Source organism: Mesorhizobium sp. LSHC412B00, from assembly GCF_000503035.1.
In the GTDB taxonomy this organism is placed as follows: domain Bacteria; phylum Pseudomonadota; class Alphaproteobacteria; order Rhizobiales; family Rhizobiaceae; genus Mesorhizobium.
The window spans coordinates 1-53716 of record NZ_AYWB01000027.1 but is presented as its reverse complement, the minus strand read 5'-3'; the positions used below and the strand labels follow the sequence as shown (position 1 = coordinate 53716).

Sequence of the window (53716 nt, the reverse complement as noted above, 5' to 3'; positions counted from 1 at the left end):
AGACATCGCCATCCTCACCGGTGGCCAGGTCATTTCGGAAGACCTCGGCATCAAGCTCGAGAATGTCGGCCTCAACATGCTCGGCCGCGCCAAGAAGGTGTCGATCTCCAAGGAGAACACCACCATTGTCGACGGCGCCGGCAAGAAGGACGAGATCCAGGGCCGCGTTGCCCAGATCAAGCAGCAGATCGAAGAGACCACGTCGGACTACGACAAGGAGAAGCTGCAGGAACGTCTGGCGAAGCTCGCGGGCGGCGTCGCGGTGATCCGCGTCGGCGGCGCGACGGAAGTCGAAGTCAAGGAAAAGAAGGACCGCGTCGATGACGCCCTCAACGCGACCCGCGCNGGCTGCCGGCATCAACATCGTTCGTCGTGCACTGCAGGCTCCGGCCCGTCAGATCGCTTCGAACGCAGGTGCTGAAGCTTCGATCGTTGCCGGCAAGATCCTCGACAACAAGGGCGCGACCTACGGCTACAACGCCCAGACCGGCGAGTATGGCGACATGATCGCCATGGGCATCGTCGACCCGGTCAAGGTCGTTCGCACCGCTCTCCAGGACGCGGCTTCGGTCGCCGGCCTGCTCGTCACCACCGAAGCCATGATCGCGGAGGCCCCCAAGAAGGAGTCTGCTGGCGGCGGCATGCCTGGCGGCATGGGCGGCGGCGGCATGGGCGGCATGGGCGGCATGGATTTCTAATCCAAGCTATCTGGCTTATGCATACGGAAAGGGCGCCGAGAGGCGCCCTTTTTGTTTTGGAAAGCGGATGGTTAGGCGGCGCTGTCCGCCTGCCGCGCAACCTTGCCTGCAAGCACCGCCTGCTCGACAAGCGCCGCGACCTCGTCGGCCACCACCAGCACCGGGCCACGATCGCGGGTGGCCCTCGCAATCACCATCAGCCCTTCCAGCGAGGATTCGACCAGCAGTGCCAGGGCATGCGCCCGGCGTTCGGGCACTCCTGCCCTGACAAAGGCCTGTCGCAGCAAGCCGATCCATTGCTCGAAAGCCGATCGGCAGAGTTCCGCCAGTTCCGGCACATCGGTGGGTGAATCCAGCACCACCGGCGCGATGGGGCAACCCAGCGAAAAATCATTGTCCTCCAGCATGCGCCCGACCGACTGGTAGATGTGATGGACGGCCACTGCAGGATCGCTCTCGGCTGCCAGTGCTTCGCCCAGCCTTTTCGTGACGTCGGCAACGCTGTTGCGCGTCACCTCGATGACCAGTTGGTCCTTGCCGCCTGGGAAATGAAAATAGAGCGAGCCGCGCGGCGCCCCGCTGGCGCCCAGAATGTCGTTGAGCGAGGTGCCGTGATAGCCGCGCTGCCTGAGCAACAGGCCTGTGGTCTCAAGTATGCGGGTGCGGGTGTCGTTGGCCATGTCAACCTCTGTCAGCAGTGACGCATTATAGGGTCTTGCCAAGAATATGACAATCGGTCTATATAATATGTAAATCAGTCTATATATTACAAGGAGAGTGACATGCGCAGCTACCGTCTTGAAGGGTTTGGTGGAACCGAATCCCTGGCGATGCGCGACGAGGCGCGGACGGAACCGAAACCGCATGAGATCGTGGTGCGAGTCCGCGCCGCCTCGCTCAATCGGCGCGACACGATTATCCTTGGCGGCACCTATCCGTTGCCGCCGCGGCAAGGCATCGTGCCGCTGAGCGACGGCGCCGGTGAGGTCGTCGCAATCGGCGATGCCGTCACCCGTTTTGCCGTCGGCGACCGCGTCACCGGCAGCTACTTCGCCCGCTGGATCGATGGCCGCATCAATGCCGGTCTGATCGACCAGCTCGGCTGTACGCTGGACGGCATGCTGACTGAGTTTGCCGTGCTCGACGAACAATGGGCGGCGCGACTGCCCGATCATCTGAGCTGGCACGAAGCGGCGACGCTGACCTGCGCCGGCGTGACGGCCTGGAACGCGGTGACCGGGACCCGGATTCCGAAGCCTGGTCAATGGGTTCTCACCATCGGTTCGGGTGGCGTTTCGCTGTTTGCTCTGCAGTTCGCCAAGTTGCTCGGCTGCCGGGTTGTCGCCATCACATCGCGCGCGGAGAAGGCCGACAGGCTGCGGGCGCTGGGCGCCGACCTCGTTGTCTCCAGCACCGACATACCGGAATGGGGCGGCTGGGCGCGCGAGCAGACAGGCGGAGTCGACCTCGTCGTCGAAACCGGCGGCCCGGCCACCTTCGCGCAGTCGCTGATTGCCAGCACGCTTTATGGGCACATCGTGCTGCTGACGCTGCAGGACGCCAGTGGCAGATCGATCGAGATGCCGGCAGCGCTTTATCAGCGCAGCCTCGCCACCATCAGCCGCCTGTTCGTCGGCAGCCGCAGCAATCTTGAGGCCATGCTGCGCGCCGTGTCGCAGCATCGCCTCAAGCCCGTTGTCGACAGGGTCTTCCCCTTTGCCGAAGCCCCCGAAGCGTACCGCCACTTCCAGCAGGGCGACGTGTTCGGGAAGGTTGTCATCGACTGCGCCTGACCCAATTGCCCGCTTTTCAACCCCGAATCAGGAGAACGACCATGACCATCCGTGAAGCTTCCGCAGAATGGCAAGGCACGCTGAAGGAAGGCGGCGGCCGTCTGCGGCTTGGCAGCGGCGTCTTCGAAGGCGCCTATTCCTTTCCGTCGCGGTTCGAGGACGGTCCGGGCACCAATCCCGAAGAGCTGATCGGGGCAGCACATGCCGGCTGCTTCTCGATGGCGCTGACCTTCATCCTCGGCCAGGAAGGCCACGTCGCCCGCACCATCCGCACCGTCGCCAAGGTGCATCTCGGCGCGACCGCCGCCGGGCCGACGATCACCCGCATCGAGCTCGAAACGGAAGCAGAGATTCCCGGCCTTCAGCCTGCCGAATTCCAGCGTATGGCGGAGACGGCGAAGACGACCTGCCTTGTCTCTCGCGCTTTGGCCGGCGTTACAACCATCACCCTCAAGGCCGAGCTGGCCGCCACCACTGCCACGGAACAATGAAAACCAGGAGGTATGAGATGAGCCAGGACAGCATCACGAGCATTCATCCGGGCGACCACTCTAGCCAGACGGCCGAGATCATGCGTCGCTTCAACGATGTGTTCCAGTTGCACGATCCGTCCGCGCTTGCCGAGTTGGTGGCGCAGGATTGCGTTATCGAAAACACCGTGCCGGCGCCGGACGGCGCCCGCCATGCCGGCAAAGAGGCATGCATTGACCTATGGTCGGCGATCGCCACCCAGCCCGGCACGCGCTTCGACCTCGAGGAAACCTTCGTCGCCGGTGAACGGGCGACGATCCGCTGGCGCTACTTCATGGCCGACGGCAACTCCATCCGCGGCGTCAACCTGATGCGTGTCGCGGACGAGCTGATCGTCGAGGCGATGGGTTACGTCAAAGGATAGAAGCGTTGCCCGGCACTCCCGTTCCCAGCCCGGAATCTCGCTCAAGTCGAGTTTCCGGGCCGGTTTTCTGGTCACTGGATGACGCGGTGCAGCATCACCGTGGTGCTGGGACTGTTCTGGATGGTCTGGAAGATCACGCAATAGCGATCCGTGAGTTCGAGCAGTTGGTCGAGCTGACTTTGGGGAGCGTCGGTGTCGATGTCGAAGCGCAAGCGGATTTCCTTGAAGCCGACTGGAACACCCGCAGTCACGCCGAGCGTGCCGCGAAGATCGACGTCACCTTCCGCGGAAACTTCGGCGGACCTGATCGGAATTTCGAGCACGGCCGCCGCCGCGCGCATCGAGACACCGGCGCATGCGATCAGCGCCTCCAGCAGCATGTCGCCGGAGCACAGTTCCTGGCCGCTGCCCCCGGCCATCGGATGAATGCCGGCAAGCGCCAGCCCGCGTCCGGTCTCGACCTTGCAGGTCACGGTGGACGCGTCGGCGACGCCTTTGGCCTTCAAGGTGAGGAACGCGGCCTTCGCATCCCTGCGATAGAGATCCTTGATCGGCTCCTGCGTGGCGCGAAATGTTGCGATTTCCATGAACAATCTCCTGTCTTGAATTGTCGTTGTCAAAAATGGCGAGCAGTGGCCGGGCCTTATTCCGGCACCGCGATGCCGGAGCCGCCGAGCTCAGCCGGAAAGTCCCTGAGCTTGGGCAGCCCATCCTTCATCGGCAGCACGGTCTCAGCGTAGTTGACGTGAACCCCAGGCGTGAATTTCACGCCTGGTATGGTTGCCGCATAGACATCGACCAGGCCGAGCGGCGGATGAACGGTCATCAGATGACCACCGCATTTCGTGCAGAACTGGCGATCGCTCATTTCGGTCTTCTCGAACCCGGACAGGAACTCCGCGCCCCTGGTGACCTTGACGTTCTGAGGCTTCCACAGCGTGAAGGCGTTCACGGGAGACGCCGACCACGATCGACACGAACCGCAATGGCAATAGCCCATTGCCTCGGCGGCTCCGTGCACTTCGATTTCCACGGCGCCGCAAAAACACCCGCCCTTATGTACCGTCATGACATTTGTCCCTGGTTGGTTTCGACAGCACTCAGCGCCCTCTCTCGGCAGCGCTTGAGCACCGGTGCAGGTTTAGGAGTTCTGGCCGCGAACTGAATGATACGGCGTCCGCCTCGCTTGACAGCGCGTCCGGAACTCGAAAGGGATGGCTGACCGGCTAGCCGGGTGCGGGACGAAACGGAATGGCCGGGGATGCTCTGTCTGACCTGTTGAGGACGGTACGCCTTACCGGCGCGACGTTTTTTGACATTGAGGGCCACGAGCCGTGGGCCGTCTGCTCGCCGGCGCCATCGTCCATCCTGCCGAAGATCCTGCCCGGTGCGGACCATCTGATCTCCTACCATGTGGTAACGGCCGGTCGCTGCTTCGCGCGCATCGTCGGCCAGGAAGCGATCGCGCTGGAGGCCGGCGAAGTCGTCGTCTTCACCAGGAGCGACCCGCATATTATGTCCAGCAATCCGGCGCTGCGCGCCGATCCGCCGACAGCCGACGTTCTCGACATCGCAACAGCCGGCCGGATGCCGTTTTACATCAACTGCGCCGGCGACGGCGCGACCTCGGCCAGGCTGGTTTGCGGCTATCTCGCCTGTGATGCACAGCCTTTCAATCCACTGCTCGAGGCTTTGCCGCCGGTGATCAAGGCCGGAGCTGCCAAAGGCGATGGCGGCTGGCTCAGCCAGTTCATCAACCTGGCTGTCACGGAGGTGGCGCAAAAGCGCGCAGGCAGTGAAACGGTGCTCACCAAACTGAGCGAACTGATGTTTGTCGACGTGTTGCGCCGTTACTTGGAATCGCTGCCGCCACAAACCACGGGATGGCTGGCTGGCCTGCGCGATCCGCACCTGGCGAGGGCACTGGCGCTGATCCACGACCGGCCGGCGCATAACTGGACGGTGGAGGCGCTGGCGAAGGACTCCGCGCTGTCGCGCAGCGTGCTCGCCGAACGCTTCACCAGGCTGGTCGGCATGCCGCCAATGCATTATCTCGCCAAATGGCGCATGCAGATCGCCTCGGAGCTGCTCAGCGCCGGCTCCAGCAACATGGCCAGCATCGCCGCTGAAATCGGATACGAATCCGAGGCAGCGTTCAGCCGCGCCTTCAAGAAGATGATCGGCCTTCCGCCCTCCGCCTGGCGTCTAGGCATCCGGACCGGATCCGGAACCGACGAAGAGTAGGCCGATGCCTGCCAGATCCTGTTCTATCGATCAGCAAGCGCCAGCTTGGCCCCAAGCATGACAAAGGCGCCGGCGAAGGTGCGGCGCATCCAGGTCAGCACCATCGGCCGCGACACGACATGGCTGCGGATCGAGGCGGCAAAGATGCCGTAAGCGACGAAGACGACGAAGGTCAGCAGCATGAAGACGCTCGAGAGCTCCAGCATCTTGGCAAATGCGTTCGGTTCGGTCGTGCTGACGAATTGCGGCAGGAAGGCAAAGAAGAAGATCGACAGCTTCGGGTTCAGGATGTTGATCAGGATGCCGGAGGTGATGACCTTGGCTGCCGAGCGGGGTGCCGCGTTTTCATCGACGCTCAGGCCGCCCTTCTCCTTCAGCGTGTTCCAGGCCATGTAGAGGAGATAGGCGACGCCGAGATATTTCAGCGTCTCGAAGGCGACAGCACTTGTGTGCAGCAGCGCCGCCAGGCCGGTGATGGCGGCGGCCATATGCGGGATGATGCCAAGCGTGCAGCCGAATGCAGCAGTGATCGAGGCGCGCGCGCCTCGCGAAAGCCCGGCGCTCAGCGTGTAGAGAACGCCGGTGCCGGGCGAAGCCACGACGATCAGCGACGTCAACAGGAATTCGATGCTCATGGTTCCTCCAACGCCCTGCCCGTGGTGGAAGCTATCGGGGGATGTGGGATGAGGCAAGGTGGGCGTCGGCTAGATCGTTGGCATCCCGTGCGCCTTGCGCGCCATCAGGCAATCGTCGCCGCCAGGCATGCAGGCGTGGCAGACGTCCGGGCGGATCTCGTAGATGCCGCAGGCTGTGTGCTTGCCGATCTCGCCCGTAAGCGCCGAACAGCGCACGCCCTCGCAGCGCATCCCGGACAGGTCGGCGGACACGAACTTTTCCGGAATCCGGTCAAGTTGCGCATCGTCCTCGGTCGAGAAGCGCGGCCATTCGGCCGAGTAGGAACAGCAGGCGCCGCAGCTCTGGCAATCGAAAACCGGCTGGTCGTCCTGTTTTGACGACCGGATATCCCTGGCGGCCAACGCGACCAGCCCAGGTGCTGCGAGATTGCGATCGGCTTGGTGCGGCAAGGCGCTATTTCTTCTTGCCTGCCTTGCCCTTGGGCGTGGCGGCTGGCGCCTCGAACAGATCGGTTGCCGACGGTTCGGCGGCCTTCGGCGCGGCAGCGGGCTTGGCCTGCTTTGCAGTGGCAGCAGCCGGCGCTGCCGGCTGGTCCTTGGTGGAAAACTTTATGGCCATGTCAGTCCTCGTCGGAAAAGCGGGATGATGGTGCGCGCGGATTGCGCAAGCGGCCGATCAGCGCCGAGACCGCTGTGATGTTCATTTCCTCGGGCGACCAGTTCCTCGCCTCGGCAATGTGGTGCGCCGCCAGTTCGCGATGCGTGCTGCCGCTATAGGCGGCATCCTGGTAGGTCACGCGCTCCTGGGTCTTTTTGTCCTCGCGGACATATTCGACCAGATAGTTCGGGGCTTCGGCACGGCCGCGCACGCCGACGCGCACCTGGGCATCGCCATGCGCGCGCTTGCAGCGCTCGAGCTTTTCCAGCACACGGCGGACATATTCGACCGGCTTGTCCAGGCCCGGGACCATGGACGCTATGGTCGCATCGGCATCGATCGGCGTGGGCGGTACGCGCTTGGTGGCCATCAGCGTTTGCCTGCCCGCTTTGGCAGCGCCGCAAGGACTGCGGCCGCTGCCATGTCGTCGGCTTCCTTTTCCTTGCGCAGTTCGCGCAAGCGCGCGGTCTTGGCTTCGCGCGCCTCGCTGACGGCATCACGCTCGGACAGGATGCGGTTGAGTGACATCGACTGGGTTTGCGTCTTGCTGAACAGCGAGCCGGCCTGGTCGGCGGTCTTGGATTGAGTGGTCAAAACTTTCTCCTGTCGGGAGCCTGGTGCCGATAGAGCGAGAGCGGTCTTCGATTTCGACCAAAGCAATACGGCAGCGGGGCAGTATGGGCGGTTCAGATTGCTGGAGCGTCCCTTAGCACGTTCCGGCCGGCGTGCGGCGCACTTTTAGCGGCACGACGCACAAAATGAAAAAGGCCAGGCACCGCCTGACCTTCCATGAAAGCGCCGCGCATCCAGTTGGATGCGCAAGGCGCTCCTTTCAGCCTTTCATCGGTGCCAGTACATCCGTGGTCACCGGAAGGCCGAATTCCTTATCAGGCCGCCTTCAACTGGTCGGCGGACATCTTGCCTGACTTGTTGTCGCGGGTCATCTCGTAGCCGAGCTTCTGGCCCTCGACGATGTCACGCATGCCGGCGCGCTCTACGGCCGAGATGTGGACAAAAACGTCGGCGGAGCCGTCGTCAGGCTGAATAAAACCAAAACCTTTGGTGGCGTTGAACCATTTCACTGTGCCGGTGGCCATGAAGAACCCTTTCCCTGGCAAATATTCGTTCACCATCGTGCGACTGCACAACAGCGTTTTGTCTCGATTTTTGATGGGGAAGTTCGTCAAAGGCGCGCATCATGCGCGGATAACAAAAGTCGGTCAAACAAATATCGACATGTTTCTTATAGACTTCTTTTAGCGCCCAGTCAATTTCTGGTTTGGCCGGAGCCCAAATTCAACCTGAGGGTGCCTGAGGCATAAGCCTCAACTGACGAGGTGGCGGAGCGCAAGGCGTTCCAAAAAATATTCCACGCCCCGGAACCAATCGCAAGCCGGCGCATTTCCGTGATGTCAGCAATTCAGAGAACAATCTCGGTAATGCTGGCAAAAGAACGCCTCCCGCACATTAAACGGTGCGAGAGGCGTTCTTGTATGTGCCGTTGTCTGACACAATTCCCAAGTGAAAACCGTTTCACATCCATAAACTTACGCTCGCCTACAGGATCGCGCTGATCAGCGGCAGGATCGTAGTGGAAACCGTGGCCGGAGCTCGACACCGGATCGCCGTCGGTGACCGCTCTTGCCTCGGCTTCGCTGCCGACACGCAGGATCAGCAGACCCCAAGGGCCGGCCGGGTCGGCGACCGGCCCGGCCAGGATCATGGTGCCCTCGGCAAGCTTGCCGCGCAGATAGTCGGCATGCCGGCCCATCAACTCCCTCTCCTCCTCCGTCAGGGTGAAGGCGAAGTCCGGCCGAGGCGGGATCAGCCGGCAGTGGAAGATTGTTGGCGCGGTAGTCTCACGCGGTCCATCATTGCTGGCCATCGGTCACTCACCGTGATGTCATTAGTGGTCCTATTCGTCCGGGCCGGGTTCCGGCCAAGTCTCCTTCGCTGCTTCCGCATACCAGTGCCGCATCGCCGGCGTTGCCAACACAGCGTCGACGTAGGCGCGCGTGTCGGGCGCGAGCTTGCCGCCATAGGTGTCGAAGCGGGTGACGACAGGTGCATACATGGCATCGGCCGCGGTGAAATGACCGAACAGGAAGGGGCCGCCTTTGCCGTATTGTTCCCGGCACTGGCGCCAGATCGTTTCGATGCGCGCGCGCTGCATTTCGCCTTCGGCGTCGAGCGGCTTGTGGCCCTTCGGCCGGCGCAAATTCATCGGCCAGCCATAGCGCACCTCGCGAAAGCCGGAATGCATCTCGGTCGCCACCGAGCGAGCCAAGGCGCGGGCGCCGATATCCTGCGGCCAAAGTTTTTTCTCCGGAAACAGGTCGGCCAGATATTCAAGGATGGCAAGGGTTTCCCAGACAATCCTGCCATTGTGATTCAACACTGGCACAAGGCCGGTGGGCGAGACTTTCGCCAGAGCGGCAAAAGTCTCGGGCGTGCGCAGGCGCACGAAACCTTCCTCGAACGGGATCTCCAGATGCTTCATCGCCACCCATGGCCTCAGCGACCAGGACGAAAAGCACTTGTTGGCGATGATGAGCGTAAATTCAGCCAAGGCGGTCTCCCCAAAATTTCGTCACACTAGTCACACGATACGACGCGGCAAACCGTTTCGGCGACCATATAAGCGACCAGATGCGACGATGATCGCCGCCCAGGGAACCTAAGCCAAGCCGGCCCGTTTGCCTCCTGCGAATGAATCCCCGGAATCCCAGGAGATGCAAAGATGGTGAACAAGGATCAGGTTGCCGGCGTGGCCAAGCAGGTCAAGGGCTCGGTCAAGGAGGCCGGCGGCAAGGCGACCGGCAACAGGCAGACCCAGGCCGAAGGCACGGCCGACAAGACCGCCGGCAAGGTGCAGAAGGTCTATGGCGACGTGAAGGACAAGATCAAAAAGGCGCTCTGATTCGATCTTGCAGGCAATGAGGAAGGCGGCTCAAGGCCGCCTTTTTCTTGTCAGAGGCTGAGGCTTTTGCTGAAGGCGCTGGTGAACTTGACCTCGCCGTGGTCGTCGGCTGCCTCGCCCAGCACCACGTCCATGCTGTCCCCGGTTACCCTCACCAGCGCGAAGCCACCCATATAGGCAGCCTTCGGCTTGAACAGGTCGAGGCCATCGCTGTTGTAGATCATCGGCACTTCGTGCTGATGGCCATGGAAGATGGCGATGACATTGTAGCCCTTCAGCGCCGCCAGCATCGCCTGGCGGTCGGCCTCGCTCCACCAGTGCGGCGCGCCTGCGCCGTCATCGTCATAGGTGCGCTTGGCCGGGTCCCAGCGCTCGACCGAGAAAGTGTCCCAGCCATAGTGCTGGAACAGGATGACGGGACGGCCATCCGCCGCGTAGGTCGCCAGATCCTGCTTCAGCCACGGCAGGCTGCTCACCGCGCCATGGCCGGTGTCGCCGGCAAAGCGGTGGGTCTGGACGAGATGCAGGCCGCCCCAGTCCCAGGAGTAGCAGTCGGTGTCGATATCGTATTCGGTGGCCGGCACCGGCGGCTTGAAGAACACGCCGGGGCGGTGGTTGACCTCGACATAGTCGCGCAGTTCACGCCGATACCAGTCGACATGGGGCGGCGAGCCGTTCTGGTCGAGATCGTGGTTGCCGAGGCCGACATAGACCGGCATGTGCACGCGGTCCGGGCCGACGCCTTGTTGATAGCGCTGGCTGAACTGCAACAGTTGCGTGCCTTCGCTGGGCTCGGTGATCTGGCCGCCGCCATCGTCGGTGATGTCGCCGCCGACAACGAGGCCGAGCGGCGCATCGATGCCGCTGCCGGCCGAACGCAGGCGGGTTGCAACGCCATCGATCTCGACTGGCCATTGCCGGCCGGCCAAGCCATTGAGGACAGCGACATTGCGCAACAGCGCGGCATCAGTCTTGCCTTCCTCCAGGCAGTTGGGGCTGAGGCCGCTCGACATGCGGCAGGCATGGACATCGGCGATGAACAGAAAGGTGGCGTCGATGGGCTGGATGCGCTTGCCGGTCTGGCCAAGCGCGGCGCGCGGCAGCATGCCAGCCATGGCAAGGCCGGCTGCCTGTGCGAGGAAATTGCGACGGGAGAGGACGAGCTTGCGATTCATGACCTGAAATTCAGCACAGCCGGCGCCCCACCGTCCAGTTGCCAGGAATGGCAGGTCGACACGGCACTGAGGCTCTGGCATTTCTTGGGTCATGCTGGCGCGCAGCAAATACAAGCAGAGGGGAGGATTTCATGAGAGCCGTTTCGATAGGCGTGGTGCTGGCTGGGTTGCTGCCGGGGGCTGCGGTGCATGCCGCCGATTGTGTCGACGCAAAATCGGCCAAGGCCGGCTTCGTTCTGGAAATGCCTGGCGTCCGCAGCGAGTTTCGGCCGGTGGCCGGCGGCATGGTGTCCGTCGCCAACACCTACGAATCGCAATCACCGCAGACACAGTTCCTGTTTGCAGGCCTGGTCGAAGTGTTTCGCGACAGCGATACCGGACGGGTGGCGACGATCCCGTTTTCCGATCTGCGAAAACTGTTTCCGCTGAAGACGGGAGCCAAGAGCACGATCGAATTCGTCGAGTTGTCGCCGAACAAGCAGCCGAAGAGCACCAAGACACTGAGCCTGGTCGTCAAGGGCAAGGAGACGTTCAGCGTCGGCGGCTGCAAATACAACGTGCTGGCGGTCACGGAGACCTTCAAGAACGGCGCCGGCGAAACGCTGGACACATTCACCGCGCTTTATGCTCCCGATCTGCAAGCGTCTCTCGCCCGGCGTTACGACGAAGGGACCAGCGCGGAATCGGTGAACGGTTACGAGACGATCAAGCCGCTTTCCAACTAGAACAGCGCAGTTCCGGCCTCAAGGTTTTCCCGGCCGCAGCAGGATCCTGCGACGCCGCTTCGCTCTGCTCGGGAATGGCGGCGTTGAGCTGCGCTGAAGTTCGGCCAGGCAATCGCGCAGCACGCTGGCATCCTGTGCCGCCTTGGCCATCGACATGGCGCCGGAATAGGCGGCGATGGCGAGTGCCGCAAAGCGCTCGGGGTCGGTGCCCTGCTCCCGCCCCGACTGCTGGTCGGCTCGCACCTTGTCGGCAACCGCCTGACGCCATCCGGCAAAGATATCGTCCAGAGCGGCGCGGAAATCCGGGTCAGCGAGCGACAGTTCATGCGCCAGATTGTTGAGCGGACAGCCGCGCACGAAGCCTTGCTGCTCAAGCTCGGTCGCCACCGCCTCGAACACCGCGCGCACGCCTTCGCGCGCCGAGCCTGCCGCCCGTACAGGGTTGATCCAGGTTTCATCGAGGGCCGCTGCCACGCGCTCCTCGATCACCGCCAGAGCGAGCGCCTTCTTCGTCGGGAAATGATGATGCAGCGCGCCGCCGCTGACGCCTGCGGTCGTCATCAGCTCGCCAAGGGCGGATGCATGATAGCCACGCGCCTGGAACGACGCTTCGGCGATATCGAGCACCTTGTTGCGCAGCCCTTCGGGATCGTTGGTGCGTTTTCGCGGCGGCCCTTTCGGAGCCCGAGCAATCTCTGCTGACATTTGCCAACGATAGCAGATTGACAAAACAGGACAACCGGTCTGTTTTATAAACCGGATGATCATCCTGTTTTTTGGAGACGACACAATGACCGTACCCCTGAATGCGCCTGCGGCGGCAAAACTGCTCGCTTCGCCTGTCGTCGAGTTGCGGCAGTACACGCTGAAGCCGGGCCGGCGCGAGACGCTGATCGACATCTTCGACAGTCGGTTCATCGAAGGCCAGGAACACGCCGGCATGACCATCATCGGACAGTTCCGCGACCTCGACCGCCCCGACATGTTCGTCTGGCTGCGCGGCTTCGATGGCATGGAAGCGCGGAAGCAGGCGCTCACCGCCTTCTATGACGGGCCGGTGTGGACGGCGCACCGCGACGCCGCCAATGCGACGATGATCGATTCCGACGATGTACTGCTCTTGAAGCCGGCATGGCCAGGCGCCGGCTTCGATCTGTCAGGCTCGCAGCGAGGCGCCATGCCGGCGGATGGAAAGCCAAGCGCAGACAATGGCTTGACCGGTGTTGTTGTCATCCAGATTCATCATCTGCGGTCTGGCGCCGAAGCCGATTTCGCCGGCAATTTCGAAACGGATGCCGTTCCGGTCCTTATCGGCGCTGGCGGACGGTTGCTTGGCGCCTTCATCACCGAGCACGCTGAAAACAGTTTTCCCCGCCTGCCGGTGCGCTTGAGCGAAAACGTCTTTATCGCGGTGACGGGTTTCGACAGTCCCGAGGCGCATGCCAGTTACGAAGCCGCAGTTGCCGCTTCGCCCCAATGGCAAGCGGCCGATGTGACGTGGCGGACCGAAACCTTGCGCCTGACGCCGACGTCGCAGTCGCTGCTGCGGTAACCGGATCGGCACGCGGCCAACCGAAGTTCATACTGAGCGATAGGCCGGCGGCTTGACCGCCCTCGCCGATCGGCATTGCTTCGTGACGCGGGCAACAGCGAGAGCATTCGATGCGACTTGGCCTTCAATGAGACTTTCTGGCAAGCGAGCACTGGTGACCGGCGGCTCGGACGGCATCGGCCTGGCCATATCGGAAGCTTTCTTGCGCGAGGGCGCCGACGTGCTGATCATCGGCCGCGACACCAGCAAGCTCGAGACCGCCCGCGAGACACTTGCGGCGGCGGGCAACGTCGGCACCCAGTCGGCCGATCTCTCGACCTCTTCCGGCATCGATGCCGTGGTCGATCGCGCGAAAGCAACCGGCCCGCTCGACATCCTCGTCAACAATGCCGGCGTCGCTTATCTGGTGCCTTTCGAGACCGTCACCGAGCACCAATTCCAGCAATCCTTCGCGCTCAATGTGACGGCGGCGTTCTTCCTTACCCAGCGGCTGCTGCCGCATCTCGGCGCCAACGCCTCCGTCATCAACATCTCGTCCTACTTCGCCGACAAGATGATCCCGAAGCGGCCGTCGAGCCTGTATTCCTTGTCCAAGGGCGCGCTGAATTCGCTGACCAAGTCGCTGGCCTTCGAGCTTGGTCCGCGCGGCATCAGGGTCAATGCGATTGCGCCCGGCACGGTCGACACCGCCATGCGGCGCAAGTCGATCGACAACCTGCCGGCGGCAGCGCAAGCCGAGCTGAAAACCTATGTCGAGCGCAGCTACCCGCTCGGCCGCATCGGCCAGACCAGCGATCTTGCCGGCATCGCCGTCTATCTGGCCAGCGACGAGGCGGCGTGGACCAGCGGCGGCATTTTCGCGATCGATGGCGGGTATACGGCGGGGTGACCGTTTGGACGGCCCTCGGCCTCGAACAAGCGGAGCACTTGACCAAACTTCCGATACCGCGTCTGTCTGCAGATTGAGCAATGCTTCAGACATTCGTGGTGCCATGCCGTCTATCGATCCACTGATCCTCTTCTACACAACGTTCTTCAGCAAACCCGTCGATATCGCGTCGATACAGTGCGAAATGCCCGGGCGGTGGACACTGGACAAACGACGGATTTCCGAGGCCGCGGCAGTCGTCTTCCATATTCCGAACTTTCGCGAAGTTGGCGATGCCTACAAATACCCTGGTCAATATTGGGTCGCCTGGTCGATGGAATGCGGCCAAAACTACAAGCGACTTGCCGACCCCAAATTCATGCGGCACTTCGATATCATCATGACGCATGAATCCCGGTCCGATGTCTGGGTACCCTACCTTCCGCGTGCGGTGTGGTGGAAAGATGCGCTGGCCAGACCAATCGTGCCGAAAACGGAAGAAGCGCCGGTCGCACTCTTCCAGTCGGCCGGCCTGAATTATAGCGGCCGTGTCGATTTGGCGAACGAACTGGCGCGCCACATCAAGATCGATTCTTATGGCCGATATCGCCACAACCGATCGGTCTCTGGCCCCGATCTGGGCTCGAAGACCAAGATCGAAACCATTGCGCGGCACAAATTCTGCCTGGCCATGGAGAACTCGATCGAGGCCGACTATGTCACCGAGAAAATCTATGACGCGTTCATGGCGGGCACGGTGCCGATCTACCTTGGCGCTCCCAATGTGGACGAGTTCGTTCCGGAGCACTCCTTTATTGACGCCAGTGCCTTCGCCAGCGCCAGCGATCTTGCAGCCTATCTCCAGCACCTGATCGCAACGCCGCAAGACTACGAGGCTTATTTCGACTGGCGCTCAAAGCCATTGCCCGACAATCTCGTCAAACGGGTGCAATCATTGGAAACACCCGCGTTCTGCAGACTGATGAGCGTCGTGCGCCAGCGTCTGGAGGCGCGGACAAGCACGCCTTCCGGACGGCGAACACTTCCGTTCGGCTATAGATCCTATCTCAGGACAAAGCTGCGCCGTTGGAGGAAAAAGGTTCCGAGCTGACGGTCCGCGATCAGGCGCGTTTCAGCAAAATACGGAGGACAAAGAGCGTCACTTGCGACGTCGAGACGGCTTCGACCTTGCCGCCATGCATCTTGGAAAACTCCGAGGCCATGTGGAGGCGCTCCCAGGGTGGACTTGAAATTCTCGGCTTCGCGATCCGAAGCTCGATCCGGATGCGATGCCGGATTTTGGACGGAAACTGAACAGAAGGACAAGTGCATAAGCTACCTCATCGCTGCTGTTGCCAGTGAGACGCCGGCACGGATGGTAGTTTGTGTGGCAGCGTCGCTCGTAGGTAGAGTAGGTAGACATGAATTGCGCATTGCTGAACCTGGGGGAAGTTTGCGTAGAGCAATCCGCCAGCTCGACATGATCTTATCGAGCTAAATCCGCAAGTTTCCGTCCACTTCATGGGATCAAGCCGCACTGAGGAGCAATTTCCTTCACACGAAAGTGGAGGGTGCAGGATCCCGAAGGGCGGCGCTACTGCTTCAACCGATTTACTGCCTGCCGGCCGCAATCTCTGCTTGAAGGCCATTGTGCAACGCGATACGCCGTTGCCGAATTCGATCGTCGGAGAGACAAGTGACCGCTGCCAGGACCAGAACCGAAACCGACACGTTCGGCCCCATCGAGGTTGCCGCCGACTGTTACTGGGGCGCGCAGGCGCAGCGTTCCCTCGGCAATTTCAGGATAGGCTGGGAAAAGCAGCCGGCCTCGATCGTGCGTGCGCTCGGCATCGTCAAGCGAGCGGCGGCGGAAGCCAATATGGAGTTGAAGCGGCTCGATCCGGCAGTCGGCAAGGCGATCATCGAGGCGGCGCAAGAGGTGATCGACGGCAAGCTGAACGATCATTTCCCGCTGGTCGTCTGGCAGACCGGCTCGGGCACGCAGTCCAACATGAACGCCAACGAGGTGATCTCCAACCGGGCGATCGAACTTCTGGGCGGCGTCATGGGCTCGAAGAAGCCGGTGCACCCTAACGACCACGTCAATATGAGCCAGTCGTCGAACGACACCTACCCGACAGCCATGCACATCGCGTGCGCCGAGCGCATCGTGCACGATCTGCTGCCGGCGCTGAAGCATCTGCACGCTGCGCTCGAGGTCAAGACGAAGGCCTTCGCCCACATCATCAAGATCGGCCGCACCCATACGCAGGACGCGACACCCCTCACGCTGGGCCAGGAATTTTCCGGCTACGCCGCGCAGGTGGCCTCTTCGATCAAGCGCATCGAGATGACGCTGCCCGGCCTGCAGGAACTGGCGCAGGGCGGCACCGCCGTCGGCACCGGCCTCAACGCGCCGGTCGGCTTTGCGGAAAAGGTGGCGGCGCGCATCGCCGACATTACCGGCATTGCCTTCGTCACCGCGCCGAACAAGTTCGAGGCGCTCGCCGCGCACGATTCCATGGTGTTCTCGCATGGCGCCATCAACGCGGCGGCCGCCGCCCTCTTCAAGATCGCCAACGACATCCGCTTCCTCGGCTCCGGCCCGCGCTCGGGCCTCGGCGAACTGTCGCTGCCGGAAAACGAGCCGGGTTCCTCGATCATGCCGGGCAAGGTCAACCCGACCCAATGCGAGGCTCTGACGCAGGTCTGCGTGCAGGTGTTCGGCAACAACGCCTCGCTGACCTTCGCCGGCAGCCAGGGCCATTTCGAGCTCAACGTCTACAACCCGCTGATGGCCTACAACTTCCTGCAGTCGGTGCAGTTGTTGGCCGACGCCTCGATCTCCTTCACCGACAATTGCGTCCTCGGCATCGAGGCTCGCGAAGACAACATCAAAGCCGCGCTCGACCGCTCGCTGATGCTGGTGACCGCGCTGGCGCCGACGATCGGGTACGACAATGCCGCCAAGATCGCCAAGACCGCGCACAAGAAGGGCACCACCTTGCGCGAGGAAGCACTGGCCACCGGGCTGGTCAGCGAGGCAGACTACGACCGGCTGGTGCGGCCGGAGGACATGACGCATCCGGGTTAAGCGATTCCAGGGGAAGTGCCTTGCGTTTCCTCGGGAAGCGCGCAGCCCTCTTCTTGGGGATTGCGTCAACTAGAAATCCGAATTTTGTGGCGGGACAATTTGCTCCCGCCGCTGCTGGCCGCGACAAGAATTTTGCGTCGGTCGAACGATCCCGAAATGTACGTCCTGTGAACAATGTGTCGCCGGACTGGCGGCTTTGGTGAACAGTCGGCTTGGTCTATCTGACGGGACATCAACCCTTTTCGGAGAGCCACCATGTCCATCAACACTTCCGCTGCCGGCGCCGGCATCGCGTCCAACAGCTCCACCACCATCCTGCTCGGCCGCATCCTGCTCGCCGCCATCTTCCTGCTTTCCGGCTTCGGCAAGCTCACCGCCATTTCGGGCACCGCCGGCTATTTCGGCGCCATGGGCCTGCCGGTGCCGACCGTAACGGCCATTGTCGTCGGCCTGATCGAATTGCTCGGCGGCCTTGCCGTGCTCGTTGGCTTTCAGACCCGCATCGCCGCCTGGGTGCTCGCGGTCTTCACCATCGCCTCGGCCTTTGTCGCCCATACCGGCTGGGCCGACCAGAACCAGATGATCCATTTCCTGAAGAACGTCGCCATCACCGGCGGTTTCCTGCTGCTGGCTTCCTCGGGCCCTGGCGCCTACTCGATCGACGCCAAGCGCGGCTGAGCTTTCCCTCCCAAGCCTGAAAAAAGCGGCGTGGAATTTTCCACGCCGCTTTTTCGTTGTCTGCCCAAGCGCGCACCCGTCCCATCCCTGCTAGGATCGGTCTCGAAACAGCCGGCGGACAGACAACGGAGATGACCATGCCCCGCGATGCATTGCTTCTGATTTCCCGGCTGCTGCTCGCCGCCCTGCTCGTTCCCTCCGGCTACCACGCGCTCGCCGACATTGCCGGGACGACCGGCTATTTCGCCGGCCTCGGCATGCCATTGCCGACCCTTGCCGCCTGGGGCACCGGGCTGTTCGAGTTGATTGCCGGTCTCTTGATACTGGTCGGCTTTCAGACGCCGGTCGTTGCGATACTTCTTGCCGCTTTCTGCATCGTTGCAGGCTCCATCGGCCACTACGGCCAGGGCGGCGATGACCCGATGCTCACCTTCCTGCACCAGCAGATGCTGATGAAGGATATTGCCATCGCCGGCGGATTCCTGGCGCTAGCCATGGCCGGCGCCGGGGCCTGGTCGATCGACGGGCGCGGTGCCGCGGTCTGATATCGTCAAATATCGTCCCGGTTGAACCATCGATGCCCGAGGCAGGTCGACCCCCACTCCGTCTCGGCTTCGCCGAGCCCCCTCTCCCCCGATCGACGGGGTAGAGGAAGGGCGCGAGCCTATTGCCGCCAACGCTTTCCAACGAGGCTCCCTTCCTTTCCCTCCGGAGGGGGAAGGTGGCGGTGCGAAGCAGCGACGGATTGAGGAAGCCGGTGCTCGAACGCGAGGCCGACGACGACATGGTTTTGCTGTCAGGCCGCGCCTACTTCACCGACACGCTCTGCCCACCCTCGACCGCCAGCACCAGCCGGCGGTTGGTGATCCGCGCCAGTTGCGCCAGCCGTCCGGCCGGGCGTTCGCCGTAAAGATCGGAAAGTGAGGCCGGCAGCACCAGCGCCAACGTGCCATTGCCGCGGTTTTCCCATTTCAGCCGCGGCATGACGCCGGGCATGGCCGCAGTCAGCAGATAGACGACGCGCAGCACCGCCGCCAGGATGCGGGCGCGCTCGAGATAGCGCGGCGTCGCCAGGCCGCGGATTTCCGGCGCCGCATCGTTGAACACGCCTTCGTGGCGGAACAGGCCGACCAGCGCCAGGAAGGCACGGCCGGGGTGATCGACGCCAATGAAGGATGCGTGGGCAATGATGTTGAGCGACTGCTTGCCGCGATATTCCGGGTGTGCGCGCCAGCCTATATCGGCCAGCAGACAGGCAGCGTGGCGATAGCGTGCCTCATCCTCCGTCTCGTCGATGCCGAAGGCGGCAAAGGTCTTGTCCGTCCATTCGACAAGCTCATGCGCATGGGTGACCGAGCGCGACCGCAGCCGCGCCAGTTCCTCCGAAGCGGAGACCAGCGGATCGGCCTTCTGCTCGGCAGGGTCGAGCAGCGAATAGAGAAACCCTTCGCGCACGCCCAATGCCGAGACGATGATCTTCGACGGTTGCATCGCCGCCATGATCTCCTGCAGCACGACCGCGCCATAGGGCAGCAGCGAACGGCGGTTCTTCGACACACCTTCGATGCCCTTGACCTTCTCGATCTCGCCTTTCGCCACCTGCTTCAGGAAATTGGCGGCGCTTTCGACACCGATCTCATAGTGGTGCATGACGCCAAGCGGGTAGTTGGTCATTTCCATGTGCAGCCGGGCAAGGTTTCGCCAGGTGCCGCCAACGGCGTAAAAGGGCCGTCCCAGCCCGCCCTTCAACAATTTGGCGCGCGCCAGTTCGTCGCGGGTGATCTTTGCCGCCTGGGCGAGCGAATTCCTGGCCATGTCCTGCAGCCGCAGGCCACCCAGCGGCAGCGTGATGCCGTCGCCGATCGCCTCGCCATTGATGTCGATAAGCTCCAGGCTGCCGCCGCCAAGATCGCCGGCAATGCCATTGGCGGGGTGGAAGCCCGAAATGACGCCAAGCGCTGAATAATGCGCCTCCTGCCGGCCAGTGAGCACGCGGATCTCGGTCTTGAGCACATCCTGGGCGCGGTGGATGAAGTCGGGTCCGTTGATCGCTTCGCGGGCCGCGGCCGTTGCCAGCACAAACATGTGCTCCGCACCCGCCTGGTCGGAGAGCGCGCGGAAACGGCGGAACTCCTCCATCGAGCGCGTCACCGCCTCGGGATCGAGCTTGCCGGTCGAAACGATGCCGCGGCCGAGACCGGCCAGCATCTTTTCGTTAAACAGCAAGGTAGGCGAGCGCGCCAGCCCTTCATAGACGACAAGGCGGATCGAGTTCGAGCCGATGTCGATGATGGACAGCGGCCGGCGATCCTGCAGCCGGCCTTGGGACGTTGAAATCATCAGCCGGTGTTCTTCTTGCGACGCTTGAACTGCGCGATGCGCTTGGGCGCATGCGACTTCAGCGCGTCACCCCGTCCCGACAGGCTCGGATTGGTCATGAAATATTCCTGCGCGTTGAACGGTTCCTCACCCTCCTCCAGCACGACGCGCCGGGAGGTTCCGTCAGCCAATACGTCGAAACTTTGCTGGTTGTCCATGATGTTGCCCAGCATGATCTGGCCAAGGATCTGTTCATGCACCGTCGGATTAGTGATCGGCACCATAGTCTCGACGCGGCGGTCGAGATTGCGTGGCATCAAGTCGGCCGAGGCGATGTAGACGATCGCCTCGTCCGACGGCAGGCCATGGCCGTTGCCGAAGCAGTAGATGCGGCTGTGTTCGAGGAAGCGGCCGACGATCGACTTGACCCTGATGTTTTCCGACAGGCCGGGCACCTGCGGCCGCAGGCAGCAGATGCCCCGCACGACGAGATCGATCTCGACGCCGGCACGGCTGGCGTCATAGAGCGCGTCGATGATGTTGGGATCGACGAGCGCGTTCATCTTCATCCAGATGCGCGCCGGACGGCCAGCCAGCGCGTAGGCGACCTCGTCGGCAATGTGCTTGAGGATACGGCTGCGCAGCGTAAACGGCGAGATGGCGATCCGCATCTCATCGGTCGGCTCGGCGTAGCCGGTGATGAAGTTGAACAGCTGGGCGACATCGCGCGCGATCGTCGGATCGGTGGTGAAGAAGGACAGGTCGGTGTAGATGCGCGCGGTCACCGGATGGTAGTTGCCGGTGCCGAGATGTACATAGTTGCGCAGCTTGCCGTCCTCACGCCGCACCACGAGCGACATTTTCGCATGGGTTTTCAGTTCGAGGAAGCCGAACACGACCTGGACGCCGGCGCGTTCGAGGTCGCGCGCCCAGCGGATGTTGGCTTCCTCGTCGAAGCGCGCCTTGAGCTCGACCAGGGCGGTCACCGACTTGCCGGCCTCGGCCGCGTCGACCAAGGCGCGCACGATCGGGCTGTCGTTGGAGGTGCGGTAGAGCGTCTGCTTGATTGCCACCACCTCCGGGTCGGCCATTGCCTGGCGCAGGAACTGGACCACCACGTCGAAGGATTCATAGGGGTGGTGGACGACGATGTCCTTCTCGCGGATGGCCGCGAAACAATCGCCGCCATGCTCGCGGATGCGCTCGGGAAAGCGCGGATTGTAGGGGGTGAACTTCAGGTCGTCGCGCGGCACGGCGACGATCTCGGAAATCTGGCTGAGCGCCAGCGGGCCGGTCAGAACGCTGATGCGGCTCGAAGAGACGCCAAGCTCGCCGGCGACGAACTCGCGCAATTCACCGGGCATCGACTTGTCGAATTCGATGCGGATGACCGAACCGCGGCGGCGCCGCTTCAGCGCCGTCTCGAACAGGCGCACGAGATCTTCCGACTCTTCCTCGACCTCGATATCGCTGTCCCGGATGATGCGGAAGGTGCCGGAACCCTTGACCTCATAGCCGGGGAACAGCTTGCCGATATAGAGGCCGACAGCCTCCTCCAGTGGAATGAAGCGAACGTGCTGCTTGCGGTCGGGCAGGCGGATGAAGCGCTTCAGCGCCACCGGCAGGCGCAGAAGCGCGCTCATCTCCTCGCCATTCTTGCGGTGGCGCAATTGCAGCGCCATCGAGAAGCCGAGATTGGGAATGAACGGAAACGGATGCGCCGGGTCGATCGACAGTGGAGTCAGGACCGGGAAGACCTGGTCCTGGAAATGATCTTCCAGCCAGACTTTCTCATCCTTGGTCAGTGCATCGCGGGTGATGCTCTCAATGCCTTCCTTGTTGAGCAGCAACATCAGCGCCGAAAGGCTGTTCTGCTGGTCCTCCTGCAGCCGCTCGACCTCGCGCAGCAATTGTTCCAGCTGCTGCTCCGGCGTGCGGCCGTCGGGGCTCTTGAGCGCAATGCCTTCGCGCACCTGGCCGGCAAGGCCGGCGACGCGGACCATGAAGAATTCGTCGAGATTGGCGGCTGAAATCGACAGGAAACGGACGCGTTCGAGCAGCGGATGGTGCTGGTTCTGGGATTCCTCGAGCACACGCCGGTTGAACTGCAGCCAGGAGAACTCACGGTTGACGAACCGATCGGGGTTGCCGCCCTCGGGGCTCGCCACCTCGACATTGATGAATTCGCTCTGCACCGGCTTCAGTTCGTTCATGGTTCCTGCTCTTCCCCCGCCAACCGTCCCTTGGAGCGCCGCTGGACGTGCCATGCCTCTAACACGCTTTTGTGGCGCATGACCCTTCGGCGAAAACCGTTCCGATTTCAGGGACATGCACTTAACCGGCTCAACGTATCCTCTGACAGGCTTTTGCGACAGTTTCATTTCATCGATCTTGCAAACAGGCCTGTTATGTTCCAGATGCTTTTCGACGAGATCAAGGAGACGACGATGGCAGGCGGTTCCATTCCCCATTTCCAGAACGATGCGGGCCATCCGGCAATCGACATCGGCGTCAAGGAATTCATGTGCACCGGCGCCAACCCGCCCTTCGACCACCCGCATGTGTTCCTCGACATGGGCGACGACAATGAAAAGGTCTGTCCCTACTGCTCGACGCTCTACCGCTATTCGGCGAAGCTGAGGGCGACGGAAACGCTGCCGGCTGGTTGCCTTTATATCGACCAGGCCGCCTGATCCTTCCGCGACAAGCCCGATGGAAGACATCAGGTCCCGGCAGGTCATAATCGCCGGGGCCGGCATCGCCGGGCTGACCGCTGCCCTTGCCTTCGCCGGACGGGGTTATCCGGTAAAGCTTATCGAACAGGCACAGCACCTCGAAGCGGCCGGCGCCGGCATCCAGCTTTCGCCCAACGCAACACGCATTCTTGGAAAACTCGGCGTGCTCGACCGACTGCTGCCCGCAGCGTTGCGGCCGGAAGCGGTCGTGCTCAAGGACGCCGGGACGCTGCGCGAACTGGCGCGGGTACCGCTCGGGCACGCCGCCGAAGCGCGCTGGCAGTCGCCTTATCTCGTTGCTCACCGCGCAGATCTGCAGGCAGCGCTGTTGGCGCAAATGGCTGAACGGCCGGAGATTGAGTTCATCACTGGCGCCCGCGTGACCGGCATCGTCAAAGACGCGCAATATGTCGCCGTGACCGCCGAAGTGGACGGCCGCGAGATCGAGGCACGCGGCAAACTGCTGGTCGGCGCCGACGGCGTCTGGTCGGCGGTCCGGGCGCAACTCGCAGGCGAGGACTTCGTCAAAAGCCGTTTTTCGGGCGAACTCGCCTGGCGAGTCACGATCGCGGCCGAGAGCGCCTCCGGCGAAGCCTTTGTCGCGATCGGCGCCGCCGAATGCGTCACCACGTTCCTGCATCCAGGCTTCCACATGGTCGCCTATCCCGTCAGCAAAGGCCGGGCCTTCAATCTCGCCGCCTTCACCAAGGGCGAGCGCATGGCCGAAGGTTGGTCGGGCCATGCCGATCCCGCGATCCTCACGGCTGCCCTGCGCGGCACCGCGCCGGGCCTGACGAAGCTTGTGGCACTGGCCGGCCCATGGACGGCCTTTCCGATCCACACCGTCGAACAACAGCGGTGGACGAGCCCGCAGGGCATCGCGCTGATCGGCGACGCTGCGCATGCGATGACGCCGTTTGCCGCACAGGGCGCGGCAATGGCGATCGAAGATGCCATCACGCTTGCCGACGCTATCGCCGATTTCCCTGGCGATCTGCCCAGAAGTTTTCGAATCTGGGAAAATCTTCGGCGGCCGCGTGTCGCCAAGGCCGCGCGTCGTGGGGCCGTAAACCGCCTCGCCTGGCATGCTGCCGGCCCGGTGGCGATCGCCCGCAATCTGTTCCTGGCCATGCGCTCGCCCGACAAGCTCGCCGCCGACCTCGACTGGCTCTATGGATGGCGAGCGGACACTCGGCAGTCTAGATCGTCAACGTAGCGATCCTTCCCACTCCCCTCTGTCCTGCCGGACATCTCCCACGCAAGGGGGGAGATTGGATGTCGCCGTCGCCTTCGCCAATATCGCCGGCGTTGCAGCAGGAGCGCGGGCAAAACGGCTGATCTCCCTCTTGCGGGGGAGATGGCCGGCAGGCCAGAGGGGAGTGCTGTCCCCGCGGTGCGATGAAGGACTGCTAGTTATAAAACCGCATCGACAAGCCCAGCGAGGCCGGCAGCGGGTTCCACCAGCCGGTGCGCAGGCCGGCGGTGCGCAGGCCGGCGGCTGTCCAGGTGTTACAGCCGACAAGCGCGTTGAAATGGCCGTTCGCCTCGAAGAAGCGGTCGAAGCTGGAATAGGCGGCGTTCTCGATGACGACCGGACCATGCGGCCCTTGCTGGAAACTCGCGTCGATATAGTCGAGCAGCGCTGCAAAACGTTCCTCATCGATGTCGAAACCGGTGACAGCAGGGTGCGGCTCGGCGATGGCCCCGGCGATATCGACATGCATGACCGAGGCGTCCAGTGTCAGCGCCTTGAGGACGGGCACTGCTTTCAGCTGCGACCAGCTCGGCGTCTCCAGATAGAAGGCCCGGCCGCCCCAGCCAAAGACGATGTAGCGCACTTCCGGGGCGTCGACAGGGATGCCGGCAGCGACCAGGAAATGGAAGCGCCGGCGCACTTCGTCATCGACGGGAATGGCGATGTCGGTGTGGATCGGATTCTCCAGCACCAGAATATGGCGCGTGCCCTCACCCGCCGCTGACGCCGGCCACAGCGGACGCGGCACCAGCGTGCCGAGCGTGGCAGCGAGCGCGACCACGATAATCAGCATGGCCACGAAACGCAGGGCTTTTCTCATGCGGCGGCGGCTTTGTGTTTCAATGGAGAAGATCAACCCCGACCCCAGATAGCAAAAGAGCCCGGCCGCATTACGGCCGGGCTCTTTTGGTTCGCATGAAAATGCTCAGTGCAGGATCTGCGACAGAAACAGCTTCGTGCGCTCGTGGCGCGGATGGTCGAAGAACTCGGCCGGCGTGTTCTGTTCGACGATCTGGCCCTGATCCATGAAGATCACCCGGTTGGCGACCTTGCGGGCAAAGCCCATTTCGTGAGTGACGCACAGCATGGTCATGCCTTCCTCGGCCAGGCCCACCATCGTCTCCAGCACTTCCTTGATCATTTCGGGATCGAGCGCCGAGGTCGGCTCATCGAACAGCATGATGCGCGGGTTCATGCACAGCGAACGCGCGATCGCTACGCGCTGCTGCTGGCCGCCCGACAGTTGGCCCGGATATTTGTTGGCCTGTTCGGGGATCTTGACGCGCTTGAGGAAGTGCATGGCGATTTCCTCGGCCTGCTTCTTCGGCGTCTTGCGCACCCAGATCGGCGCCAGCGTGCAGTTCTCCAGGATGGTCAGATGCGGGAACAGGTTGAAGTGCTGGAACACCATGCCGACCTCGCGGCGCACCTCGTCGATCTTCTTGAGATCGTTGGTGAGTTCCTTGCCGTCGACGATGATCTTGCCCTTCTGGTGCTCTTCCAGCCGGTTGATGCAGCGGATCATGGTCGACTTGCCCGAGCCCGAAGGACCGCAGATGACGATGCGCTCGCCGCGCATCACCTTGAGGTTGATGTCCTTCAGCACATGGAACTCGCCATACCATTTGTGCATGCCGATGATGTCGATTGCGACATCGGTGGTCGAGATGTGCATCTTCTTGGCATCGACCTTGATCTCTTCGGCGCTGACGGCGTTTTCTATGACCATGGCAGGTTCCCCTTTTTTGTTTTTAACGTTTGTGGCCGGTGTCGAGCCGGCGTTCCGTATACATCGAATAGCGCGACATGCCGAAGCAGAACAGCCAGAAGACGAAGGCAGCGAAAATCAGGCCGGACTTGGTGGTCTGCGGCGTCGCCCAGTTGGGATCGGAGAAGTTCTGCTTGACGACACCGAGTAGGTCGAACATCGAGATGATGATAACCAGGCTTGTGTCTTTCAACATGCCGATGAAGGTGTTGACGATGCCGGGTATGACCAGCTTCAGCGCTTGCGGCAGCACGATCAGGTTCATCTTCTGCCAGTAACCGAGACCAAGCGAATCCGCCCCCTCATACTGGCCCTTGGGGATCGCCTGCAGACCGCCGCGCACCACCTCCGCCATGTAGGCGGCGGCAAACAACGAGAAGCCGATCAGCGCCCTGAGGAACTTGTCGAAGGAAACGCCGGGGGGCAGGAACAGCGGCAGCATGACGCTGGCAAAGAACAGAACGGTGATCAGCGGGATGCCGCGAACGAATTCGATGAAGATGACGCACAGCATCTTGACTATCGGCATCTTCGAGCGCCGACCAAGCGCCAGCACGATGCCGAACGGCAGCGACACTGCAATGCCGACAAAGGCCAGGCTGAGCGTCACCAGCAGGCCGCCCCATAGCTGCGTCTCGACATGCGGCAGGCCGAACATGCCGCCGACCAGCAGCACGAAAGCGACGATCGGCAGCACCAGGAAAAGCAGGATCGCGTTCAGCCCCTTGCGCGGCACGCGCGGGATCAGCAGCGGCACCAGCAGCGCCACGAACAGTATGGCGACCAGGATCGGCCGCCAGCGCTCCTCAATAGGATAGCGGCCGAGCATGAATTGGCCGAACTTGGCGTTGACGAACGCCCAGCAAGCGCCGGACCAGCCATCCGGCTGAACGCCGCCTTGCGCCGCCGTGGCGCATACCGAGCGATCGGACCCTACCCACTGGGCGCTGATGAAGGCCCAGTTGATGATTGGCGGCAGGATCATCACCACCAGTGCGATGCCCAGTACGGTCAGGATGGTGTCGCCCACCGAACCGATCAGGTTCTTGCGGACCCAGGCGATAGGCCCCCGCACGCCGGCCGGCGCCTGTTGCGCCAGTGCCATTTCGGTCCGCACCCAAGCGGTATCATGTTCCTGCATGGCCTTACCTCTCCACCAGCGCCATCCTGGCGTTGACCACATTCATGACCGCCGACGTCACCAGGCTGATGACGAGATAGACGACCATCATGATCAGCACGTTTTCGACCGCCTGCCCCGTCTGGTTGAGCACTGTGCCGGCGGTCGCCGTCAGGTCCGGGTAAGCAATAGCGATGGCCAGCGACGAGTTCTTGGTCAGGTTCAAATACTGGCTGGTCAGCGGCGGGATGACGATGCGCATGGCTTGCGGCACGACGACTAGCCGCAGGATCGATCCCGGCCGCAGCCCCAGAGCGCCAGCCGCTTCCGACTGGCCCTTCGAGACGCCGAGAATGCCGGCACGCACGATCTCGGCGATGAAGGAGGCTGTGTAGCAGGACAGCGCCAGATAGAGCGACAGGAATTCCGGCCCGATGTGGAAACCGCCGGCCAGGTTGAAGGTCGATTGCTTCGGAAAATCGAAGGTCAGGGGAAAGCCGCTCAGCGCATAGGCCAGAATCGGCAGGCCGACGATCAGCGCCAGGGACGTCCAGAATACGGGAAACTGCTGACCGGTCGCCATCTGCCGCTGGCGCGCCGTGCGGGCGACGAACCATGCCATGGCGATGCCGACAAGCAAGGCGACAAAGATCAGCCAGGAGCCATCACCCCAGATTGCACGAGGAAGATAGAAGCCGCGCTGGTTGAGAAACGAGCCGAATGGCAGGTTGATGCTTTCACGCACCACGGGCAAGACCGCCAGCACGCCCGAATACCAGAAGAAGATCACCAGCAGCGGCGGGATGTTGCGGAAAATCTCGACATAGACCGTGCAGATCTTGCGGATCAGCCAGTTGTGCGACAAGCGGCCGATGCCGACGATGAAGCCGATGATGGTTGCGGTGATGATGCCGGCAACGGCGACGATGAGGGTGTTGATCAGCCCGACGACAATGGCTTTGCCATAGGTATCGTCCGAGTTGTAGGGGATGGCGCTGACTGAGATATCGAAGCCGGCACGGCTTTTCAGGTAGCCGAACCCGGAAGAAATGTGCAGGCGCTGCAGATTGTCGATGACGTTGTGGACAATCCACCAGACGCTCGCCACCAGCAAGACGACAACCACCGCCTGGAAGACAACTCCACGGACTTTTGGATCGTTGATGAAGGAACCGCGGCTCGGCTCCTCGCGTAGGACTTCCTGCGACGCCATTGCCCATCCCCTGCAAAGAGAAACCGGAAGGCAGACAATCTGCCTTCCGGATCGCATTTCGATCAGCGGATCGGTGGCGCGTATTGCAGGCCGCCCTTGGTCCACAGCGCATTGATGCCGCGCGCGATCTTCAGCGGGCTGCCGGTGCCGACATTGCGCTCGAACATCTCACCGTAATTGCCGACTGCCTTGACGATGTTGACGACCCAGTCATTGCTAACGCCGAGATCGGTGCCGATCTTGGTTTCGGGTTCCTGGCCGAGCACGCGCTTGATCTCCGGGTTGTCCGAGGTCTTCATCTCGTCGACATTGGCCTGGGTGATGCCCAGTTCCTCTGCCTGCAGCAGCGCGAAATAGGTCCACTTGACAATGTGGTACCACTGGTCGTCCCCCTGGCGCACGGCCGGGCCGAGCGGTTCCTTGGAGATGATCTCGGGCAACACGACATGGTCTGCCGGCGCGCTGAGCGTCAGGCGGATGCCGTAGAGACCCGACTGGTCGGTGGTGTAGACATCGCAACGGCCCGCGTCGTAGGCGGCGTTGACCTCTTCAAGCTTTTCGAAGACGACCGGGTTGTACTCCATCTTGTTCGCCTTGAAGTAGTCGGCGAGGTTGAGCTCGGTCGTGGTGCCGCTCTGCACGCAGACTGCCGCACCCGAAAGCTGCAGCGCCGAATTGACGCCCGGCAGCTTCTTGGCGTTGATCATGAAGCCCTGGCCGTCATAATAGGTGACGCCGACGAAGTTCAGGCCAAGTGCCGTATCGCGATTGATGGTCCAGGTGGTGTTGCGCGACAGGATGTCGACTTCGCCCGACTGCAGTGCGGTGAAGCGCTCCTTGGCGCTGAGCGGCGTGAACTTGACCTTGGTGCCGTCGCCGAAGACGGCGGCCGCGACCGCGCGGCAGAAATCCACATCGATGCCTTTCCATTCACCCTTGTCGTCAGGCGCAGCGAAGCCGGCAAGACCTGTGTTGGTACCGCACTGGATGAAGCCTTTCGCCTTGACGTCGTCGAGCGTGCTCGCCGACGCGGCCGAAGCCATCCATCCAAGCGCAGCGGCGCCGAGAATGCCAATTGCAATGTGTTTCATAACCCACAGACCCTTTTCTGTTTTCAGGTAAACCCTGATCCTCAGGCAAATCCTGATCTTTTCCCGCGTGAACCCGGCTCCCATCCGGCTCATTCCCGGAACCCCGCGTCGTAACCGACGCCCGGCCCCTCCCATTCACGAACTGCATCGAAGGCGATTATCTCTGTGAGGTCAAGGGAAATGACCGTTTCACGACAGCTTTGAAAACCAATTGCCGCAAATGCCTGAATTGCAGACAACAGCATCAGGAAAGCAGCAAGCCCCGCAAATAAAACCGGCAAAGTCCGTCGACGCTAATCCACATCCACTCATGAAATCCGCGGCTCTGGATCGCCGCGCATTCCAGACTATTCATGGGGGAATTGGCCTATGCAAAGGGCACCGCCTGGCGGGCGCCCGCTGTTGCACGGCCAATGCCGCCGCTCTATGGCTAGCGCTTTCACCACAAGGCGAAGAGCAATGGCGACTGACGGCAACGAAATGGGTATCAACACGCGGCTTGCCCATTCGGGCAACAATCCGCACGACTATTTCGGCTTCGTCAATCCGCCAATCGTGCATGCCTCGACCGTGCTCTATCCCAATGCGTCGGCGATGGCGGCGCGCAGCCAGAAATACACCTATGGCACACGCGGCACGCCGACCACGGATGCGTTGGCGCATGCGATCGACGCGCTGGAAGGCTCCGCCGGCACCATAATCGTGCCGTCGGGCCTGGCGGCGGTGACCGTCCCGTTGCTGGCGTTTCTCTCGGCAGGCGATCACATCCTGATTGTCGATTCCGTCTACCATCCGACCCGCAATTTCGCCGACACGATGCTGAAGCGGCTGGGTGTCGAGGTCGAGTATTACGCTCCGCATGCCGGCGCCGGCATCGCCAGCTTAATCAAGCCGAACACCAAAGTCGTGTTTACGGAATCACCGGCCTCCAACACCTTCGAGGTGCAGGACGTTCCGGCGATCGCCAAGGCCGCGCATGAAACGGGCGCCATCGTCATGATGGACAACACCTGGGCAACGCCGCTCTATTTCCGTCCGCTCGACCACGGCGTCGATATCTCGATCCATGCGGCGACGAAATATCCGGCCGGGCATTCGGACGTGCTGCTGGGCACAGTGTCTGCCAATGCCAACTGCTGGAAGCAGCTTTGCGAGACGTTCTACACGATGGGCTGCTGCGCCGGCCCCGACGACGTCTACCAAGTCCTGCGCGGCCTGCGCACGATGGGCGTTCGGCTGGATCACCATCAAAAGAGCGCGCTTGCCATTGCCGTCTGGCTTGAAGGCCAGCCCGGCGTGGCCCGCGTGCTGCACCCGGCGCTTCCCAGCCACCCCGACCACGCGGTGTGGAAGCGCGATTTTTCCGGCTCTAGCGGCATCTTTTCCATCGTGCTCAAAGGCGGCGGCCAGAGACAGCAGCATGCCTTCCTCGATGCGTTGAAAATCTTCGGTCTCGGCTATTCCTGGGGCGGCTATGAGAGCCTCGCCGTGCCGGTCTTCCTCGGCGACCGTACCGTCGCCAAGGGCCCCTATGACGGCCCGCTGATCCGGCTGCAGATCGGACTCGAGGATGTCGAGGACCTCATGGCCGATATCCTGCGCGGGCTGGAAGCGGCCGCTGCGGCATGACACCAGCAAACTTGCGAAGCTGATTCCGCTGGTCCGCCCAACCCGTTGAAAGGATTGGCGAGCGACTTTCGCAGGCGATCGACGTCGCAAAGCCGCTCATGGGTCGACCAAGCGCAATCTTATTTCCCCAATGCGCGCTTTTTCGGATCGGTTTGACTTTCAAAATCGTCGGTCCAACGCCATTGCAGGCGCTGCGCGCACAATTCCAGCCGGACTGAGCTTGCCATGGCCTTTCGTCTCTTTGTCCCCATTCTCGCCGGCGCGACGCTGCGCGAGCGCCTCATCGCCTGCATCGGGGCGATGATCGGCATTGCGCTGACCGGCGCGATCGGCGCGCTGGTGCTTGGCAATGGCCCGCATGTGCCGCTGCTGGTGGCGCCGATGGGGGCGTCGGCGGTGCTGCTGTTTGCGGTGCCTGCAAGCCCGCTGGCGCAGCCATGGTCGATCATCGGCGGCAATACAATATCGGCGCTGGTCGGCGTGATCGTGGCCCATTTCGTCCATCAGCCCGTTCTCGCCACGGGCATTGCCGTGGCGATGGCGATCGCCGCCATGTCGTTCTCGCGCTGCCTGCATCCGCCGGGCGGAGCCGCCGCACTGACCGCCGTGCTCGGCGGGCCGGCCGTGATCGGTGCGGGCTTCCTGTTTCCGTTCGTGCCGGTGGCGCTGAACTCCATGATGCTGGTCGCGCTCGGCTATGCTTTCCACAGGCTGTCGCGACGCAGCTACCCGCATGTGCCGGCCCCTGCCCCGAAAAGCACGCACGGAACCATCGATCCGCCGGCTCAGGAGCGCATCGGCTTCCGGGCCGAGGACATCGATGCCGCGCTGGCTGCGCTCGACGAGACCTTCGACATCGACCGCAACGATCTCGAACAGCTGCTGCGACAGGTCGAACTGCAAGCGACGATGCGCGCACACCGAACCATGTTGTGCGAGGACATCATGTCCCGCGACGTGATTTCGGTCGATGAACACGCGTCCGCCGATCGGGCGCGTCATCTGCTGCTCGACCACAATATCCGCACGCTGCCGGTTGTCGACAAGGACGCCAGGCTGGTCGGCACCGTTGGATTGAGGGAATTGGCGCGAGCCGACGAAGCCGTCGGAAGCGTTACGTCGACAGCGTCGACCGCCGCCGCCGGTACGCCCGCCATGGCCCTGCTACCGGTGCTCACCGACGGCCGCACCCATGCAGTCATCATCGTGGACGGGGACAGCCGCATCCTTGGCCTGATCACGCAGACCGACCTGCTTGCGGCCACGGCGCGAGTGCAGGCTGCTGACAAGCCGCTGGCGGAAGCAGTATTCTAGGCGCCGTCGGAGCCGGGCGAAAATGGCCGGGAACCTTTTGCCGGCGATGTCATCCAATGTCTTGATCGAGGTTTCGGACGGGGATTGGATCGAGGAACTGGCCATGCCTGCTATGTCTGTACCAATGCCCACGGCTGCTTCAAGCGAGATGCTTCTCGTGCGCCGCGCGCTGGCACGCGAAGGCAACGCCTTCTGCATCATCATGAAGACCCATAATCAGCGGCTCTATCGGATCGCTCGCGGGGTGGTGCGCAACGATGCCGAAGCCGAGGACATCGTCCAGGAGGCCTATGTCAGAGCCTTTGCCCATCTCGATGCCTTTCGCGGGGAGTCCTCATTGGCCACCTGGCTGTCGCGCATCGTCATCAACGAGGCGCTCGGCCGTCTGCGCAAAAGGCGGCGGACGGTGGCGAAAAACCCGCAAGCCGAAATCATCCAGTTCCCCCTCAATCCCAGCGACGATCCGGAGCGGACGATGGCGCAGCGGCAGATCCTCGAGTTGGTGGAACGGGCGACCGACAGCCTGCCCGATGTTTATCGGACGGTGTTCGTGGCGCGGGTTATCGAGGGGCTCAGTATCGAGGAGACCGCCGAGCTGCTTGGCGTGCGGCCGGAAACCGTCAAGACAAGGCTACACCGCGCCCGCGCCCTGGTACGCAAGGCACTCGACGACCAGATCGGGCCGGTGCTGCTCGACGCCTTCCCGTTTGCCGGCCGGCGCTGCGACAGGCTGACCAGCGCCGTCATGCAGCGGCTCGGCCTGGAGAGCTGATCATCGGCTGATTTGGCCGATTTCCCCGGGAACGTTTGCCGCCGCTGCGCATCCAATGACCGTCAACTGAAAAACATGGCCCGGCGCGATCCCGCGTCCGGGCGAAGGAGATGCCATGCTTACCCGACACACCGCCGCCCTCGCTGCCTTGCTGCTGCTTGGCGCTGCCCCGCTCGCACAAGCCGCCGACAAGCCGACGGACCCGCAGATCGCCCACATCGCCTACACGGCAGGCGTCATCGATGTGGAAGCCGCCAAGCAGGCGATCAAGAAATCGAAGACCAAGGAGGTCGTGGATTTCGCCAACGACATGGTGCGCGACCACGAAGCGGTCAACGCGCAGGCACTGGAACTGGTAAAGAAGCTGAAGGTGACGCCGGAAGACAACGCAACCAGCCAGGCGCTGACCAAGGCTGCGGCCGAGGAGCGGGCGAAGCTCGCCAAACTCGACGGCGCAGCCTTTGACAAAGCCTATGTCGACAACGAGATCGCCTACCACAAACAGGTCGACGGCGCGCTTGAAACCCTTTTGATCCCATCGGCCAGCAATGCCGAGTTGAAGAGCCTGCTGCAGACCGGCCTGAAGATTTTCCAGGGCCATGAACAGCACGCCGAGCATGTTGCAGGTATGCTGAAGTAAGGACCAGGCCATGTCGAAACGGCTGCTATGGATTGCACTGGCGCTGGTCTTCGGGACCTCACCCGTGCAGGCCGAAACCATCCAGGTCACCATCGACAAGCTTGTCTTTTCGCCGACCACCGTCGAGGCGAAGGTCGGCGACACGATCAAGTGGGTGAACAATGACGTGTTCGCCCACACGGCTACCGTCAAGGGCGGCTGGGAAGTGATGATCCCGCCGAGGTCAACAGCGAGCCTGACCCTGCAGAAGGCGGAAGCGGTCGACTATTTCTGCCGCTTCCACCCCAACATGAAAGGTCATCTGGCCGTGACGGCGCCTTGATCGCGGTCCGCAAGCCCGTCCTGCTGCGTTGAGGCTCGCCTGGCTTCATCCGGCCGGGTGATGTGCGTCCACGAGCCGTGACAGCCCGGCTGGCGGCGTGCGATCCAGGCATCCAGCCCTTCGCGCAGATCAGCGGTCGGAGCCATGCGGGCGAACTGCTCGGCCTCGACAGCCAAGCCATCCGCGATGCTCTGGTTCAGGCCGCGCGCCACTGCTGTGAGGATCGAGGCAATTGCTGCAGGAGAATGCCTGGTCACGCGCCGGGCGAGATCAATTGCGGCGGGCATCAGCTCCTCATGCGACACCACCTGATTGACGAGGCCGAGTTCGAGGGCGCGCGGCGGCGGGAACCAATCGCCGGTCAACAGCAGCTCGAGCGCCCGCTTGCGCCCTGCCAGCCTCGGAAGCCGCTGCGTGCCGCCGAAAGCAGGCGGCATTGCAAGGTTGATCTCAGGCTTGGCGAACAAGGCGCGGTCGCTGGCGATAGCGAGCGGCACGGCTTCGGTGATCTCGCAGCCGCCGCCGAAAGCGATGCCGTTGACGGCGGCGATGACGGGCTTGCGGAATGCCTCCAGCCTTGCAGTCAGCCGCTGTCCGCGCATGACGAAGTCGCGCAGGGCAACGTCGACGCCGATGGCCACGCTGCCTGAGAATTCAAGGATGTCGGCGCCGGCGGAGAAGGCGCGCGCTCCTGCTCCAGTGAGGATGATGGCGCGGATGGCATCGTCGGTCTCGGCGGCATCGAGGAGCGCAAGCAGGCGATCAATCAGCGCATAGTTCAAGGCGTTGAGCTTTTCCGGCCGATTAAGTGTGAGGATGGCGATCCCGTCGCGGGCCTCGGTGAGCACAAGCTCGGTCATGTCTTTTCCTTCCCTGTGTTTGTCGACCGGAGAGGATCAGGCTTTCGGTTGTATGTATATTCACTAGTCGGTATACTTGCCCTATGAGCGAAGCACCGAACCCCACCCGCAAACGCATTGTCGATGCCGCAACGAAGCTGTTCTATGCCGAGGGGATCGGCCGCGTCAGCGTCGATGCAGTGGCGGAAAAAGCCGGGCTGACCAAGCGCACGCTCTACTATCATTTCAAGAGCAAGGACGATTTGATCGCGGCCTATCTCGACGGTCGCGACCAGCCGAACCTCAAGCAGATGGCCGGCTGGTTCGAGACGGCCGAAGGCGATGTCGAGCGCAAGGTCGAGGCGATTTTCACCAATCTGGCGCGCGTGGCGAAGCACCCGAAATGGAGAGGCTGCGGCTTTCTGCGCACGGCAGCCGAACTCGCTTCCATGCCCGGACACCCGGCCGTTAAAGCGGGGGCGCGGCATAAGCAGAATTTCGAGACCTGGCTGGCCGGCGAACTCACAGGCCACGGCGTCGACGAGCCGCAGACCCTGGCGCGCGAAATCGTGCTTTTGATGGACGGCGCGTTCTCGATCATGCTGATCCACCGCAACCCCGACTATGTCGAGGCGGCCGGACATGCCGCTGCAACGCTGGTTCGGGCAAGGTCAGGATCGGCGACTATCCGCTAGAGCGTTCATCGTTTAATGAAGACGGCGAAACACGCTATCTCTTTGTTTTGACGCAATTCCGGACCGAAAAACCGCTTCACACTTTTTCCTGGAATTGCTCTAGAATCCAGCCGCCAGCCATGCCGTCCCGACGGCAAGGGTCAGCAGCGTCAGTGGCAGGCCGACCTTGAAGAAGGCTGAGAAGGACAGCTGCGTGCCGGCCGCCCGCGCCTGTTCGGCGACGATCAGGTTGGCGACTGAGCCGAGCAAGGTGAAGTTGCCCGCCAGCGTCGAGCTCATCGCCACCACCAGCCAGGCACGCCCGGGGTTTTCAAGGCCGGGTATGAATGGCCGCAGCGCCAGCACGGCCGGAACATTGCTCATGATGTTGGAGAGCACCGCGGTGAAGCCCGATAGACGCCAGACGTCGTCCAGCCCGAGGTTCTTGGCCGAGGCGATGATGTCGGGCGTCAGCAGCGTCTTTTCGGCGCCGGCGACAACGATGAACAGGCCGGCGAACATGAACAGCAGCGGGCCGTCGATCTCGCGGTAGATGCGGGCCGGCTTGATGGCGCGGGTGAGCAGCAGGATGGCCCCGCCGATGAGCGCTGCCTTGGCAACCGGAACGCCGGCGAAGAAGGCGATGGCCAGGCCAATGCAGACAACCACCGCCTTCAGCACCTGTCCCGGCAGCATGCGGCCGCGATAGACTTCCGGGTTGAGATCGGCGGGGCGGGCGAATTCGGCGCGGTAGACGATGCGCACGATGACGACGACCGCGACGAGGCCGAAGAGGGCAACCGGCGCCAGGGCGGCCGAAAAGGCTGGGTAGGAAATTCCCGACAGCGCGCCGATGACCATGTTCTGCGGGTTGCCGGTGATGGTGGCGACGCTGCCGCAGTTGGACGCGGTGGCGGTGGCGATCAGATAGGGAATGGGATTGCGATTGATGACACGGGTGACGTGGACGACGATCGGCGCCATGACCAGGCAGATGGCGTCGTTGACCAGGAACGCCGACAACACGCCGGTCAACAGCGTCACCATCACCAGCAGCACGAAAGGCGCGTGCGCATGCTCGATAGCGTAGGCGCCAAGCGCCCGGAAGGCGCCGGACACCTTCAGATGCGCCACCACGATCATCATGCCGAGCAGCAGCGTAATGGTGTCGAAATTGATGGCGCGATAGGCATCTTCCATACTGAGTGCGCCGATGGCGATCATCGCCGCCCCCCCCAGCAAGGCGATCCCTGCCCGGTCGAGACGGAGGCCTGGAATACGCCCGACTGCGACGCCGGCATAAGTCAGGACAAGGATCAAAAGTGCCGCTGCGCCCATCAATGTCATTGGCAGACATCCTTGTCCAAACGAACCGACGCAGGAACGGACTGTTCCCGCTCAGGCATTTGCCGGGCAGCTTTAACGCCGCTCCAGCAAAGCGAAAGCCTATAACGATCCGAATGCGAAAATCGGTGGGCAAAATCGCGGGTCGACCGATGCCGGGAGCAACCGGAGCTTGATCTTGAGACGGCCGAAATTGGGAATGAGACACGCGCGGCGGACTGCGGCGGACTGAGATCGCCATCCGCGAAACTTCCCCCTCGGAAGGCTCGTGATCTATGTGATTAAATTCTAATTTAGGCTTTCCGGGTATGGATAGCTTAGCCGTATTTCGGCCGTGGGGTTTCAGATGGTCCAGGTTCTTGAGAGGGAATGCCGTGTCTCGGAAAACGAGGCTCTGCTGGCCCGCCCGATGGAATGTCCACAATGCCACGGAACCCGCAAGGTGTTTGTCTGTGCCCGGTGGGCGAGCTCGAACGGCCATTGCTGCCCTGGAGGAACACACCGGCTCAGGTGCCCCGGTCACAGCGTCACGTGCATGGAGTGCGAAGAGAACCTTGAGCGTATCTGAAAGCGATCGCGACCATTTCCTGTTCGGAAAACGCAAAAAGCCCGCTCCGGCGAACCGGAGCGGGCTTTGCAACAATACGCCAAGAGTACCCTGCTGAGACCAGTACCCTGCCGAGAGCCGACCCGCTTTGCGTTTCCGCCACTGCAATAAATTGGTAGCGGCACTTCCAGAAAAAGCGATTGTTGGCTAACCGCCGTCGGATTACTCGCCCGACTGGCCGTCGCCAGTCACACTGCTGCCCAGAATTCCAAAGTCCTGAGACTTTGTTCCTTGTCCCGCAGTCAGGAATCCATCCGCATCCAGGCCGCGCCGCAGCAGTTCCCGCACTGCCGCGGACCGGCTTGGCATGCGCTTTTCGAAGCGCCAGTTTTCCAAGGCAGCCAATTCCTCGGCTGTCAGCATGATCTGCAGTCGCTCGGGTCGTTCCAGCTCGGCCATTCGCGCCTCCAACCGTCAAGACCAAAAATATGGTGAGTTAGTATGTGTCTCAATTGCAGTATAGCTAGGGGTCCCCGTGCAGCGCGTCAAGAGAGGCTGATGGGTGACTCACATACAAGACCAACGATGAGGAAGACACGCCGATAGCACAACCCTCGCAGTCTGCTAACTACTTGATTTACTTGAGAATATTTTATATTCTTCTTGCCATCTGAAGGTCGTTGGCGCATCTTGATCACGACGGGACAACCGGCTCCTGAAAGGAAGGTTTCCATGCGCTACGGATATTCGGCTCGGCTACGAGAGGATCTCAATTCACGGGTCCTGGGCGCGCTGCGCTCGCGCGGAATGGTCAATATTGCGGTGGTTGCCGAGGACATACGATTGCGTAACCTGGACGAGAACGTCGCCCTTGAAGACGTCGAGCGGCTTGTGATGCAGACGGCCCAACTCTACGGCGCGGTGATGGAATTGGACGGACTGACCTCCGTCGAGGCGGGGAGATTGACTTCGCTTGCCGACGATAAGCACGAACTGTCTGGCATCGGCAATTCCGACACCACAGGCGGCCAAACCGCTCCCCTGCTGGGATTGTCCTAAGCGCGACCCTCTCTTTCAATCGACAAAATCCGCGAGAGAGATTTGGACCGAACTCGGCGGCGCCTGGAGCGTCCAGACGACGCCTTGTCCCCAAATTCCAGTTGTCCGGTGCCGCTAAGCGCTTGTGGCGCAACCCGCTGGAGGACGACGGAGCCAAAACCGCGGCGCGTCGTCCCACTCATTCGGCGGCCTCGTTGTAGAACGTGATGCGGCCCCGTGTGTCGATGGTGTAGGCTGCAACGGGCAACGCTCCCAACAAACTGGCGGGCCCGACACCTGGGATTCCAATCCCCGCATGTTGGATGACGTATTTCCCTACCCCAAATTCCCCACCTGCTCGATTTGCCCGTTCCGCGGTAGCTGAGATGCACGTGCGAGGTTTCGGTTCCCGTCGTCCCCTTGGGACGGCAATTGTTCTCCTGCGAAAAGGCGATCACCCGCCGGGCGGCGCCGGATCTCAGGGCTCGCGCAAATGTCGACAACGAAGCGCAACTCAGGCCGTCTTTGTCGGAAGCTCGTCAACCCGAGGCGGTTCTCCCGTTAGCCCCGCCTGACGCCAGCAACAAGTTGCCTGGGACTGTGTCGCCGATGGCAAACGACAACCATTGCGGCAAACAGGCCCTGATCGGCATCCAGCTTCAAAGGCTGCGGAACGTTGTTTCGCGGCCTTTACGCTGCGCCGATGGCTTCGCATCGACAGGAACCAATCAAGGGCCAGAGCGTTTGCCGCTGCGTACTCTTCTCAGACGTAGCCAGACGGAGTGAGGGACATGGCTTCATCGGTACTTATCGGCATTCTAATCACTTTCCTGGTGATCATCCTGGTGCTCTATCTCATCCAGCGTCTGCCGCTCGATGGCCGCACGAGGCAGATCGCGCAGATCGTTGTCCTCATTATCGGCATCATTTCGCTGTTGAAATACCTGGCCGTATTTTAGGATAAGGATCGCCATGACATCCCAAACAATCGCATGGATCATTGGAACGGCGTTGTTTGCAGCAACAAGCACGGCCCACGCCCGACCCGACACGCGTTCGATGAGCTGCGAGGAGACGCAGCGCCTGATCCAGAGCCATCACTCGGCGGTGTTGACGACCGGCCAGAATACTTACGATCGCTATGTCCGCCAATACGGCAACGAGTGCGACTGGCCGGAGGTGCCGGTCGCTGCCTCCGTTCCGACACGTGATCGCCAGTGCCGTGTCTATTGGTGCCGGGAACCGGTGTTCGATTTCCCGAACTGACACATCCAGCAGCCTTGCGGCGGTCGTTGCCATGGCGCTCCCGGGTTCAGACGATGCTTTGCGCGAGGCGACATGGAACCCTTGCGCTGCGGGTGAATTGATTGTGCGCATGGCGCTGCAAGATGTAGTGGTGTGATGCCCAACCAGATGGAGGAGCGGTCATGCCCAATGATACAAGGCGGAGCGGCAGCTGCCTGTGCGGCGGCATCCAGTTTTCGGTGACGGGAGATCCCTTTCGGATTGGCCTTTGCCATTGCAAGGACTGCCGCAAGGCTAGCGGGTCGGCTTTTTCGGCGTTTGCAGTGTGGCCGCTCGAGGCGTTCGAAACGACGGGTATCGTCAGCAGCTACGGCGACAGAAGTTTTTGTCCCACCTGCGGCGGCCGGGTCCCTTTGGTTCGTGAGAATGAGGTGGAAGTGACGATTGGCAGCCTCGATGAGGTGCCCACCGAAGGGCTGGAGCCCAGCTATGAACTCTGGGTCAATCGCCGTGAGCACTGGTTGCAACGCTTGCCTGCCGCCCGGCAATTCGAGCACGACCGGGTCGATGACGAGCCGACAAACCGGACAGCCGAACCAATTTCTGACGGTGTCGAGACGCCGTCTAGCTTGCCGCAACGCAAGTCGGCCTAGCGCGAGCGGCGCAGACAGCCGGCAGGCAGGAAATCGTTCTCGAAACCGCCCGATGCCGAACGGAGCGTCCCCGGTCAGCTGGAATTCGTCTTGTGGTTGCAACGATGCTACGTTTGTTTGGAAACGAGAGCTTAAGACCACGCAATATCGTTACGTCAACTATGCTGCCCAAGCATCTCGTGGTGTGAACTGAAGGAATCTCCCTTTCTTGTACAAAAAGAAGCTTTGTTTATTTTCTTTCCGTCACATATTGTAGCGAATCTTGAAGCCGGATGGGGCGGCTTTCATGCAGCCAGCGCCTTCGCAGGATCGCGGTCCGCACGTGCAATATCCACTTCACGGCAATCTTCATGCAAGCATAGTCAGCGCAAAGTTCATGCGCAGACATTGGGGGGGCACCAATGGACCAGCCGAGCAAAATGGAGAACCTGCAGTTCGCGCAAGGGATGCTGCGGGAGCTTCGGCAGAAAGCCGAAGCCGACGGCCAGAAGCTTCTGACCTACCTCATCGACATGGCCTACCTTGAAGCCAGCGACCGCATCCGTGCACATTGGGTCGGCAATCACGAGCCCGAAAACCGCAGGGCCAAGGGGTAGTGTCAAGGGGTAAACCCGAAACGGGGCTATGGTTGCCCCCACGGGGCGTTTTTAACCAGACGCCTGGGGCCGGCGAGACCATTGGTCAGTTGGCGATACCGGCTGAGATGTCAGCCAGAGCCTCCCTCACCCGAGTTTCGCTGACGCCGCGCGTGTCCTTGACCCAGCTGGGCGTCGAAAGCGGCGGTTCGATAAAGCGAACATGGTTGTTTACGGGCCCATGCACATAGGGGCGATTCAGCCCGTAGATGAGCGCGCATGGGACGTTCAGGGCAGCGGCGGCGTGGGAAATCCCGCCATCAACCCCGAGGAACATGGTTGACGCAGCGATCTGGCACATCGCGTCAGCAATCGACGGGGTCGAGGTGAAGTCGATTGCCTCAGGAATGGCGGCGCGGATTTTTGCGGCACCGGCGTGCTCGCGCGGTCCGCCCACAATCCAGATTGCCCAGCCGCGATCATGATGGTCTCTGGCGATCGAAATGAAGCGCTCGACGGGCCATGAGCGGAAATTCTCAATGTCGGCAGTATAGAGCGCCAGTGCCGGTCGGTCGGCATCGATCTTCTTGTGCTGGCGCCATTCGTCCAGTTCGGCCGGATCGACCACAAGCCGGGGCGCCGGCCACTCTGCGCCCGCAGCCGGCTTTTCGCCAAGCGAGGCAATCGAGCAGACCTCCTCGAACAGCCGCGTCTTGCGGGGTCCGAAGGCCCATAGATGGGCCAACCAGCCGGCGGGGAAGCGATTGAGGAGGCCGAATTGCAACTCCTGCGGATAGCCGATGCGCTCCTCTATTCCGGCCATGAACGCCATCAGCGCCGCCTTGGTGCTGCTGGTCATCAGATAGGCCGTACGGTAATTTTCCTTGCGCAACTCGCCAACCAGGCGGCTGCGCTCGCCAAAACCGGGGCGCTGATGACGCTTGGCAAGCGCCCAGCCCTTCCTGACATGCGGCATCAGGCGCGCCAGCGGCGCTGCAACGGGCGAGGTGACGACATCTATGGGGCGATCAGGAAATCGCGCGGCAATGATCTGGATGGCGGAATGGCAACGGACGAAGTCGCCGACCGCGGGGAAGCCGACGAAGAGGATTGGATCGCCGGTCGTCAAGGAAGCGCTTCGCCGTCAAGGATGCGGGCATAGAGATCCAGATAGCCGCGCGCCGCTTTTTGGATGGGAAATCTCGTCGCGGCCGATTCGCGGCATTGCTGAGGCGTAAGGTCGGCGACGGCCTCGAAAGCGGCCGCAAATTCTTCATCGGTCTCAAAGAAGCGCCCGCTGTCGGCATCGACCGTCTCGGGCAATGCGCCTCGCGTCGTCGTCAGCACCGGAGTGCCGCACAACATGGCTTCGACCGGTGCGTTGCCGAACGGCTCCTCCCAGGCGATGGGGTTGAGGAAGGCTCGCGCTTCGCCGAGAAGGCGAAGCTTCGGCTCGCCGTCAACGATTCCGTGGAAACGGTATCGCCTGCCAAGGCTCTTGAAAAACAACCCTTCGCGGCGGGTCTGACTTCGGCCCAGCAGTTTCCAACGCGAGCCACCGGCGATATCGAGACCGAAATCGAATTTTTTGGCGAGATCGACGGCGCGGTTGAGGCCTTTGCTTGATCGTGCAATGCCGGCGAGAAATAGCAGGCGGTCGCCCTTTGCAGCCGACAAACGATAGGCGTCCACCGGAAAGCCATTGTAGACGAATGTCTCGCGCCCATGCTGGCGGGCATGATTGGCGCTGATAAAGCTCCAGTTCGCAACTGGCATGGGCTGGTCCGGCATAAAGCCGCGCTGCGTATTCAGCGTTGGAAATGGCACCTCGACGGGCCAACTATGGGTGTGGACGATTTGCGTGTCGCGCGGAATGGCTGCCCGGCATTCGGCATCGGTCGAAGCGTGCCGGACTTCGAAGAGCGGGTGGCTGGAGCCAGGGCCAGCGATCACCACGACTTCGTGTCCGAGACGAACCATCTCCGTGGCCAGCCATTCGACCTGACGCTGAATCCCACCGTAACCTCGGCAGGGTATTACGCCCTTCAAAACGAGCGTCACCCGCATTGACCTTGCCTCACAATGCTCTCAAAGACGGCCCAGTTGCGTCACGGGCTGGGCATTGTCAAGGTCGCGCCAGAAACGCAAAAAGCCGCGGCGGCCTCGATCGGGTTACGGAATCGTTAATCAGCGCTTGCTACTATACCGGATGACCAAGAATCTCGGCAATGCACCCAGGACCATCTCCAGGCAACAGCCAAAGACCTCCGCTCTTGGTGGGCTGACGCCCGCCCTGTTTCCCCTTGTGGTCGTCGCGCTCGGATACATGATCGGTCGGCAATTCTTCGGCTTCTAGGGCGACTCGTCTAGGCGCGCACGGTAAAGGCTCGCGCCACGCGGGGGACGCCGTCAATGTCCACCCAACCTCCAAAATCAACCGGCGGCACCGTACGCCGCTACCCACTGCCCCGCACGTAAGCAAATTTTGTGCAATCACGGGAACGTGATATTCACTGATCACCGGACAAAGGGGGCGCTGATGAGGTGTCTGGTGATCAATCTTGATCATTCTCGCGATCGGCTGGCGCATGTCGCGTCCGAGTTCGGCCGGATCGGAGTACCATTTGAGCGTGTCTCCGCCATTGATTGCCCCGATTGCTGCTCTGTCGCCAAAAGCCCGCTAAGCGCTGCTGAGGTTTGCTGTTTCCTGAGCCACCGCTCGTGTTGGGAGATCGTTGCGAACGGCGCGGATCAATATGGCGCGGTTTTCGAGGACGACGTCGTTTTCGGCGCGGGCGCCGGCTCGCTGCTTGCTTCCGATCGATGGGTGCCGCGCGATGCCGATGTGATCAAGCTGGAAACGCATTTTGCCAAAGTGAGGGTCGGACGCAAGGAAGTCATGCCGGCGCTTTGCGCACAGCACCATTTTGTTTCGGGACGAGAGCGCTTTCCAAGCCTCGTGCGACGGCCCGGGAGGCGGCCAAAACCGTTTCTCGATCGAATTGTCGGAGAAGCGGTGCGAACCTTCGCCTATCTTCGAAACCAGAGCCTGACCGGAACAAAGAAGATCGAGGCCGTCGCGTTCTCAGGCTCTGAGGTCGACGGCAAACCCGTCCACGGCGCGTTCATCTATGGGCAGCCCGAGCACGGCCACCTCAACAAGGCGGCCGGCATACCGATCGCGCGGAAGAATAGTTCGACCGCCAGATAAGCAGACGATAGCGGCTGCGTTACGAAACAGCCTTTTCGCGGACCGGAAGCTTCCAGCCCGGCCTGACAAAGTGGCAGGTATAGCCGTTGGGGTATTTCTCGAGATAGTCCTGATGCTCTGGCTCCGCCTCCCAGAAATCGCCCACCGGCGCAAGCTCGGTGACGACCTTGCCCGGCCACAGTCCAGAGGCATCGACATCGGCGATGGTGTCTTCGGCGACGCGCTTCTGCTCGTCGCTGGTGTAGAAGATCGCCGAGCGATAGCTCATTCCGACATCGTTGCCCTGGCGGTTCCTGGTGGTCGGATCGTGGATCTGGAAAAAGGATTCGAGCAATGTGCGAAAGCTGATCCTGGCCGGATCGAAAACGATCTCGATGGCTTCGGCATGGCTGCCGTGGTTGCGATACGTGGCGTTGGGCACATCGCCACCGCTATAGCCGACGCGGGTAGAGATCACGCCGGGATAGCGCCGGATCAAATCCTGCATGCCCCAGAAACAGCCGCCGGCAAGGACTGCACGTTCGGTGGACGTCGCCATATCATACCTCCATTGGATTGCTCCTTAGGTAGGCATTGTCGCTGGCTTCTTCCAGCATCTCAAGTGCATCACTCGTTGCCGGCCGAGCCGAACCGCCGCACGATGACCTCGAAGACGATGTCGGAAATCCACATGGCCGAGACGCCGATCAAAAAGGCGGCGGCGAGCGTCGTGGTGTCGTCGGCCGGATCGGGGATAGGCATGCCGGTTGCCCTGAACCAGGCGACGGCAGGCAGCGTCAGATACGCAGCCGCCAGCGCCCCGCAGATCGGCGAGGCAATCATCTCGCGCAGCTTGTAGCGATGGCGCGACAGTGCTCGCAGCACGCCGCCGGCTAGCCCGGCGGCGACGACCGGCCCCTTGATGCCGAGCATGTCGAAGAGGTCGTGCATCGGCTAAGGCCTCCATCCGCAGAGCTTTTGTCCCTTGCGGTTGTGCGCCAGGAGCGCTCTCGCCTCGGCGTCCGACAGGACGTCGACGGCTTCGGCCGACAGGCGCAGCGGGCTCGAAATCGCGCAGAAGCCGCCCGAAGCAGTCGTGCACCCGGCAAGCGCCACAAGCAGCGCAAGCATCAGTCCCTTGCCCATGATTTCAGCTCCTTTCGAACAGCGTCCGCCGGCAATGCGCCGACGTCGTTCTGCACCTGCTCAGCGACCGCGCGCGCCGCGGCCTCAGCGGCCGCCAGTTTGCCGCGCTCGGCCCTGGCGCCGGCCAGCCGCTGGTGAGCGCCCCAGCAAAGGGCGGCGATGACCGATGCCAGGAAGCCCAGCAGCGCTTTGTTGCCAAGCAGGACGGCGAGGAGCGCGCTCACAGCAGCCACCCGGCGACAAGCCCGGCGGCAAAGCCGATAGCATAGGGTTTCGCGGCTTCGAGATAGGCGATGAGCAGTTGTTGAAACCCTTCCATGTCAGTGCTCCCAGCCGGATTTGCGGGCCAGCCAGTGCCAGGTCTCGGTGACCGAGGCGATGGCGAGACCGGCGGCGATCTCCAGACCAGCTTGAATGTCGGGGTCGGAAGAAAATGCCGCCGCGTCGTCGGCGCCGAGCAGGCCACGCGCGACCAGAACACCGGCGCCGTAACGCAAGCCGATGCGGATGAAGACGGCGATCATGTCGAACTCCTTGCGAAAATCGATTTCAGGATTTGAAGCAGCGCACGCCAGAACGGCAGGCGTTCGACGGGGCTGACGGGCCCGCCGGTAGACACCGGCGGCATCGCACTGCCGGGCTTCGGCGAGAGCGCTGATGGCTGGGGCGGGGTGCCCGGCAAAGGTGCCGGAGCGGGCTGTAGTGCCGACATCAACAGCGCCTGGGAACGGACCGACCGGATGCGATCGCTCCAACCCTTGCCGAAAACCGGCCAGGTCGGCAGCCGCCGCAGGAATGCCAGGCGGGCATCGCAAAGATCGTCGATGACTGCGCCCGGTGGCCTGGCGCCGACAGCTTTGAGCGTGGCCGGGCCGATCCTGCCGTCCTGTGCGGTGCCAACTGCCGCCTGCAGATATTTAGCCGCCCTGCCCGGCCCACTGTTCACGGCGAAGTCGAAGACGGCATAGTCGACACCGCCGGGAAGCTCGGCGCCCGCAGCGGCATTCCAATAGAAGCGGCGATAGACCGTCGCCACCTGAGCATCCGTGATATGGCGAAGGTCGACCTTCGTCGCATCCGCCTTCACGTAGCGGCGGAAATTGGCCAGCGTCACGCCCTTCATGGTTGCGCCGCCGGGATCAGCCGGATTGTCGGACCAGCCGCCTTCCGATTTGAGGACGAGCGCAAGCGCCCGCGCGAAGTTGCGGTCCATGGGTAACCTCAGGAGATTGTGGAATTTAGCTCGGAGACTTTAGCCAGTCACAGATCACGCACAGGAGACGAGTGTCCTGTTGAACCTGACTGTGCCGACGGCATGTCGGTTGGCCAGCTATAACGCTTCCTCACGGGAGAGGAATTTTGGATGGAGCGGCTAAAGCGGGCTCACGGAAGCACTTCGCCGTCAAGGATGCGTTTATAGAGTTCCAGATAGGCCTTTGCGGCTTTCTGGATCGGAAATCTTTCGGCTGCCGATTCACGGCATGTTCGCGCGGAAATGCTGTTGATCTCATTGAGACCGTGAGCAAACTCGTCATCGGTTTCGAAGAAACGCCCGCTGTCTGCATCGACCGTTTCGGCAAGCGCACCGCACGGAGTGGTCAGCACAGGCGTTCCGCACAGCATTGCTTCGACCGCCGCCATGCCGAACGGCTCTGCCCAGGAGATCGGGTTAAGGAAGGCGTACGCCTCGCCGAGCAATCGGAGCTTTTCCTCGCCATCGACAGTGCCGTGGAAGCGGTAGCGCGGCGATAAGCTCTTGAAGAACAGAGACTCTTTCCGGGTTTGGCTGCGCCCGAGCAACTTCCACCTCGAGCCACCCGCGATATCGAGCTCGAAGTTAAATTTCTTCGCCAGATCGACGGCCCGGTTGAGGCCCTTCCCGGCCCTCGCGATACCGCCCAAAAACAACAGCCGCTCACCTTTCCGATCTGCCAGCCGGTAGGCATCCACAGGGAAACCGTTGTAAACAAACGTTTCTCGATCATGATGATGCGCGTGACTGGCGCTGACGAAGCTGTAATTTTGCCCCTTTCTCGGGGCGTTTGGAACATAGCCGTGCAGAGTGTAAAGCGCACGATACGGGCTTTCTACATCATACCAGCCGTTGAAATGCACGATGTCAGTATTGATAGGGATCGCCCCCAGACATTCCACTACTGACGCGGCCTGCCGGACCTCGCAACGCGGATGGGTGGAGCCCACTCCGGCAATCAGTGTGATTTTATGTCCGAGAGATGCGAGTGCGCTGGCGAGCCAATCGATTTGCCGCTGGGTGCCGCCGTAGCCTCGACAGGGAATTTTGCCTTGCACTGCAATAGTAATATGCATGTTCCAACGTTTAGACCGTTGCTCACATTTCGCAAGCTAGGCCCACGCTCTCAAAACGAGTTTCCAGCTAGCGTTTGTTATGTCGTTAAAACCTGTTCCAGCCTTGTTGAGGACTTTAAGTGCGCCAGCAGCATTACCAATCCGTACATTCAAATTGGTGGCATCTGGCACGATGCTAATAGCCTGAGCGGTCGCATCAGTTGTATTGAGAGATGGGTTAATGGGTATCTCGTCACCAACCGAATACCCCGAATTAGCCGTAGTACATTGAATGAAGGCCGCATAGAGCTTCGGCTTCACCCCCAGCCCATGAGCCAACGTCAGCGACCCGCCGGATGTGATGGTCTGCTGCGCGCTTTCATAAAACTTCTGAAGCAACGCCGTGGACGACTGGACATAGCGTGCATCCTGTTCGGCCTGCGACCATTGCAGCTTGATCCATCCTCCCCAGGCACCGCCAGCCTGCCTGCGCCGCCATAGCTTTTGGTCTGCCGCCGTAGTGTCGTTGACGAAATCATGCACCGTCTGCGTCCGGTAGCCAGTGCTTCCGTGCGCTTCCACAAACCCCAGGAACCAATTTGCGCCGTCCGGCGCATTAGCCGCCGCCGAGGCCATATACCAGCCGTTGTCCAGGGCGTTGTTCCAATCGGTGATCGTCTGCGCGACGACACCAAGGTTGGGTCGGCTATCAAGTTTCAGATCAAACCCAGCCTTGACGAACCCCGTTGTAGCCAATTGCGTGGTATTCGTTCCAGGCGCTGCGGTCGGCCCCGTTGGCGTCCCGGTAAATGTCGGGCTGGCCTTCGGCGCCAGGCTGGACACCGCGATCCCACTATCCTTCCCCACCTTGCCCGTGGTGCCCGCGAAAGTGACAATATTGTCGGTTGCCGAAGACGCAGGCCCCAAAAAATCTCCTACTCCCGTCCCGTCGGCGCCTCTGTCGCCGGCACGGTCGAACATCAGCCAGATGCCGTTGGCCACCGTCGGCAAAGTGCCGGCGCCGCTGACATAGGCGAGCGTCAGTTTGCGGTATGGCGTGATGATGCTGCGGGAAGCGGTGGTTGATCCCGCGGAGTTCAAGAGCGCGAGGCGGACGACCGGGCAGAGTGATCCGCTGGGGGCGTTTCGGTGAGGGGCAAGCGCCCTCGATCTTTCCAAGAGTCTTCGATCCGACAAAGCCCGCGAGGCGGGCGGGCGAACGCGTGTGGCCCGGCCCTGCTGTGGTCGCCAGCGCTGCGCGCCTTTGTTCAAAGCCAGGGAGCAGCCAACAATGGTACACATCATCCCACTCTCCGTTGGTCGGCGACGGCTCGATACGGGGAACGCAGTGCAGTATCCGCAAGGGTCGCCCATCGGCGGCGCCATGCAGGGTTTTGGCGACGAGCTTTCCGCACTGGCCGAGCACTACCGGAAGATGACAGAGCGACAGGAGGCCTTCGACGCCGAGATCGCACGCCGCCAATTCAACGGCCGGATCGCGTTGGCCGAAGACGAGGTGGCGGCGAAGGCGCCGGCCGACGGCGCGGGCATGCACGAGGCCATGTACGGCCAGCTGGACCCGTATGACGGCCGAGCGGTGAAGCCCGGTCTGTTCGACAAGATGTTCGGCGAGGTCTTGCCGAGCATGCCCGCAAGCCAACGCGCCAACTTTGCCAAGCAGAAGGAGGCAATGCGCATGGCAGGCGCGGTGCGCATGGCGCAGCGGCAGCTCCAGCGGCGCAAGGATTATGAACAGAACCAATGGTCCGGGGTCCAGCGCGCCGAGCTTGACGCCATCGCTCAAAGCAATCCCAACGACACTGTGGCTTTTAACGCCGCTCGCCGGCGCGGCCTCGATGTTCTCGACAAGATGGGCCTCGACCCGCAGGGCAAGTTGCAGGCCGAAGCCGCGTGGCGGGATAGCACGGCAAAGACACGGATTGAGGCTCTGATAACTCAGAACCCGAAAAGGGCCCTCAATCTGCTCGTGCCGACAGCGTTTACCACTCAGGAAAGCAATCAGCCGGAGCAGGGGATGGATGATATCATCACCGACTCTGTTGCCGGAACGGACAGTTCTGACGAGTCAACCGAAAAAGGTGACCGCGTTCGCCGACTCACGTCGAATGAACGGATAAGGCGGGCATTTCAGGACGATCTTCCGATCGATACGTTGCTTGCCGAGCTTTCGCCTGGTTCCTATGACGATGTTGTTCGCAAGGCGCGCACCGCGGATGCGGCAAGTCTCATCGGCACCCATGCCGATCTCGACATCGCTTCTCAAAACGCGCGGGCAGCCATAATCAACATGACACCCTATTCCGGCACAAGCGGATGGGTTTGACGATGCCGGTTCCGAGCGTCCATCAAATGAAAAATTCGCGAAGTCAATCGATCTATCTCCGGCAGACATTCTTCGATTAAAGAAAACAGTTGCGGCGGAATACTATCCTAAGAGCGACGAAATCGAGGCTAAAGCAGTTATCGACGCGGTTCTAAATCGGCTGGCTTCCCAGCATTGGGGCTACAGCATTGAAAGCGTAGTAAACAGCAAGGATCAATTCTCAGACGTTAATGGTCCGACCTCCGGTCTAAGCATAATCGATCCGACATCGATCAAGTACCCATCGGCGACCCACGTTTTCCTAAAGCATCGAGGATAGTTGACGGATACCTAATGCAGCGTGCATCAGGCGAGCCGTCATCGGTTGATGATAATCTTAGCTATGGTAATCCAGATTATGCAGACGAATCTGGTCTTAAGTGGTTACTGAAATTAAAAATGAAGCGTGGTCTTCATTTGCATGGTACGCCTCCCGATTTGCTGCGGTTCCTTCCGGGAAAATTTGGTATCAATCTACCAGAGGACTACTATTCAGCTTGGCCGTAAAATAGATCGATATCGGTGCCGCTCAGAAAGGGTCACCTCTTTATTAGGCGGTGTCCTTTATCGTGAAAATAATCATCATCCGTTCAGCTACGGCGCGCAGCCAACGTCAACAAAATTTAGTAGTGGTTCGACGCCTTCATCGTCCCGAACGGTATAGAATGCATCTGGGTAAGTTTCAGCGGGCCTCCAATTGAAGTTCTTGACTGTATCCGGACCTACCGCAAACATATAGGAAGGCATCGGACCACTGATAAATCCGTGGTCGCCCTCTTTCGTCACCAGCTCCGCCGCCGTGGCCGGCTGCAAAAGCTTCTTATCCGCCGTGAAGGCGGCTTTACCGGAACCTTGTCGGATGACGGTCACGACAATCCCCGACTCGAGTTCCTTGAAGAGCACGCCCTTTGGGCAGCTTTGCCACAGAGTGTCCGTCTTATCCACGTCGTCCGACTGAGCCGCGCCAAATGGCAACGCAAACACCGCCATCGCAGCGAAAATGAGTGATCGCAATTTGCCTCCTAGGACGGTACAGGTCACCGATTTTTGCGGAATGACCGAGCAATGCGCTCGGCAATTGGCTGAAACAGCGCCTGATCCTTCTTGTTCCAATGCATATCGAAGCAGGTGACGGTACGGTGTTTCTGACACATGCCGTAGAAAATGAATTCGCCATCGGGCGAGGTCCCGGAAATCACTGCGAGCGATGGCCTGTCAATCTTATACGTTACGATGCTGTCATCACCGACGATTGCCTGTTTAAGGTACTCAAACGGAGTCATCTTTTTTTCAAGGGCTCGGTACTGACGAAGCTCTGCGTCCGGATACGATGCCGGACGGAACACCGAGCCGTAGTTTTCGGCGAACCCACCAAGCAACCAACCATCGCCATCTTCAAAGAATTCGGGGATCTCGATCTTGCTTCCGCCGCTTAACGACTCGATCCATTTGATAGGCTCCTTGGCAACGGCCATCGGCGTCGACAGCGCCAGGAGGCCGAAGGCGAAGCCAAATGCTCTCATGACGTTGGCTCTTGGAGCGACAACTGGGGCGAGAATGAGTGATCGCAAGGGTGCTCTCTTAAATTGTATGTTGCAAGCTATAGCGCCATCCAGGTTGTAGCAAGCGCTGACATCGCTGGGAAGGATATGGGATAGGATTGAAAAAAGCGCGCACTATGGGTAATCCAGAGGTGGCAGCAAACTTTGTCATAGATGAGTGCCCGACGCCGGACCTGGCTATTGGCCGCTTGATGAGTGAGAGCGGTTTGAAATGCATCGGAACCGGCTGCGGGGACGGCGAGTGAGGGAGCAATCTGGGAGTTTGTGGAAGGCACGTTCAGTCCTGCTCGCGAGCCTTTCCCTTGGCCTTGTCTACGCCGTGCCCGCGTCGGCAATCACCCTTTCAAAGAAAGAATGGAAGGCATTCTCCTGCGTTCTAAGCAAGGCACGCGATCAGGGTAACCCGGACGTCGCTGCCGGCTACGCTATCGAGTGTCCCACGGAGGGCTGAGTGACGCGCAGGAGGAGCGGATCAGGGATTTGGTCACCCGCCGGCTGATGAAAGAATACGGCTTGACTTGCATCGGAACTGGCTGCGGGGGAGGCGAGTGAGGCGAGAGCCTCTGTACTGTTCACCGGGGCTCGCCAATCATCGGTTTTTGCGGAATCACCTTACGATGCGTTCGGCATCAGCAACCTGAGGCATCATCATGGAAGCGGAAACCAGCATTCTCGCATACATTATTTCCTACCTGCCATTGCTGGTTTATCTGGTGGCGCAGCTCTGGGTGAGCATCTGGCTCGCATTCAAACTCATCCGCGTTCAGCAGCAGATGGCGCGCGCGCAGGAAGGCATCCTGGCCAAGTTGAGCGAGATCGACAGCCGGATGGCGGCGAAACCGAACAAGGACTGAGCATTCACCAGGGGGATGCCTCCTGTCAACGGGAAGTAGGATTTTATTCTTAAATCCGTTGACGGGTGAGGGCAGCAATGGTATACTTCTATCCATGGTGCTGATTTGCGCCAGTGACCCGCCATCAGGCGGGTTTTTGTTTGCGCGATAGCCGGTGCGGATGCTGCGACGATTGTGAGAGAACGCGGCGCCTCAGAATTCTGCACCGCTGCACCGCTCGCGGGTCACGGCATGAATCCCTTGGCTGCGGAGCAGCTCCAGGGGTCTGCGCCGCGTCGCTTCGCTCCTTGCTTCGCCATAGGATGACGAAGGATGGGGGGGCGTCTCGCTTCCTTCACTGACGATGGCTTCGCTTCTGGCTGACGAAGGTCCATCCATGACCCTCCGCATCATCGCCGCCACGCTGCGCGATCTCTCCTACATCGCCGCAAATCTGCGTCCCGAGGACCGTGCCGAGACCGACTTCCATTGGTCGCCGGCGCTGCTGGCGCTCACCGCGCTGCAAGGGTTTGCCTATGTCGCCGAGCTCGACGGCAATCCGGAGGCCGGCTTTGGCGCTGCCGAACAGCGTAGCGGGTTGTGGATCGCCTGGAGCTGGGGTACGCGCCGCATGAGGCGATGCGTGCCCGGCATCACTGCGCACTTCCACGCCGTGCTCGGGCCGCAGGTCGCGGCGCGGGGCGCCTGGCGGGTCGAGGCGCGGGCGCTCGCCGCCAACGAACTGGCTCTGCGCTGGCTCGGCCGGCTCGGCGCCACCCAACGCTGCCGGCTGCCGGGCTATGGCAGGAACGGCGAAGATTTTTTCCTCTACGACTGGACAAGAGAAGGCTGGAACCATGTGTCTCTTTCAAAAGCCGCCGGCGCTGAAGCCGCTGCCACCGACCCCGACCATTGAAGACAAGGACGTGCAGGCGCGCGAGGCCGCCCTGCGGGCTGAACTCGAACAGCGCCAGGGCACGGCGGCGACGGTGAAAACCGACCTCGCGCCCGGCGACCTCACCGGCCAGCGCCGCGTTCTGCTGGGGGTATGACCATGACCGCGATGAAACGCAGTTTCAGCAAGCGCGTGCTGGCGTGGTGGTACTGGCGACGGCATGCCAGGCTGGTGAAGCGGAGGTGACGCATCTTACCCTCCCCCTTGTGGGCATAGGCGCTAAGATAGGTATTGCCCTGCGGAATCGGGTGTGATTCTACACTGCGATGACACACGAATCGCTTGTTGATGACGGCTGGGCCGAGACGATTG

67 protein-coding genes and 1 pseudogene (1 of these 68 cut by a window edge) are annotated in these 53716 nt (G+C 61.7%); 31 read left to right on the top strand and 37 right to left on the bottom strand.

Features of this window, described 5'->3' with window-relative positions; translation table 11 throughout:
* Positions 1-698, top strand: a pseudogene (gene groL, locus X757_RS01480) (chaperonin GroEL); it begins 941 nt to the left of the window's first position.
* A gap of 71 nt (positions 699-769) precedes the next feature.
* Here the strand turns inward: groL and X757_RS136955 are convergent.
* Positions 770-1378 carry a TetR/AcrR family transcriptional regulator gene (locus X757_RS136955; protein WP_023697706.1) on the bottom strand — a complete coding sequence of 203 codons (609 nt, stop codon included), beginning with the start codon at positions 1376-1378 and terminating at the stop codon, positions 770-772.
* A gap of 102 nt (positions 1379-1480) precedes the next feature.
* On the opposite strand from X757_RS136955, the gene X757_RS136960 reads away from it, so the two are divergent.
* Genes X757_RS136960 through X757_RS136970 form a run of 3 tightly spaced genes read left to right on the top strand, consistent with a single transcriptional unit; the run spans position 1481 to position 3386 of the window.
* A complete protein-coding gene (locus tag X757_RS136960) occupies positions 1481-2491 on the top strand; it encodes an NAD(P)-dependent alcohol dehydrogenase (protein ID WP_023727891.1) in 1011 nt (336 codons plus the stop codon).
* Positions 2492-2532: 41 nt separating this feature from the next.
* Entirely contained in the window at positions 2533-2982 is a 450-nt protein-coding gene (locus X757_RS136965; RefSeq protein ID WP_023697708.1) for an OsmC family peroxiredoxin, read from the top strand.
* A 17-nt stretch (positions 2983-2999) separates the two neighbouring features.
* Positions 3000-3386 (top strand): nuclear transport factor 2 family protein, encoded by a 387-nt coding sequence (locus X757_RS136970; protein ID WP_023697709.1) that lies wholly within the window; start codon positions 3000-3002, stop codon positions 3384-3386.
* A gap of 71 nt (positions 3387-3457) precedes the next feature.
* On the opposite strand, the gene X757_RS136975 is transcribed toward X757_RS136970, so the two are convergent.
* Together X757_RS136975 and X757_RS0135160 are read right to left on the bottom strand one after the other, a co-directional pair.
* Positions 3458-3973, bottom strand: coding sequence for an OsmC family protein (locus tag X757_RS136975; RefSeq protein ID WP_023727890.1), 516 nt, complete (start codon positions 3971-3973; stop codon positions 3458-3460).
* Between the two features lie 56 nt (positions 3974-4029).
* Positions 4030-4455 (bottom strand): GFA family protein, encoded by a 426-nt coding sequence (locus X757_RS0135160; RefSeq protein ID WP_023734267.1) that lies wholly within the window; start codon positions 4453-4455, stop codon positions 4030-4032.
* Between the two features lie 182 nt (positions 4456-4637).
* Between X757_RS0135160 and X757_RS136980 the strand changes: the two genes are divergently transcribed.
* Positions 4638-5630, top strand: a complete 993-nt coding sequence (locus tag X757_RS136980) for an AraC family transcriptional regulator (RefSeq protein ID WP_023697711.1) — start codon at positions 4638-4640, stop codon at positions 5628-5630.
* A 23-nt stretch (positions 5631-5653) separates the two neighbouring features.
* Here X757_RS136980 and X757_RS136985 read toward each other — a convergent pair whose 3' ends face one another.
* From X757_RS136985 to X757_RS137010, 8 genes are all read right to left on the bottom strand, one after another.
* Positions 5654-6265, bottom strand: a complete 612-nt coding sequence (locus tag X757_RS136985; protein ID WP_023689918.1) for a LysE family translocator — start codon at positions 6263-6265, stop codon at positions 5654-5656.
* A gap of 69 nt (positions 6266-6334) precedes the next feature.
* Positions 6335-6667 carry a YkgJ family cysteine cluster protein gene (locus X757_RS136990; protein WP_023671506.1) on the bottom strand — a complete coding sequence of 111 codons (333 nt, stop codon included), beginning with the start codon at positions 6665-6667 and terminating at the stop codon, positions 6335-6337.
* Between the two features lie 52 nt (positions 6668-6719).
* On the bottom strand, positions 6720-6884 hold the full coding sequence (locus X757_RS1000000168715; protein ID WP_023671505.1) for a hypothetical protein: 165 nt from the start codon (positions 6882-6884) through the stop codon (positions 6720-6722).
* 1 nt (position 6885) lies between these two features.
* Entirely contained in the window at positions 6886-7293 is a 408-nt protein-coding gene (locus tag X757_RS136995; RefSeq protein ID WP_023671504.1) for a hypothetical protein, read from the bottom strand.
* A complete protein-coding gene (locus X757_RS137000; protein WP_023689917.1) occupies positions 7293-7517 on the bottom strand; it encodes a hypothetical protein in 225 nt (74 codons plus the stop codon). Before X757_RS137000 ends, X757_RS136995 begins: the two co-directional genes overlap by 1 nt.
* Positions 7518-7810: 293 nt before the next feature.
* Positions 7811-8020: a cold-shock protein gene (locus X757_RS137005; RefSeq protein ID WP_023671502.1), complete on the bottom strand. Its 210-nt coding sequence runs from the start codon at positions 8018-8020 to the stop codon at positions 7811-7813.
* Positions 8021-8343: 323 nt separating this feature from the next.
* The gene (locus X757_RS0135155) at positions 8344-8808 is read right to left on the bottom strand and encodes a YciI family protein (protein ID WP_023697714.1); all 465 of its coding nucleotides are present in this window, start codon (positions 8806-8808) and stop codon (positions 8344-8346) included.
* Positions 8809-8838: 30 nt separating this feature from the next.
* The gene (locus X757_RS137010; RefSeq protein ID WP_023684314.1) at positions 8839-9492 is read right to left on the bottom strand and encodes a glutathione S-transferase family protein; all 654 of its coding nucleotides are present in this window, start codon (positions 9490-9492) and stop codon (positions 8839-8841) included.
* A 171-nt stretch (positions 9493-9663) separates the two neighbouring features.
* On the opposite strand from X757_RS137010, the gene X757_RS137015 reads away from it, so the two are divergent.
* Positions 9664-9843, top strand: a complete 180-nt coding sequence (locus tag X757_RS137015) for a CsbD family protein (protein WP_023671498.1) — start codon at positions 9664-9666, stop codon at positions 9841-9843.
* Between the two features lie 50 nt (positions 9844-9893).
* Here the strand turns inward: X757_RS137015 and X757_RS137020 are convergent, their stop codons facing one another.
* The gene (locus X757_RS137020) at positions 9894-11018 is read right to left on the bottom strand and encodes a metallophosphoesterase (RefSeq protein ID WP_023727889.1); all 1125 of its coding nucleotides are present in this window, start codon (positions 11016-11018) and stop codon (positions 9894-9896) included.
* A gap of 131 nt (positions 11019-11149) precedes the next feature.
* On the opposite strand from X757_RS137020, the gene X757_RS137025 reads away from it, so the two are divergent.
* Entirely contained in the window at positions 11150-11743 is a 594-nt protein-coding gene (locus X757_RS137025) for a hypothetical protein (protein ID WP_023727888.1), read from the top strand.
* An 18-nt stretch (positions 11744-11761) separates the two neighbouring features.
* Here X757_RS137025 and X757_RS137030 read toward each other — a convergent pair whose 3' ends face one another.
* Entirely contained in the window at positions 11762-12448 is a 687-nt protein-coding gene (locus X757_RS137030; RefSeq protein ID WP_023727887.1) for a TetR/AcrR family transcriptional regulator, read from the bottom strand.
* Positions 12449-12533: 85 nt separating this feature from the next.
* Between X757_RS137030 and X757_RS137035 the strand changes: the two genes are divergently transcribed.
* From X757_RS137035 to X757_RS137060, 6 genes are all read left to right on the top strand, one after another.
* Positions 12534-13295 carry an NIPSNAP family protein gene (locus tag X757_RS137035; RefSeq protein WP_023727886.1) on the top strand — a complete coding sequence of 254 codons (762 nt, stop codon included), beginning with the start codon at positions 12534-12536 and terminating at the stop codon, positions 13293-13295.
* Between the two features lie 127 nt (positions 13296-13422).
* Complete coding sequence (locus X757_RS137040) at positions 13423-14184, top strand: SDR family NAD(P)-dependent oxidoreductase (RefSeq protein WP_023727885.1); 762 nt, start codon at positions 13423-13425, stop codon at positions 14182-14184.
* Positions 14185-14188: 4 nt separating this feature from the next.
* Positions 14189-15274 (top strand): glycosyltransferase family 10 domain-containing protein, encoded by a 1086-nt coding sequence (locus tag X757_RS137045; RefSeq protein WP_245260232.1) that lies wholly within the window; start codon positions 14189-14191, stop codon positions 15272-15274.
* A gap of 585 nt (positions 15275-15859) precedes the next feature.
* Positions 15860-17257: a class II fumarate hydratase gene (gene fumC / locus X757_RS137050; RefSeq protein WP_023727882.1), complete on the top strand. Its 1398-nt coding sequence runs from the start codon at positions 15860-15862 to the stop codon at positions 17255-17257.
* A 255-nt stretch (positions 17258-17512) separates the two neighbouring features.
* Entirely contained in the window at positions 17513-17935 is a 423-nt protein-coding gene (locus X757_RS137055) for a DoxX family protein (RefSeq protein ID WP_023694684.1), read from the top strand.
* A 137-nt stretch (positions 17936-18072) separates the two neighbouring features.
* The gene (locus X757_RS137060; RefSeq protein ID WP_023715186.1) at positions 18073-18480 is read left to right on the top strand and encodes a DoxX family protein; all 408 of its coding nucleotides are present in this window, start codon (positions 18073-18075) and stop codon (positions 18478-18480) included.
* Between the two features lie 262 nt (positions 18481-18742).
* Here X757_RS137060 and ppx read toward each other — a convergent pair whose 3' ends face one another.
* Positions 18743-20275: an exopolyphosphatase gene (ppx, locus tag X757_RS137065; protein WP_023697723.1), complete on the bottom strand. Its 1533-nt coding sequence runs from the start codon at positions 20273-20275 to the stop codon at positions 18743-18745.
* On the bottom strand, positions 20275-22467 hold the full coding sequence (locus X757_RS137070) for an RNA degradosome polyphosphate kinase (protein ID WP_023671487.1): 2193 nt from the start codon (positions 22465-22467) through the stop codon (positions 20275-20277). Before X757_RS137070 ends, ppx begins: the two co-directional genes overlap by 1 nt.
* Before the next feature lie 234 nt (positions 22468-22701).
* Here X757_RS137070 and X757_RS137075 point away from each other — a divergent pair, with 234 nt between their 5' ends.
* Together X757_RS137075 and X757_RS137080 are read left to right on the top strand one after the other, a co-directional pair.
* Positions 22702-22947 (top strand): zinc-finger domain-containing protein, encoded by a 246-nt coding sequence (locus X757_RS137075; RefSeq protein WP_023705697.1) that lies wholly within the window; start codon positions 22702-22704, stop codon positions 22945-22947.
* Positions 22948-22966: 19 nt separating this feature from the next.
* On the top strand, positions 22967-24205 hold the full coding sequence (locus tag X757_RS137080; protein ID WP_023727881.1) for an FAD-dependent monooxygenase: 1239 nt from the start codon (positions 22967-22969) through the stop codon (positions 24203-24205).
* Between the two features lie 193 nt (positions 24206-24398).
* Here X757_RS137080 and X757_RS137085 read toward each other — a convergent pair whose 3' ends face one another.
* From X757_RS137085 to X757_RS0135150, 6 genes are all read right to left on the bottom strand, one after another.
* A complete protein-coding gene (locus tag X757_RS137085) occupies positions 24399-25064 on the bottom strand; it encodes a TIGR02117 family protein (RefSeq protein WP_023727880.1) in 666 nt (221 codons plus the stop codon).
* Positions 25065-25169: 105 nt separating this feature from the next.
* Entirely contained in the window at positions 25170-25973 is an 804-nt protein-coding gene (locus X757_RS137090; RefSeq protein WP_023671483.1) for an amino acid ABC transporter ATP-binding protein, read from the bottom strand.
* A 22-nt stretch (positions 25974-25995) separates the two neighbouring features.
* On the bottom strand, positions 25996-27153 hold the full coding sequence (locus tag X757_RS137095; RefSeq protein WP_023684325.1) for an amino acid ABC transporter permease: 1158 nt from the start codon (positions 27151-27153) through the stop codon (positions 25996-25998).
* 4 nt (positions 27154-27157) lie between these two features.
* Entirely contained in the window at positions 27158-28345 is a 1188-nt protein-coding gene (locus X757_RS137100; protein WP_023684326.1) for an amino acid ABC transporter permease, read from the bottom strand.
* Between the two features lie 62 nt (positions 28346-28407).
* On the bottom strand, positions 28408-29436 hold the full coding sequence (locus X757_RS137105; RefSeq protein WP_023684327.1) for an amino acid ABC transporter substrate-binding protein: 1029 nt from the start codon (positions 29434-29436) through the stop codon (positions 28408-28410).
* Positions 29437-29525: 89 nt separating this feature from the next.
* Positions 29526-29717 (bottom strand): hypothetical protein, encoded by a 192-nt coding sequence (locus X757_RS0135150; protein ID WP_023684328.1) that lies wholly within the window; start codon positions 29715-29717, stop codon positions 29526-29528.
* A 178-nt stretch (positions 29718-29895) separates the two neighbouring features.
* Between X757_RS0135150 and X757_RS137110 the strand changes: the two genes are divergently transcribed.
* The 5 genes from X757_RS137110 (at position 29896) to X757_RS137130 (ending at position 34113) form a co-directional block, all read left to right on the top strand.
* Positions 29896-31065 carry a cystathionine beta-lyase gene (locus X757_RS137110; RefSeq protein WP_023727879.1) on the top strand — a complete coding sequence of 390 codons (1170 nt, stop codon included), beginning with the start codon at positions 29896-29898 and terminating at the stop codon, positions 31063-31065.
* A 225-nt stretch (positions 31066-31290) separates the two neighbouring features.
* On the top strand, positions 31291-32379 hold the full coding sequence (locus X757_RS137115) for an HPP family protein (RefSeq protein ID WP_023727878.1): 1089 nt from the start codon (positions 31291-31293) through the stop codon (positions 32377-32379).
* Positions 32380-32482: 103 nt separating this feature from the next.
* Positions 32483-33151 (top strand): RNA polymerase sigma factor, encoded by a 669-nt coding sequence (locus X757_RS137120; protein ID WP_023730437.1) that lies wholly within the window; start codon positions 32483-32485, stop codon positions 33149-33151.
* 115 nt (positions 33152-33266) lie between these two features.
* Complete coding sequence (locus X757_RS137125; protein WP_023697729.1) at positions 33267-33791, top strand: DUF4142 domain-containing protein; 525 nt, start codon at positions 33267-33269, stop codon at positions 33789-33791.
* 10 nt (positions 33792-33801) lie between these two features.
* A complete protein-coding gene (locus X757_RS137130) occupies positions 33802-34113 on the top strand; it encodes a cupredoxin family copper-binding protein (protein ID WP_023727876.1) in 312 nt (103 codons plus the stop codon).
* Here the strand turns inward: X757_RS137130 and X757_RS137135 are convergent.
* Positions 34089-34973, bottom strand: a complete 885-nt coding sequence (locus X757_RS137135) for a crotonase/enoyl-CoA hydratase family protein (protein ID WP_023727875.1) — start codon at positions 34971-34973, stop codon at positions 34089-34091. The two genes, X757_RS137130 and X757_RS137135, sit on opposite strands and share 25 nt — an antisense overlap.
* An 83-nt stretch (positions 34974-35056) precedes the next feature.
* On the opposite strand from X757_RS137135, the gene X757_RS137140 reads away from it, so the two are divergent.
* Positions 35057-35647 carry a TetR/AcrR family transcriptional regulator gene (locus tag X757_RS137140; RefSeq protein WP_023727874.1) on the top strand — a complete coding sequence of 197 codons (591 nt, stop codon included), beginning with the start codon at positions 35057-35059 and terminating at the stop codon, positions 35645-35647.
* Between the two features lie 99 nt (positions 35648-35746).
* Here X757_RS137140 and X757_RS137145 read toward each other — a convergent pair whose 3' ends face one another.
* Positions 35747-36973, bottom strand: coding sequence for an anion transporter (locus X757_RS137145; RefSeq protein WP_031194071.1), 1227 nt, complete (start codon positions 36971-36973; stop codon positions 35747-35749).
* Positions 36974-37739: 766 nt separating this feature from the next.
* Complete coding sequence (locus X757_RS137150) at positions 37740-37976, bottom strand: hypothetical protein (protein WP_023671471.1); 237 nt, start codon at positions 37974-37976, stop codon at positions 37740-37742.
* Between the two features lie 273 nt (positions 37977-38249).
* Between X757_RS137150 and X757_RS01000000165390 the strand changes: the two genes are divergently transcribed.
* The 5 genes from X757_RS01000000165390 (at position 38250) to X757_RS137160 (ending at position 41049) form a co-directional block, all read left to right on the top strand.
* Positions 38250-38576, top strand: coding sequence for a hypothetical protein (locus tag X757_RS01000000165390; protein WP_023727873.1), 327 nt, complete (start codon positions 38250-38252; stop codon positions 38574-38576).
* Between the two features lie 770 nt (positions 38577-39346).
* Complete coding sequence (locus X757_RS1000000167320) at positions 39347-39514, top strand: Thivi_2564 family membrane protein (protein WP_023727872.1); 168 nt, start codon at positions 39347-39349, stop codon at positions 39512-39514.
* Between the two features lie 13 nt (positions 39515-39527).
* Complete coding sequence (locus X757_RS0135145) at positions 39528-39821, top strand: hypothetical protein (protein ID WP_023730429.1); 294 nt, start codon at positions 39528-39530, stop codon at positions 39819-39821.
* 161 nt (positions 39822-39982) lie between these two features.
* Entirely contained in the window at positions 39983-40453 is a 471-nt protein-coding gene (locus X757_RS137155; RefSeq protein WP_023705683.1) for a GFA family protein, read from the top strand.
* A 401-nt stretch (positions 40454-40854) separates the two neighbouring features.
* Positions 40855-41049, top strand: a complete 195-nt coding sequence (locus tag X757_RS137160) for a hypothetical protein (RefSeq protein WP_023689885.1) — start codon at positions 40855-40857, stop codon at positions 41047-41049.
* Positions 41050-41134: 85 nt separating this feature from the next.
* On the opposite strand, the gene waaF is transcribed toward X757_RS137160, so the two are convergent.
* Both waaF and X757_RS137170 read right to left on the bottom strand, forming a co-directional pair.
* Positions 41135-42157, bottom strand: a complete 1023-nt coding sequence (waaF, locus tag X757_RS137165; protein WP_023727870.1) for a lipopolysaccharide heptosyltransferase II — start codon at positions 42155-42157, stop codon at positions 41135-41137.
* Complete coding sequence (locus X757_RS137170; RefSeq protein ID WP_023808296.1) at positions 42154-43095, bottom strand: glycosyltransferase; 942 nt, start codon at positions 43093-43095, stop codon at positions 42154-42156. The genes waaF and X757_RS137170 overlap by 4 nt, the downstream gene beginning before the upstream one ends.
* Positions 43096-43579: 484 nt before the next feature.
* Here X757_RS137170 and X757_RS1000000165925 point away from each other — a divergent pair, with 484 nt between their 5' ends.
* Complete coding sequence (locus X757_RS1000000165925) at positions 43580-44239, top strand: glycosyltransferase family 25 protein (RefSeq protein WP_023727869.1); 660 nt, start codon at positions 43580-43582, stop codon at positions 44237-44239.
* 19 nt (positions 44240-44258) lie between these two features.
* Here X757_RS1000000165925 and msrA read toward each other — a convergent pair whose 3' ends face one another.
* The 8 genes from msrA to X757_RS1000000168710 all read right to left on the bottom strand — a co-directional run bounded on the left by msrA (position 44259) and on the right by X757_RS1000000168710 (position 48772).
* Entirely contained in the window at positions 44259-44777 is a 519-nt protein-coding gene (msrA, locus tag X757_RS137175) for a peptide-methionine (S)-S-oxide reductase MsrA (protein WP_023671461.1), read from the bottom strand.
* Positions 44778-44845: 68 nt separating this feature from the next.
* The gene (locus X757_RS137180) at positions 44846-45169 is read right to left on the bottom strand and encodes a hypothetical protein (RefSeq protein WP_023689880.1); all 324 of its coding nucleotides are present in this window, start codon (positions 45167-45169) and stop codon (positions 44846-44848) included.
* A gap of 3 nt (positions 45170-45172) precedes the next feature.
* Positions 45173-45364 (bottom strand): hypothetical protein, encoded by a 192-nt coding sequence (locus X757_RS137185; RefSeq protein WP_023671459.1) that lies wholly within the window; start codon positions 45362-45364, stop codon positions 45173-45175.
* Positions 45349-45588 carry a hypothetical protein gene (locus X757_RS137190; RefSeq protein ID WP_023684348.1) on the bottom strand — a complete coding sequence of 80 codons (240 nt, stop codon included), beginning with the start codon at positions 45586-45588 and terminating at the stop codon, positions 45349-45351. The genes X757_RS137185 and X757_RS137190 overlap by 16 nt, the downstream gene beginning before the upstream one ends.
* A gap of 96 nt (positions 45589-45684) precedes the next feature.
* Positions 45685-45888 carry a hypothetical protein gene (locus X757_RS137195; RefSeq protein ID WP_023689878.1) on the bottom strand — a complete coding sequence of 68 codons (204 nt, stop codon included), beginning with the start codon at positions 45886-45888 and terminating at the stop codon, positions 45685-45687.
* Complete coding sequence (locus X757_RS137200) at positions 45885-46577, bottom strand: glycoside hydrolase family 108 protein (protein WP_023727868.1); 693 nt, start codon at positions 46575-46577, stop codon at positions 45885-45887. Before X757_RS137200 ends, X757_RS137195 begins: the two co-directional genes overlap by 4 nt.
* A 170-nt stretch (positions 46578-46747) precedes the next feature.
* A complete protein-coding gene (locus X757_RS0135135; RefSeq protein ID WP_031201560.1) occupies positions 46748-47692 on the bottom strand; it encodes a glycosyltransferase in 945 nt (314 codons plus the stop codon).
* Between the two features lie 36 nt (positions 47693-47728).
* The gene (locus X757_RS1000000168710; protein ID WP_031251680.1) at positions 47729-48772 is read right to left on the bottom strand and encodes a pyocin knob domain-containing protein; all 1044 of its coding nucleotides are present in this window, start codon (positions 48770-48772) and stop codon (positions 47729-47731) included.
* Positions 48773-48962: 190 nt separating this feature from the next.
* Here X757_RS1000000168710 and X757_RS0135130 point away from each other — a divergent pair, with 190 nt between their 5' ends.
* Both X757_RS0135130 and X757_RS1000000168270 read left to right on the top strand, forming a co-directional pair.
* Complete coding sequence (locus tag X757_RS0135130) at positions 48963-50015, top strand: hypothetical protein (RefSeq protein WP_156933496.1); 1053 nt, start codon at positions 48963-48965, stop codon at positions 50013-50015.
* Between the two features lie 333 nt (positions 50016-50348).
* Positions 50349-50561, top strand: a complete 213-nt coding sequence (locus X757_RS1000000168270; RefSeq protein WP_156933495.1) for a hypothetical protein — start codon at positions 50349-50351, stop codon at positions 50559-50561.
* A gap of 87 nt (positions 50562-50648) precedes the next feature.
* On the opposite strand, the gene X757_RS137210 is transcribed toward X757_RS1000000168270, so the two are convergent.
* Together X757_RS137210 and X757_RS137215 are read right to left on the bottom strand one after the other, a co-directional pair.
* Positions 50649-51068, bottom strand: a complete 420-nt coding sequence (locus X757_RS137210) for a hypothetical protein (protein WP_156933494.1) — start codon at positions 51066-51068, stop codon at positions 50649-50651.
* 23 nt (positions 51069-51091) lie between these two features.
* Complete coding sequence (locus tag X757_RS137215) at positions 51092-51577, bottom strand: hypothetical protein (protein WP_023727864.1); 486 nt, start codon at positions 51575-51577, stop codon at positions 51092-51094.
* Between the two features lie 689 nt (positions 51578-52266).
* On the opposite strand from X757_RS137215, the gene X757_RS137220 reads away from it, so the two are divergent.
* The gene (locus X757_RS137220) at positions 52267-52470 is read left to right on the top strand and encodes a hypothetical protein (protein WP_023727862.1); all 204 of its coding nucleotides are present in this window, start codon (positions 52267-52269) and stop codon (positions 52468-52470) included.
* Between the two features lie 376 nt (positions 52471-52846).
* Complete coding sequence (locus tag X757_RS01750) at positions 52847-53365, top strand: hypothetical protein (protein WP_050593991.1); 519 nt, start codon at positions 52847-52849, stop codon at positions 53363-53365.
* 101 nt (positions 53366-53466) lie between these two features.
* On the opposite strand, the gene X757_RS1000000168755 is transcribed toward X757_RS01750, so the two are convergent.
* On the bottom strand, positions 53467-53716 hold a 250-nt coding region (locus X757_RS1000000168755), incomplete at its 5' end, for a hypothetical protein (protein WP_210164346.1).

What these genes read in the sequence shown, in the direction of transcription:
- X757_RS136955 (WP_023697706.1), bottom strand. Translation starts at nt 1,378, where the DNA reads ATGGCCAACGACACCCGCACCCGCATACTTGAGACCACAGGCCTGTTG.
- X757_RS136960 (WP_023727891.1), top strand. Translation starts at nt 1,481, where the DNA reads ATGCGCAGCTACCGTCTTGAAGGGTTTGGTGGAACCGAATCCCTGGCG.
- X757_RS136965 (WP_023697708.1), top strand. Translation starts at nt 2,533, where the DNA reads ATGACCATCCGTGAAGCTTCCGCAGAATGGCAAGGCACGCTGAAGGAA.
- X757_RS136970 (WP_023697709.1), top strand. Translation starts at nt 3,000, where the DNA reads ATGAGCCAGGACAGCATCACGAGCATTCATCCGGGCGACCACTCTAGC.
- X757_RS136975 (WP_023727890.1), bottom strand. Translation starts at nt 3,973, where the DNA reads ATGGAAATCGCAACATTTCGCGCCACGCAGGAGCCGATCAAGGATCTC.
- X757_RS0135160 (WP_023734267.1), bottom strand. Translation starts at nt 4,455, where the DNA reads ATGACGGTACATAAGGGCGGGTGTTTTTGCGGCGCCGTGGAAATCGAA.
- X757_RS136980 (WP_023697711.1), top strand. Translation starts at nt 4,638, where the DNA reads ATGGCCGGGGATGCTCTGTCTGACCTGTTGAGGACGGTACGCCTTACC.
- X757_RS136985 (WP_023689918.1), bottom strand. Translation starts at nt 6,265, where the DNA reads ATGAGCATCGAATTCCTGTTGACGTCGCTGATCGTCGTGGCTTCGCCC.
- X757_RS1000000168715 (WP_023671505.1), bottom strand. Translation starts at nt 6,884, where the DNA reads ATGGCCATAAAGTTTTCCACCAAGGACCAGCCGGCAGCGCCGGCTGCT.
- X757_RS136995 (WP_023671504.1), bottom strand. Translation starts at nt 7,293, where the DNA reads ATGGCCACCAAGCGCGTACCGCCCACGCCGATCGATGCCGATGCGACC.
- X757_RS137005 (WP_023671502.1), bottom strand. Translation starts at nt 8,020, where the DNA reads ATGGCCACCGGCACAGTGAAATGGTTCAACGCCACCAAAGGTTTTGGT.
- X757_RS0135155 (WP_023697714.1), bottom strand. Translation starts at nt 8,808, where the DNA reads ATGGCCAGCAATGATGGACCGCGTGAGACTACCGCGCCAACAATCTTC.
- X757_RS137015 (WP_023671498.1), top strand. Translation starts at nt 9,664, where the DNA reads ATGGTGAACAAGGATCAGGTTGCCGGCGTGGCCAAGCAGGTCAAGGGC.
- X757_RS137020 (WP_023727889.1), bottom strand. Translation starts at nt 11,018, where the DNA reads ATGAATCGCAAGCTCGTCCTCTCCCGTCGCAATTTCCTCGCACAGGCA.
- X757_RS137025 (WP_023727888.1), top strand. Translation starts at nt 11,150, where the DNA reads ATGAGAGCCGTTTCGATAGGCGTGGTGCTGGCTGGGTTGCTGCCGGGG.
- X757_RS137030 (WP_023727887.1), bottom strand. Translation starts at nt 12,448, where the DNA reads ATGTCAGCAGAGATTGCTCGGGCTCCGAAAGGGCCGCCGCGAAAACGC.
- X757_RS137035 (WP_023727886.1), top strand. Translation starts at nt 12,534, where the DNA reads ATGACCGTACCCCTGAATGCGCCTGCGGCGGCAAAACTGCTCGCTTCG.
- X757_RS137040 (WP_023727885.1), top strand. Translation starts at nt 13,423, where the DNA reads ATGAGACTTTCTGGCAAGCGAGCACTGGTGACCGGCGGCTCGGACGGC.
- X757_RS137055 (WP_023694684.1), top strand. Translation starts at nt 17,513, where the DNA reads ATGTCCATCAACACTTCCGCTGCCGGCGCCGGCATCGCGTCCAACAGC.
- X757_RS137060 (WP_023715186.1), top strand. Translation starts at nt 18,073, where the DNA reads ATGCCCCGCGATGCATTGCTTCTGATTTCCCGGCTGCTGCTCGCCGCC.
- ppx (WP_023697723.1), bottom strand. Translation starts at nt 20,275, where the DNA reads ATGATTTCAACGTCCCAAGGCCGGCTGCAGGATCGCCGGCCGCTGTCC.
- X757_RS137070 (WP_023671487.1), bottom strand. Translation starts at nt 22,467, where the DNA reads ATGAACGAACTGAAGCCGGTGCAGAGCGAATTCATCAATGTCGAGGTG.
- X757_RS137075 (WP_023705697.1), top strand. Translation starts at nt 22,702, where the DNA reads ATGGCAGGCGGTTCCATTCCCCATTTCCAGAACGATGCGGGCCATCCG.
- X757_RS137080 (WP_023727881.1), top strand. Translation starts at nt 22,967, where the DNA reads ATGGAAGACATCAGGTCCCGGCAGGTCATAATCGCCGGGGCCGGCATC.
- X757_RS137085 (WP_023727880.1), bottom strand. Translation starts at nt 25,064, where the DNA reads ATGAGAAAAGCCCTGCGTTTCGTGGCCATGCTGATTATCGTGGTCGCG.
- X757_RS137090 (WP_023671483.1), bottom strand. Translation starts at nt 25,973, where the DNA reads ATGGTCATAGAAAACGCCGTCAGCGCCGAAGAGATCAAGGTCGATGCC.
- X757_RS137095 (WP_023684325.1), bottom strand. Translation starts at nt 27,153, where the DNA reads ATGCAGGAACATGATACCGCTTGGGTGCGGACCGAAATGGCACTGGCG.
- X757_RS137100 (WP_023684326.1), bottom strand. Translation starts at nt 28,345, where the DNA reads ATGGCGTCGCAGGAAGTCCTACGCGAGGAGCCGAGCCGCGGTTCCTTC.
- X757_RS137105 (WP_023684327.1), bottom strand. Translation starts at nt 29,436, where the DNA reads ATGAAACACATTGCAATTGGCATTCTCGGCGCCGCTGCGCTTGGATGG.
- X757_RS137110 (WP_023727879.1), top strand. Translation starts at nt 29,896, where the DNA reads ATGGCGACTGACGGCAACGAAATGGGTATCAACACGCGGCTTGCCCAT.
- X757_RS137115 (WP_023727878.1), top strand. Translation starts at nt 31,291, where the DNA reads ATGGCCTTTCGTCTCTTTGTCCCCATTCTCGCCGGCGCGACGCTGCGC.
- X757_RS137120 (WP_023730437.1), top strand. Translation starts at nt 32,483, where the DNA reads ATGCCTGCTATGTCTGTACCAATGCCCACGGCTGCTTCAAGCGAGATG.
- X757_RS137125 (WP_023697729.1), top strand. Translation starts at nt 33,267, where the DNA reads ATGCTTACCCGACACACCGCCGCCCTCGCTGCCTTGCTGCTGCTTGGC.
- X757_RS137130 (WP_023727876.1), top strand. Translation starts at nt 33,802, where the DNA reads ATGTCGAAACGGCTGCTATGGATTGCACTGGCGCTGGTCTTCGGGACC.
- X757_RS137135 (WP_023727875.1), bottom strand. Translation starts at nt 34,973, where the DNA reads ATGACCGAGCTTGTGCTCACCGAGGCCCGCGACGGGATCGCCATCCTC.
- X757_RS137140 (WP_023727874.1), top strand. Translation starts at nt 35,057, where the DNA reads ATGAGCGAAGCACCGAACCCCACCCGCAAACGCATTGTCGATGCCGCA.
- X757_RS137145 (WP_031194071.1), bottom strand. Translation starts at nt 36,973, where the DNA reads ATGACATTGATGGGCGCAGCGGCACTTTTGATCCTTGTCCTGACTTAT.
- X757_RS137150 (WP_023671471.1), bottom strand. Translation starts at nt 37,976, where the DNA reads ATGGCCGAGCTGGAACGACCCGAGCGACTGCAGATCATGCTGACAGCC.
- X757_RS01000000165390 (WP_023727873.1), top strand. Translation starts at nt 38,250, where the DNA reads ATGCGCTACGGATATTCGGCTCGGCTACGAGAGGATCTCAATTCACGG.
- X757_RS1000000167320 (WP_023727872.1), top strand. Translation starts at nt 39,347, where the DNA reads ATGGCTTCATCGGTACTTATCGGCATTCTAATCACTTTCCTGGTGATC.
- X757_RS0135145 (WP_023730429.1), top strand. Translation starts at nt 39,528, where the DNA reads ATGACATCCCAAACAATCGCATGGATCATTGGAACGGCGTTGTTTGCA.
- X757_RS137155 (WP_023705683.1), top strand. Translation starts at nt 39,983, where the DNA reads ATGCCCAATGATACAAGGCGGAGCGGCAGCTGCCTGTGCGGCGGCATC.
- X757_RS137160 (WP_023689885.1), top strand. Translation starts at nt 40,855, where the DNA reads ATGGACCAGCCGAGCAAAATGGAGAACCTGCAGTTCGCGCAAGGGATG.
- X757_RS137170 (WP_023808296.1), bottom strand. Translation starts at nt 43,095, where the DNA reads ATGCGGGTGACGCTCGTTTTGAAGGGCGTAATACCCTGCCGAGGTTAC.
- msrA (WP_023671461.1), bottom strand. Translation starts at nt 44,777, where the DNA reads ATGGCGACGTCCACCGAACGTGCAGTCCTTGCCGGCGGCTGTTTCTGG.
- X757_RS137180 (WP_023689880.1), bottom strand. Translation starts at nt 45,169, where the DNA reads ATGCACGACCTCTTCGACATGCTCGGCATCAAGGGGCCGGTCGTCGCC.
- X757_RS137185 (WP_023671459.1), bottom strand. Translation starts at nt 45,364, where the DNA reads ATGGGCAAGGGACTGATGCTTGCGCTGCTTGTGGCGCTTGCCGGGTGC.
- X757_RS137195 (WP_023689878.1), bottom strand. Translation starts at nt 45,888, where the DNA reads ATGATCGCCGTCTTCATCCGCATCGGCTTGCGTTACGGCGCCGGTGTT.
- X757_RS137200 (WP_023727868.1), bottom strand. Translation starts at nt 46,577, where the DNA reads ATGGACCGCAACTTCGCGCGGGCGCTTGCGCTCGTCCTCAAATCGGAA.
- X757_RS0135135 (WP_031201560.1), bottom strand. Translation starts at nt 47,692, where the DNA reads ATGCATATTACTATTGCAGTGCAAGGCAAAATTCCCTGTCGAGGCTAC.
- X757_RS0135130 (WP_156933496.1), top strand. Translation starts at nt 48,963, where the DNA reads ATGGTACACATCATCCCACTCTCCGTTGGTCGGCGACGGCTCGATACG.
- X757_RS1000000168270 (WP_156933495.1), top strand. Translation starts at nt 50,349, where the DNA reads ATGCAGCGTGCATCAGGCGAGCCGTCATCGGTTGATGATAATCTTAGC.
- X757_RS137215 (WP_023727864.1), bottom strand. Translation starts at nt 51,577, where the DNA reads ATGAGAGCATTTGGCTTCGCCTTCGGCCTCCTGGCGCTGTCGACGCCG.
- X757_RS137220 (WP_023727862.1), top strand. Translation starts at nt 52,267, where the DNA reads ATGGAAGCGGAAACCAGCATTCTCGCATACATTATTTCCTACCTGCCA.
- X757_RS01750 (WP_050593991.1), top strand. Translation starts at nt 52,847, where the DNA reads ATGACCCTCCGCATCATCGCCGCCACGCTGCGCGATCTCTCCTACATC.